We start from the raw sequence: 57,671 nt of genomic DNA on the forward strand, positions 1-57,671 counted from the left end.
TCGATTTCACCGAAGTACCCAATCGCCTCGGCGTGATCGGCGCGGGCGTGATCGGCCTGGAACTGGGCAGCGTGTGGAACCGCCTCGGCGCCAAGGTCACGATCCTCGAAGCGATGCCGGACTTCCTGGCCGCCGCCGACGGCGAGGCCGCGAAGATCGCCGCGCGCGAGTTCAAGAAGCAGGGCCTCGACATCCAGCTCGGCGCCAAGGTCAGCAAGGCCGAGGTGAAGGACGGCGAAGTCCATCTCACCTACACCGACGCCAAGGGCGAGCAGGCCATCGTCGTCGACAAGCTGCTGGTCGCCGTGGGCCGCAAGGCCGCGAGCAAGGGCCTGCTGGCCGACGGCACCGGCGTGCAGCTCGACGAGCGCGGCCGCATCGTGGTCGACGAGCACTGCCACACCGGTGTCGACGGTGTGTGGGCGATCGGCGATTGCGTGCGCGGCCCGATGCTGGCGCACAAGGGCTTCGAGGAAGGCATCGCGGTGGCCGAGCTCATCGCCGGCCTGCCGGGCCACGTCAACTTCGACACGATCCCGTGGGTGATCTACACCGAGCCGGAAATCGCCTGGGTCGGCAAGACCGAGGAGCAGCTGAAGGCCGAAGGCGTGCCGTACAAGGCCGGCAGCTTCCCGTTCGCGGCCGTCGGCCGTGCGGTGGCGATGGCCGAACCGGCGGGCTTCGTGAAGGTGCTGGCGCACGCCGAAACCGATCGCGTGCTCGGCATGCACCTCGTAGGCGCGAATGTGTCCGAACTCGTGCACGAAGGCGTGCTGACGATGGAATTCAGCGGCTCGGCCGACGACCTCGCCCGCATCTGCCACGCGCATCCGTCGCTGTCGGAAGCCGTGCACGACGCCGCGATGGCCGTGCACAAGCGCGCGATCCACAAGGCGAACTGACGACAGGATGTCGTCATCCCGAGCCGCACAGGGATGTGCGCGAGAGGGATCCGCTGCTCGCTGTCCCGGAACGCCAGGCCCGCGCCTGGCGTTCCGCGTTCCGGGCCTCCGCAAACCGTCCTGCTACCATGCCGCGATGAACGCCCAACTGCTGGTCAAGGCCGCGATCACCGTCGCGCTGGTGCTGCTGGCGAGCGTGCTGGCGCGCCGGCCGGGATTCATGGGCGCGCTGGTCGCGTCGCTGCCCGTGACCTCGCTGCTGGTGCTCGGCTGGCTGTACGCCGACACCCGCGATCCGAAGCAGGTCGCGGACATGGCGATGGGCATCTTCTGGTTCGTGCTCGGCAGCCTGCCGTTCTTCGTGGTGCTGGCCGTCGCGCTGCGCCAGGGCCTGGCGGTGGTGCCGTCGTTCGTGCTCGCCGCGCTCGCCGGTTTCGGCGGCACCGTGCTGGTGCAGTGGCTGCTGACCCGCAACGCGACCGGAGCGACCTGACATGACCGACACGCCCGCGGTTGAGTCTGCCAACGCGATCCGCAACGTTTCCGATACCGCGCTGTGGGTGGCGATTTACCGCGCGATGGAAAGCGAACGTCCGGACGCGATCTTCCGCGATCCCTACGCCCGCCGCCTCGGCGGCGAACGCGGCGAGACGATCGTCCGCGAGATGCCGAACGGCGCCGCGATGGCGTGGCCGATGATCGTGCGCACCGCGGTGATGGACGAGATCGTCACGCGCTGCGTGCGCGAGGGCGCGCGCACCGTGCTCAACCTCGCCGCCGGCCTCGACGCCCGCCCCTACCGCATGGACCTGCCCGCGGACCTGCGCTGGATCCACGTCGACATGCCCGACATGGTCGACTACTTCCGCGGGCACATGGCCGGCGAAACACCGAAATGCCGGCTGGACTTCGTCGCCGCCGACCTGCGCGACGGCGAACTGCGTCGCCGTGTCTTCGCCGACGCCGCACGCGAAGGCCCGGTGCTGGTGATCACCGAAGGCCTGCTGGTCTACCTGCCGCCGGACGACGTCGCCGCGCTCGCACGCGACCTGCACGACGTCGCGCGGGCGCGCTGGTGGCTGAGCGACCTCGCCTCGCCGATGCTGCTGAAATACCTCGAGAAACAGTGGCTCGGCCGGCTGCGCGACGGCAACGCGCCGTTCCTGTTCGCACCGGCCGAAGGCACTGCATGGTTCGCGGCGCACGGCTGGCGCGAAACCGAATGGCGTTCGTCGTGGACCGAATCGTTCCGGCTGAAACGCACCCCGCGCTTCGCCTGGCTGTGGAACCTCCTCGGCAAGCTGCAGCCGAAGGAAAAGACCGAAGCCGGCAAGCGCATGTCCGGCATCATGCTGCTGCACTCCGAACATTGAACAAGGCCCTGCATTCCACGATGAAATCGATCTGCGTCTACTGTGGTTCCAACGCCGGCGCCAAGCCGGTCTACGCCGAGCGCGCGACCGCGCTGGGCACGCGCATCGCGGCCGAAGGGCTGCAACTGGTCTACGGCGGCGGCAACGTCGGCCTGATGGGCATCGTCGCCGACGCCGTGCTGGCGAACGGCGGCGACGTCGTCGGCGTGATCCCCGAACAACTCGTGCAGTGGGAAGTCGCGCACAAGGGCGTGACCCGGCTGGAAGTGGTCGCCAACATGCACGAACGCAAGGCGCGCATGTTCGACCTCGCCGACGGCTTCATCGCCCTGCCCGGCGGCTTCGGCACCCTCGACGAGATGTTCGAGATGCTGACCTGGCGCCAGCTAGGCCTCGGCCGCAAACCCTGCGCCTTCCTCGACGTCGACGGCTTCTACACGCCGCTGATCGGCATGATCGACCGCATGGTCGAGGAACGCTTCCTGCACCCCGAACAACGCCACGACCTGTGGCACGGCGAAGACCTCGATCTCCTGTTCCCGTGGATGCAGGGCTACGTCCCCGCCGAAGCCGACAAGTGGATGGACGAAAAGCGGCGGCGGGAGATGCGCTGAGGCGTCTTCTCGATCCATGAGGATGCGCGCCGGTGAATCGGCGCGCGATCGCCATCGACGAGACCTTGTTTGCCGTCATCCTCGCGCAAGCGAGGACCCACGCATCAGCCGTCGTCGATTCCCCGAAGGCGACTCACCTCGCCCCCTGCCACTTCGCCAACCCCGGATACAGATCGACCCAATCTGGATTCCGTGCCTCGATCAAGGCGATCTTCCACGTGCGCCGCCAGTGCTTCAGCGCCTTCTCGCGGGCGATGGCCTGCGCCATGGTGTCATGCGACTCGAACCACACCAATCGATGCACGCCGTAGCGCATCGTGAAGCCCGCGCAGAGCCCTTGTCGGTGCTACCAGATTTCGTCCGAGCAGATTGGACGTGACGCCGATGTAGAGCGTGCCGTTGCGACGGCTTGCGAGCAGGTAGACGCAGGGCGATTTCATGATCGCATGGTCGCCGCATGCTCGATGTCGCGATGTCGGAAAATGCCGCGACGGCATGTCCGGCGGTTGCGACATCGGACAGGTGGGTCCTCGCATGCGCGAGGATGACGGGTTTCAGGTGCGCACAAGCGAGCGCCTCGCCCCGGATTGAGCAGACGCGATGGCGTGCGATCATGGCGCCACCGTCGTCCGAGGTTCGCCGACATGTCCGTTCCCAATGCCTTCCAGGCCTTCCGCATCCACAACGACGCCCACGGCTATCGCAGCGGGCTGGAGCACGTGTCGATCGACGACCTCGCGCCAGGCGAGATCGTCATCAAGACGGCGTACTCGTCGGTGAACTACAAGGACGCGCTCGCCGGCACCGGCGAGGGCAAGATCCTGCGCAGTTTCCCGCTGGTCGGAGGCATCGACGTGGCCGGGCACGTGGTCGCGTCCGAGGCGCTGGGCTTCCGCGAGGGCGACGCGGTGCTGGTCACCGGCTGCGGTCTGAGCGAGACCCGCGACGGCGGCTATTCGGAATACGCGAGGATCGAAGCGAAATGGGCGATCCCGCTGCCCGCGGGCCTGAGCCTGCGCGAGAGCATGATCCTCGGCACCGCCGGCTTCACCGCGGCGCTCGGGCTGCTGCGCATGGAAGAGAATCGCCAGAGCCCCGCACTGGGGCCGCTGGCCGTCACCGGCGCCACCGGCGGCGTGGGTTCGCTGGCGGTCGATGTGTTCACCCGGGCCGGCTACGAGGTGCACGCGATCAGCGGCAAGCCCGAGCATGCGGGCTATCTCAAGGCGCTGGGCGCGACCGAGGTGCTGGGCCGCGAGGCGCTGGCCGAGGCCCGGCCGCTGGAGAACGCCCGCTTCGGCGGCGGCCTGGACAACGTCGGCGGCACGATGCTCGCCAGCCTGCTGGCGCGGACCCGGCCCTACGGCAACGTCGCCAGCGCCGGACTGGCCGCGACCGCGGACCTGCCGACCACGGTCATGCCCTTCATCATCCGCGGCGTGTCGCTGCTGGGCGTGGCCTCGGCCGGAACCGCCCGCGATATCCGTGAACAGGTCTGGGAACGTCTGGCTTCGGACTGGAAACCGGCGCATCTGGACACGATCTGCACCCGGGAGGTCACTCTGGACGCGCTGCCGCAGGTGTTCGCGGGCATGCTGGCCGGGGGATCGCTGGGCCGGACGCTGGTCCGGATCGGCTGACCGGGCGGCGCCGTGTGCGTTGCATCAACAAATCACCGGTGCCCGCTTCCGGCCCGGCCCGCACCCGACTACACTGAACGCAGTCTTTTCCGGGGGTCTCCATGGCTCGCATCCTGATCGTCGACGATTCGCCGTCGCAACTGATGGGCATCCGCCGCATCGTCGAAAAACTTGGACACGAGGCATTGACCGCCGAGGACGGCGCGGCGGGCGTCGACGTCGCCAAGCGTGAAATTCCCGACCTCATCCTGATGGATGTGGTCATGCCGAACCTCAACGGCTTCCAGGCCACGCGCACGATCTCGCGCGAGCCGACCACCAAGCACATCCCGATCGTGCTGGTCACGACCAAGGACCAGGACACCGACCGCGTGTGGGGCATGCGTCAGGGCGCCCGCGCCTACCTGACCAAGCCTTTCAGCGAAACCGAGCTGGCGGACACCATCACCCGCTACGTCACCGGCCTCGGCTGAAGGCCCGGCTGACGCCGGCGGGCCCACCCGGCCCGCCGATCGTCCCGACATCCCATTGCCTCGTCAGGCGCGACGCCAGTCGTCGCCGAAGACTTCGCGCAGGCGGCGGTAGGCCTCGCGCTCCTGCTCGGTGTTGGCCTTGGGCGCCAGCACTTCCAGTTCGACGATCTGGTCGCCCGCCGGCGCACCGCCGGTGCCGGGCAACCCGCGTCCGCGCAGGCGCAGCTTGCGTCCGCCCTCGGAATCCGCGGGAATCTTCAGCTCCACCGGCCCGCCCAGCGTGGGCACGCTCAGCGTCGCGCCCAGCGCGGCTTCCCACGGCGCCACCGGCAGCACGTGGATCACGTTGCGGCCGTCGACCTCGAAGCGCGGATCGGCGGCGTACTCGACTTCCAGCAGCAGATCGCCGCCGCCCGGCCCCTGCCCGGCCAGGCGGATCGCCTGCCCCGGCCGGATGCCCTTGGGCACGCGCACCTCCAGCGACTTGCCGGCCACCGACACCCGCACCGGATGACCGGCGTACACGGCCTCCAGCGGCACCGCGAAGCGGGCGCGGGTCGCGCCGTCGCCGCGCGGCTGCGGACCGGGACCACCCGGACCGCCGCGACGGCGACCGAACAGTTCCTGGAAGAAATCGCTGAAGCCGCCGTTGCCGCCGCCGGCGAACACGTCCTCGAAATCGAAGCCGCCCGGGCCACCGCCGAAGCCTCCGGGCGGCGGCTGCACTTCGTCGCCCGGGCGATAGCCGCGGGCGCGGAGCTGGTCGTAGGCCTTGCGCTTCTCGGGGTCGCGCAGGGCCTCGTAGGCCTCGTTGACGGCCTTGAACCTGTCCTCGGCGTCGGCTTCCTTGCTCACGTCGGGGTGGTACTTGCGCGCGAGCCGGCGGTAGGCGGTCTTGATCTCCGCCTCGCCCGCGCCGGGCTCGACGCCGAGAATGTCGTAGTAATCCTTGAAACGCATGGGCCTGGTCCTGCGAACGGGGTCTTGAGGACGAAACGGGACGCGCACGATAACAAAACGACCGCGACCGGTTGCATGCCGGCGCGGTCGCTGGGGGACGCGCGCATCGACGACGATGCACGCGCGGCGGAACGATCAGGGCCGATCAGGCATTCGTCGGCCGGGCGCCCACCTGGATGCGACGCGGCGAGGATTCCGGACGCTTCGGGATCGCGATCTCCAGCACGCCGTTGCGACCGGTCGCGGTGATGCCCTCGGCATCGGCGGTGTCGGGCAGCGCGAAGCGGCGATGGAAGCTGCCGTAGCGACGCTCGATGCGCGAGAAGCGCTCGTTCGATTCGGCGAAGGCATTCTTGCGCTCGCCCTTGATGCTGAGGATGCCCTTGTCCATCAGCACCGCGACCTCTTCCGGATCGATGCCCGGCAGGTCGGCGAGGATCAAAAAGCGATCCGCTTCCTCGCGGATGTCCACGCGCGGCACCCACTGGCTGGTGACGACGGCGGATTCATCGGTGGTGTTGCCGGCGTTGAAGAAGCGCTCGAACAACTGCTTGAATTCGTCCTGGGCGCGAGCCTGTGCCGGCCAGGCCTGCTGATAGCGCATGACGCTCATGGGTGTCTCCGTGATGGGGCGGCACCGTGCCGCCATGACCGGAAGATGTGTGCGCCACCCTGCATTTCAAGGGGGTTCGTCACGATCCCGTCGCGGCAAGCGTTCATGTTTCAGCCTACACTGTCGCCGCACTCACCCAACAGGAGTTCCGCATGACCATCCAGATCGGCGACCGCATTCCCGAGGTCAACATCAAGCGCATCAACGACGGCATCGAGACCGTCGACACCCATCGTTTCTTCGAAGGTCGCAAGGTCGTCCTCTTCGCCGTGCCCGGCGCGTTCACGCCGACGTGTTCCGAAAAACACCTGCCCGGCTTCATCGCGCAGTTCGATGCGTTCCGCGACAAGGGCGTGGGCGTGGCCTGCATGTCGGTGAACGATCCGTTCGTGATGAAGGCCTGGGCCGCCAGCCAGAACGCGCCCGCGGAGATGGACATCCTCGCCGACGGCAACGGCGACTTCGCCCGCGCACTCGGCCTGGAGATGGACGCGAGCGCCTACGGCATGGGCCTGCGCAGCAAGCGTTTTGCAATGTACGTCGACAACGGCATCGTCAAATTGCTCGAAATCGAGGCGCCCGGCGAGTTCCGCGTGTCCTCCGCTGAACACATGCTTTCGCTGCTGCCCTGAAAACGCCGGGGCGTTCGATCGGCCACTAGGATGCGGGCACCTCAGGAGGACCCGCCATGGCCCGCAACACGTCACGCTCCACCGCGAAGAAGACCACGACCACCGCCGGCCTCACCAGCCGCGAAACGCTCCGCGCCAACGCGCGCAAGCAGATCGAGGACGGCGCGATCACCGACACCTACACGGGCGACCGCAAGACGCTGATCAAGCTGCTCAACGACGCGCTCGCCACCGAGTACGTCTGCGTGCTGCGCTACTACCGGCACTACTTCATGGCATCGGGCATGCTCGCCGATGCCGTGAAGGCCGAGTTTCTCGAACACGCGCAGCAGGAACAGGCGCACGCGCACCGCATCGCCGAACGCATCGTGCAGCTCGGCGGCGAGCCCGACCTCAATCCCGACACCCTCACCGCGCGCGCCCATGCCGAATACAAGGAAGGCAAGGACCTGCGCGACATGGTGAAGGAGAACCTCATCGCCGAACGCATCGCGATCGACAGCTATCGCGAAATGATCGGCTGGGTTGGCGACAAGGATTCGACGACGCGCCGCATGCTGGAAGACATCCTCGCGCAGGAAGAAGAGCACGCCGACGAATTCGCGGACCTGCTGGAAGGCTGGATCGGCAACTGATCCAACCACCGTCGCTTCCGCGCATGGCGCGCGGAAGCGATCGGCCTCACGACAGCGACGTCATTCGAGGATCCGGAACCGAATCCGTGTCCATGCACCGCTGGCCGACAATGCGGTCAGCGTGTGCTCGCCGACTTCGGCGAAGTCGCGCACCAGCGGCGCACGCCCGGCGCTCTCGCCGACCCACTGTCCGTCCAGCAGCCACTGCACGTCGCGCTCGGTGCCGAGCGCACGCAGCGACAGGCGCACCGGGTGCTCGCTGCCGGGCGCACGCGCGAGCGTGGCGCCGTCGTTGAGGCCGTCGATGCGCAGCGTCTCGACCGCGTCGCGCCCGTCGGCCATGCAATCGTCGGCGAGCACCGGCAGCGTCGACGCAGCGCGCGTCTCGCTCGACAGCCACGGCGATGCCAGCGCGGGCCAGCGCGCGATCTCGCGGGCTTCCGTGCGATGCGGCAGCGAACACGTCGCGGACACGCGACGCCCGGTGTCGAGATCGACCTCGAAGCGTTCGCGACCGGCATTCCACAGCCGCGCGCCGCGCTCCGCGAAGGTCGGCGGCACCGCGCCGTCGAGCGTCCACGCCTTCATGCGCCGCTGGCACAGCGCCGGCGATTGCTGGTCCGCGGCGATGCCCAGCGGCCAGCAGATCTCGGCCTCGGCCACGCCCGCAGGCGGCGGCGAGGCGGCTTCCACGCGCTGCCCCGGCAGCGAATCCACCACTTCAAACAGCAGCGGCAGCGCGGTGATCGCGCCGTACTGCCCGGGCAGCGGCGTGCCGTCGGGCCGGCCCACCCACACGCCGACGGTGTAGCGACGCGTGCCGCCGACCGCCCACGCATCGCGGAAGCCGTAACTGGTGCCGGTCTTCCACGCCACGCGCGGCCGCGAGCCGCGGTCGTACTGCAGCAGCTCACCCGGGCGCGGATTCGATTCGAGGATGTCGCGCACGATCCACGCCGCGCCCGGCGACAGCACGCGCCGATCGGCCGTCGCATCCTGCGGCGTGTAGCGCACGCGTCCGGCGATGCCGCCGCGATTGAACGCGGCGTAGGCACCGACCAGATCCTCCAGCCGCGCGCCGGTGCCGCCGAGGATCAGCGCGAGGTTCGGCTTCGCCCCCGCCGGGAACTTCAGCGACAGGCCCGCATGCCCGAGCCGCGCGGCGAAACGCTGCGAACCGACGCGATCGAGCAGGTCGACCGCGGGCACGTTGAGCGACAGCCGCAGCGCTTCCGCGGCGCCGATCGGACCGTTGAAGGTCTCGCCGAAATTGCCGGGCCGGTAGTCGCCGAAACTCTGCGGCGCGTCGATCAGCAGGCTTTCGGAATGGATCACGCCGTCGTCGATCGCCATGCCGTAGAGGAACGGCTTGAGCGTGGAGCCCGGCGAGCGCCAGGCCTGCACCATGTCGACGTGGCCGAGTCGCTCCTTGTCGCCGAAGTGCAGCGAACCGACGTAGGCGCGCGCCTCCATCGTCGTGTTGTCGACCACCAGCAGCGCCGCGGACGTGCGCGCCGGCAGGTTGGAGAAGTACGCGGCGACGCGCTCTTCCAGCGTACGCTGCAGGTTGGGATCGATCGTCGAGACGATCCGCGCGGCCTTCGGGTGCGCGCCGTGCAGGCGCTGCGCGAGCAGCGCGGCGCTGAGCGGCGGCTGCAGCTGGCGCGCGACGACCGGTTCGATCTTCGCATCCGCCACGTCCGCGCGGCGCCAGACGCCGAGGTCGGCCATGCGATCGAGCACCTTGTCGCGCGCGATGCGTGCGGCCTCGGGGTGACGATCCGGCCGCAGGCGGCTCGGCGACTGCGGCAGCACCGCCAGCAGCGACGCCTCGGCGCGCGACAGCCGCGACGCCGGCTTGCCGAGGTAGGCCCAGCTCGCCGCTTCGACGCCTTCGATGGTGCCACCGAACGGCGCGCGTTCGAGATACAGCGTCAGGATCTGGCGCTTGGTCAGGTGCAGTTCGAGCTGCAGCGCGCGCAGGATCTGCTTCAGCTTGCGCCACGGCGTGCGCGTCGTGGTGCCGTGGTCGGCATCGAGGATGCGCGCGACCTGCATCGTCAGCGTGGAGCCGCCGGAGACCACTTCGCCGCTGCCCAGCATCTGGCCGCCGGCACGCAGCAGCGCATACGGATTCACGCCCGGATGCTGCCAGAACCAGCGATCCTCGTAGTTCAGCAGCGCGTCGAGGTACAGCGGCGACACGCTTTCGGGCGTGGCCGGATAGCGCCACACGCCTTCATCGTCGGCGAAGGCGCGCAGCGGCGTGCCGTCGCGGGCGACGACCAGCGTGCTGGTGTCGCGCGCCTTCGGCAATTGCGGCGGGAACAGCAGGTCGAGCAGCAACAGCAGCGACAACAGCCCGGCGAGGCTCCAGCGCGCCCAGGACAGCGCGCGACGCCAGGACCAGCGGGCGACAGGCATGCGGATCATCGGAAGAGTCGCCTGATGCGACACGGACATCGAAGGAAGGAGAGGCAACCTCCTCCGCGATGGTGCGGAGGAGGTTGCGGGGGCGAATCAACGCAGACCGATCACTTCGGCTGCACGACCGTGATCGTGGCCGGCACGGACTTGCCCACGCCGCGCAACTGCGGCCTGTACATGTCCTCGACCAGCGACGGCGGCACGGTGTAGGTGCCCGGCGTCACCGCGCGCACGAGGTAGAACACGCGCGCGGTCGAACCGGCGTCGAGCTTCACCGCGGCCACGTAGCGGTCGTCGCGATACTCCTCGTGCTGCACTTCGGCGGCACTGCCGCGATCGGTGATCTCGATGCCGTCGACCACCACGTCGGCCCACTGCTTCTCGTCGCCGAGGTTGAAGTTCTCGATTTCGAGACCCGCAGGCAGCAGGTCGGTGAGCAGCGCGTCGGGCATGGTCTGGTCGGCGGTGATGCTGACCGAGACGATCAGCGCCTCGCCTTCCGCGATCGGGCCCGGCTTCCACGGCTTGCCGTCGGTGGTGTACCACTTGCGCTCGATGCCGATGTCGCTCTTGTCCTCCGCCGGCGCCGTGCGCGGCACGCCGGCGACTTCGAGGCTGGCGTACAGCGGCGAAGCGCTGCCGGCCGCGGGCTCGAAGCGGAAGCCGCGCGAGAGCGTGGTGAAGTCGACGCGGCGGCTCTGCATCCGGCGCGCGTCCACGGCATCCGCGGCATCGCCCAGCTTCCAGGTGCCCGACACGGTCTTCTTCTGGTCCGCCAGCAGCGCGCGGCCGACCCGCGCCAGCGCCACCTGCTCCTGCGTGCTCAGCCAGAACCAGTGGTAGCCGCGGCGCACGTCGAGCGCCTTGCCGAGGTCCAGCACCTTCGCGTCGTACTCCGGCTTCGACAGGCCGCGTTCGTGGGTGAGCGCGAGCATCAGTGCAGCGTCGCGGATGTCGCTGCTGTAGTCGCCGAGGTAGCCGTAGCGGTTCTTCGAGGTGTCGAAATCGAAGCCCGCCTGCAATGCCTTGGCACCGCGGGTACGGTCGCCCTGCAGCGACAGCGCGAGGCCGAGGTGCACCAGCGACAGCCCGTTCATCGCCTTGCCGCGATCGTTGTCGTACAGCGCGCGCAGCGTGCCGAGCGGGGCGCGGTTCACGCGCGCCAGCACGTAGCCGGCATGCGCCTGGTAGGCGAACTTCAGGTGCTCGCGATGCTCCTTGCCGTAGAACTCGTTGCCGCCGGCCAGCAGGTCCTCGCTCAGGCGCTGCAGCGACTTCTGCAGCATGGCGTCCGGCACCGCGAAACCCGCCTCGCGCGCATCCAGCAGGAACTCGACGATGTACGGCGTCAGCGCCGGATTGACGTAGCTGTCGTCGCCCCACATCGAGAAGTGGCCGTTCGACACCTGCATCGCGGCCAGCCGGCCGAACGCGCCTTCCATCCGCGCCTTGCGGGTCGCGGCGTCGAGGCCCTTGGCGTCGAGCATCTTTGCGGTGTCGGCGTCCATCACCAGCGCGGCGTAGCCCTTGCTGGTGGTCTGCTCGGCGCAGCCGTAGGGGTAGTCGAGCACGCCCTGCAACGCACTGGCGAAAGGAATCGGCGGCAGCGCGCTCACCGTCATCTGCGCATTCACCGAGCCCGGCATCAGGCCTTCGGCCATGTCGGCGCCCATCGCGATCGGCACGCCTTCCGCCATCGTCACCGAACGCGCGCGCAGCACGCTGGGCCACGCCGGACGCACCGGCATGTCGAAGCGGCGGTCGACCCTGAAGCCGTTGCCGTCGACGCGCACGCGGATCTTCGCGGTGGTGTAGCCCTCGCCCGCCGACAGCGGGAAGGTCAGCGTGGTCTTGCCGCCCGCACCGAGCTTCGCCGTGCGCGCGCCTTCGCCGATGGTCAACGGCCCGATGCCGTCGACCTGCACCGCGAAGCTGCCGGGCTTGCCGGTGAAGTTGGTGAGGTCGAGCGTGACGTTGCTGCGGTCGCCCGGCGCCAGCACGCGCGGATAGCTCGCTTCGGCGACGATCGGCGCCTGCACGATGATCTCGCTGTCGGCGTTGCCGTAGCGCTGGGCGGAGTACGCGAGCGCCGAGACGCGCAGCGTGCCGTTGAAATCGGGCACCTTGAGCGGGATCCGCGCGATGCCCTTCGCGTCCAGCTTCACCGGACCGGAGAACAGGTCGACCGTCTGCACCTTCGAGGTGGGACGCCGCGCCTGCGCCAGCGGCTGCAGCGCCATGTCGCCGCCGAAACGGATCTTGCCGATCTCGCCGTCGAGGCTTTCGATCACGCGACCGTAGATGTCGTAGGCGTCCACGCCCAGGCGACGCTGCGCGAAGAACTGCTTGTTGGCGTCGGGTACCGGGAAGCGGGTGATGTTGAGGATGCCCACGTCCACCGCGGACACGGTGACGAACGCTTCCTGCCCGGCCAGCTTCGGCACCGCGACGGTGGTGGTCAGCGTCTGCTCGGGGCGCATCTGCTTCGGCAGCGACAACCCGACCTCGACGCGACGGTCGGTGCGATCCATCGGCACGAAGGCCACGCCCACGGCGCGCGCCGGGGTGATCTTGTTCGACGCAGTGCCGCCGCGGAACACCAGCGCGGTGACGTAGACATCGTGGCGTTCCCAGTCCTTCGTCACCGGGATCTCGAACGTGCTGCCGCGCTTGACGTCGATTTCCTGCACGTACAGCAGATGGTCGGTCTCGACCATCAGCAGGCCCTTGCCCTCGTGCGGCGGCGTCAGCGTCGCCTTCAGCGTGTCGCCGGCGTGGTACGCGGTCTTGTCGAGCGCGACCTTGACCTTGTCGGGGCGTGCGTCGAGGCCGCGGTTCTCGTCGTCCCAGCTCCAGCCGGCGTTGAACGGATAGCGCGTGGTCAGGCCGGTCACCGGATCGAGCACGTCGATGCGGTATCCGCCCCACTCCACCGGGAACGCCAGGCGCACCGGCGTCACGCCGGCGTCGATCGTGCGGGTCTCGACGTTCTCGAAGCGCGAGGTGAAGTCGAAATCCCAGCCCTCGTCGTCATCGTAGTTCCAGTGGTAGTCGCGATGCTCGCGCACCAGCGTCACCTTCAGGCCCTTCGCCGGGCGCGGCTTGCCGTCGGCGCCCACGCGCAGGAACTGGAAGCCGGCGTCGGTGTCGCTGTCGGCACCGTCCTTGTCGTCGAACAGCGGGCGCACGCCGACGATGGCATCCGCCGGCCACATCACGCGCTTGAGCGAGCGATCGACGCTGCGTCCGCCGGTCTCGAACAGGCTGCCGGACACGATCGCGGCGATCGGCGACTGCGGCTTGGCTTCGTCGGGCAGCGCGATGTCCTCGCTCAGCTGGCCCTTGTCGTCCAGCGTGGTGTCGACGACGTCCTTCGCGTCCTTGGGCAGGCTCATCGTCGGGTCGCCGAAGAAATAGCCGGGCAGGTTCTCGATCGGATGCTGTTCGACCGCCACCGCCAGCTTCGCGGTGAAACGGTTGCCCGCGGCCGGCGCACCGTAGAGATACGCGCCGGTCGCTTTCAGCGTCAGCGGCTGGCCGGGTTTGAGCGTGGCCGTCGCGGTGTCGAGGTCGAGCTTCATGCGCTCGGGCAGGAATTCCTCGATGCGCAGGGTCATGCCCTGCACCGCCTCGGCGCTGGCCGGATCGGTGCGGAATTCGACCTGCCAGCGGCCGGTCGGCGCTTCCTGCGGGATGAGTTTCTCGAAGCGGTAGTAACCCTGCGCGCCGGCCTCGATGCGGCTCTCGACGAAGGGCTTGCCGTTGGGCTGCTTCAGGCGCACGAACAGCGGCTGCGCCTTGTTGCCCTTCATCGGCACCGGCTTGCCGTCGTTGTCGCGCAGCAGCGCGGAGATGCGGACGATTTCACCCGGGCGGTACAGATCGCGGCCCGACCACGCGAACACGTCGAACCACGCGGATTCGCGGCCGCTGACGGCGAATTCGGACAGGTCCAGCGCCGGCTGGTTGAACGGCAGCATCGACACGTCCTTGCCGCGGCGCGCGACCAGCACCTGGGTGGCGTCGAGCTTGTAGTTCAGCAGCACGTTGCCGTTGCGGTCGGTCTGGCCCTTGAGCGAGGTCTCGCCGGAGGCGTTCAGCACCTGCAGGTCGACACCGGAAATGCCCGAACCGTCCTGCAGCGAGGCCGTGTGCACGAACAGCTTGTCCTTGTAGGCACGGACGTGCAGGCCGATGTCGCTGACGGTGAAGAACGTGGTTTCGTACTGCTCGCCGAACTGGCCGGTGCGCTTCATCACCGCGAAGTACAGGCCCGGCTCCTGCAGTTCCTCGATGTCCTGGATCGGCAGGTAGGTGACCATGCGCTCGTTGCGCTTGCCGCCAAGCACGAACCGGTTGGTGTAGACCGGCTCGGCCAGCTTCTCCAGCGGCGTCTTGTCGTCGTACTCGCTGTCCAGTTCCCAGCCGCTGCGGCGGCCGCCGCGCTGGTATTCGTGGAAGAACTGCGGCAGCGACTTCTCGCGGACGCGGAGGAATTCGACGTCGACCTCCGGCACGTTCACCGACACGACCGGCAGGCCGCGGCTCTCGCGCGCCGGCAGCACGCTGCCCTGCGAGGCGAAGCCGACCGCGGGTTTCAGTTCGCCGGTGTAGACCTTCAGCTCGGCGTCGCGGCCGAGCGTGGTGCCATCGGCGGCGGCCAGCTTGCCCGAGATTTTCAGGACGTAGTCGGTGTTCACCGCCACGTACGGGTAACGCAGGATCTTGCCGCTGTCGTCGAGCTTCCAGCCGCTCTTCTCGGTCGGCGGATGGTCGAACGCGATCAACTGGTCGAAGTTCTGGGTGCCCACCACCGGCCGCGAGAACTCCAGCGCCACCGACAGCGTGTCGCCGTCCTGATCCGGGTACGCCCGGAGGACGGCGAAAGTCTTCGTCTCTTCATGCTTGGCCTGGATGGCCTCGCCGCTCACTTCGGGCAACTGCCCCTTGGCCTTGTCGCCGCAGCCCGGCAGGGCCACCAGCAGCACCGCCAACCCCGCTCCCGCCACCCACTTCCCCACCAGACCGCGAACCCGACCCACCAACCCGAACCGCGACGAGCGACACATATGGCCTCCTGGATGTTGGGCGGAGTATAGAGAGCTTTTAGAGTAACGGATCACTTTTTCTGAACATTTTTTTGACTTTTTTTTAACTTTAACGGAAGCCAACCGGACCTGCGGAAACCGTGGCCGCTCCGACAGGGTGGTATCGCCGTAAGGCTTTGATTTCGTGATCGTCTCCACCGCTTGTCGGAAGGGGGCATGGGGCCCGGATTCCGTCTCGCCCGGAGACATGACACGCGCGGATACTGGCCGGGCGAGGCCTTCTCGCACCATGCCTCCGCCTCCCGCCTGCGGTTTCGGCCGGCGGCTTCCGGACGGACGCATGGACAAGGAACCGGCGCGCCGGACCCACGGCGCGTCCATCGCCCGGGACACCGGGCCCGCCACCATGGAGTGTTGAATCATGATGATGCTTCCACGCCGCCGGGCGATGCTCGCTTCGGCGGTTGCCCTGAGCCTCTGCGCCCCCGCGGCCATGGCCGCCACCCGCACCGACCTCCATGCACTCGACGCCCGCGATGTCGTGCAGCGCAACGCCGCCCTCGCCAAGGCCGCCGCCACTGACACCGTCCACAGCCGCCACGAACGCGCGCTCGGCCTCGACGCCGATTCGCGGCTCGTCCTGCTCGACCGCAAGTCGACGCTCGGCGTGCGCAACCACCGCTACCAGCAGACCTTCCGTGGCATTCCCGTGTTCGGCGAAGGCATCGTCGTCAGCGAGGACACCTCTGGCAACGTGCGCACGCTGTTCGGCCAGAAGCTCGACGATCTCGCCGCGCAGATCCCCGCCGGCAAGCCGCGCCTGGCTGCGACGCGTGCGCTGTCGATCGCGAAGAGCGCCGGCCTGGGCAATCGCGTCGGCTTCATGCGCACCCGCGACGAAGCTTCGCCGCTGATGATCTACGTCGACGACGCCGGCCGCGCACGCAAGGCCTACGTCGTGAGCTACTTCGCCGACAGCGCCCGCGGCGGCTCGCCGATGCGCCCGACCGTGATCGTCGATGCAGAGAACGGCCGCGTGCTGAAGCAGTGGAACGCGCTCGAAACCGCGCTCATCGGCACCGGCCCCGGCGGCAACGCCAAGATCGGCCAGTACGAATACGGCACGAACTACGGCTACCTGGACGTCGCGCAGTCGGGCACGACCTGCACGATGAACAACGCCAACGTGAAGACGGTGAACCTCAATGGCGGCACGACCGGCAGCACGGCGTTCGCCTATACCTGCCCGCGCAGCACCGTGAAGGTGATCAACGGCGCCTACTCGCCGCTCAACGACGCGCATTACTTCGGCAGCGTCGTCTACAACATGTACAACGCCTACATCGGCAAGCCGCCGTTGACGTTCCAGCTGACGATGCGCGTGCACTACAGCACGAACTACGAGAACGCGTTCTGGGACGGCTCGTCGATGACCTTCGGCGACGGCGCCAGCACGTTCTATCCGCTGGTCAGCTTGGACGTGTCGTCGCACGAGGTCTCGCACGGTTTCACCTCGCAGAACTCGAACCTGACCTACTCCGGTCAGTCGGGCGGCATCAACGAGGCGTACTCCGACATCGCCGGCGAAGCCGCCGAGTACTACATGCGCGGCAGCAACGACTTCAAGGTCGGTTACGACATCTTCAAGGGCAGCGGCGCGCTGCGCTACATGTACAACCCGCCGCTGGACGGCCGATCGATCGACAACACCGCGAGCTACTACGACGGACTGGACGTGCACTACAGCTCGGGCGTGTACAACAAGGCGTTCTACCTGCTGGCGACGAAGCCGGGCTGGAACACGCAGAAGGCGTTCCAGGCGTTCGCGCGCGCGAACGATCTCTACTGGACCGCGAGCACGAACTTCAACCAGGGCGTGTGCGGCGTGCAGACCGCGGCCAGCGATTACGGCTACAGCGTCGGCGATGTGACTGCGGCGTTCAGCGCCGTCGGCGCTGCGTGCCCGCAGGCGGCCTCGGGCCCCGACATCATCGCCATCGCCAAGCTGGGTGCGTCCGGCAAGACCGAAGTGCATGCGTTGAACGGTGCGGCCGGCTACCAGAACTTCTCGGTCCACATCGCCACCGCGCTGCACCAGACCGGCAACGACGCGGCATGGGCCTTCGCGCTGGGCGACTACAACAAGGACGGCGTGCAGGATCTCTACGTCGTCAAGAAGCAGGGCGGCTCGAACACGACCGAAGTCCACGTGCTGAACGGCGCGAACGGCTACCAGAGCTTCCTGGTCAACACCACGACCGCACTGCACGTCACCGGGACCGACACGACCTGGATGTTCGATCTCGGCGACTACAACCGCGACGGTACCCCGGACCTGTACGCGATCAACCGTGTCGGCGCGTCCGGCAAGACCGAAGTGCATGTGCTCAACGGCGTCGGCAACTTCCAGACCTTCCTGGGCCATCACGCCTCGGTGCTCGGCCAGACCGGCAGCGACGGCAGTTGGGTGTTCAAGGTCGGCGACTACAACAAGGACGGCTATCCCGACGTCTACGGCATCTTCCGCCTCGGCGGATCGGGCACCACCGAAGTGCACGTGCTGAACGGCGCCAACGGTTACCAGAACTTCCTTCTGCAGACCGCCACCGCACTCGGCCAGACCGCCAGCAACGGCGCATGGAGCTTCGCGCTGGGCGACTACAACCGCGACGGCACGATCGATCTGTTCGCGATCAGCAAACTGGGCGCCTCGAACACCACCGAAGCGCACGTGCTGAACGGTGCCGCCGGATTCCAGAACTTCTCGCTGCACACCGCAACGGCGCTGAGCCAGACTGGCAAGGACTACGCCTGGGAGTTCCTCGTCAAGCCCTGACGTCGCCGGAAACGCGACAGGCCGCCTCTCGGCGGCCTGTCGTGCGTGCGTCGTGCCGCTTCGGCACGTGTGCCGGGATCAGACACCAGCCTCCGGGGCCGGCGCATCGCCTTCGGGCGATGGCACGACCGGAACCTCGGCCGCGTCGTCTTCGTCCAGCGACGCATCCAGACGCTCCAGCGCCTGCAGCGTTTCACCTTCGGCCAACCGCATCAGCGTCACGCCCTGCGTGTTGCGACCGACCTGCGAGATCTCGGCCGCGCGCGTGCGCACCAGCGTGCCGCCGTCGGAGATCAGCAGGACCTCGTGATGGTCGCTGAGCTGGATCGCACCGACCAGCAGGCCGTTGCGCTCGCTGGTCTTCATCGCGATCACGCCCTTGGTGCCGCGACCCTTGCGCGGGAAATCCTCCACCGACGTGCGCTTGCCGTAGCCGCGCTCGCTGGCGGTGAGGATGTCGCCGTCGCCATCGACCACGACCAGGCTCACCACTTCCGAACCACTCTCGACCACCGCTTCCGCGGCATCGCCGTCGTTGTCCGGTGCGCCGGCATCGTCGGCCTCGGCATCGCCGGGCGCCACGAGGCGCATGCCGCGCACGCCGGTCGCGGTGCGGCCCATCGGGCGCACCAGCGATTCGGAGAAGCGCGCGACGCGGCCGTTCGACGCGAACAGCATGATGTCGCGCTCGCCGTCGGTCAGCGCGGCACCGACCAGCGCGTCGCCGTCGTCGAGGTTGATCGCGATCTTGCCGCGCGCCAGCCGGAACGCGAATTCGGTCAGCGGCGTCTTCTTCACCGTGCCATTGCGGGTGGCGAAGAACACGTAGTGCTTCTCGTCGTACTCGCGCACCGGGACCACGGCCTGGATCTGTTCGCCCGGTTCCAGCGCCAGCCAGTTCACGATCGGCCGGCCGCGCGCGTTCGGGCCCGCGTCCGGCAACTGGTGCACCGGCAACCAGAACACGCGGCCGCTGCTGGTGAAGGTGAGCAGCGTGTCATGCGTGTTGACCAGCCACAGCTGGTCGATGAAATCCTCGTCCTTCGTCGCGGCCGCGTTGCGCCCCTTGCCGCCGCGCTTCTGCGAGCGGTAGGTCGTCACCGGCTGGCGTTTGGCGTAGCCGGCGTGCGACAGCGTGACCACCACGTCTTCCGGCGCGATCAGATCGAGGATGTCGAGGTCTTCCTCGCTGGCGCGGATCTCGCTGCGGCGGTCGTCGCCGTAGTCGCGCTTCACTTCCAGCAGTTCGTCGCGGATCACTTCGCGCAGGCGATCGGGACTTTCGAGGATCTCGATCAGGCCGCGGATGGCCTCCAGCAGTTCGCGGTATTCCTCGGTCAGCTTCTCCTGCTCCAGGCCGGTCAGGCGGTGCAGGCGCATCTCGAGGATTTCCTTGGCCTGGATCTCGGTCAGGCGATAGCTGCCGTCGACCAGGCCCACACCGGCGGGCAGGTCGTCCGGACGCGACGCATCGCTGCCGGCGGCCGACAACAGGCTCGCCACCAGGCCCGGTGCCCACGTGCGCGCGAGCATGCGCTCGCGGGCCTCGTTCGGGTTCGCGGACGACTTGATCAGCTCGATCATCTCGTCGATGTTGGCCAGCGCGACGGTCAGGCCTTCGAGGATGTGGGCGCGGGCGCGGGCCTTGCGCAGTTCGAAGATCGTGCGGCGCGTGACCACTTCGCGGCGGTGGCGCACGAACGCTTCGAGGATCTGCTTGAGGTTCAGCAACTGCGGGCGGCCGTCGACCAGCGCCACCATGTTGATGCCGAACACCGATTCCATCGGCGTCTGCGCGTAGAGGTTGTTGAGCACGACCTCGGCCGACTCGCCGCGTTTGACCTCGATGTAGATGCGCATGCCGTCCTTGTCGGACTCGTCGCGCAGCTCGCTGATGCCTTCGAGCTTCTTTTCCTTCACCAGCTCGGCGATCTTCTCGATCAGCCGCGCCTTGTTGACCATGTACGGGATTTCGGTGACGACGATCGCCTCGCGGCCGTTGTCGGCCACTTCGACGTCGGCACGGGCACGCATGCGCACGCGGCCACGACCGGTGCGATACGCCAGGTGGATGCCGCCCACGCCGTTGATGATGCCCGCGGTCGGGAAATCCGGGCCGGGGATGTGCTGCATCAGGCCGTCGATGTCGATCTCGGGCTCGTCCAGCAGCGCGACGGTGGCGTTGATCACTTCCGACAGGTTGTGCGGCGGGATGTTGGTCGCCATGCCGACCGCGATCCCGGCGGAGCCGTTGATGAGCAGGTTGGGCACACGGGTCGGCAGGACCGTCGGCTCCAGTTCCTTCTCGTCGTAGTTCGGCTGGAAATCGACGGTGTCCTTGTCGATGTCGGCCATCAGCTCGTGGCTGAGCTTCGACATGCGCGCTTCGGTGTAGCGCATCGCCGCGGCGTTGTCGCCGTCGATCGAACCGAAGTTGCCCTGCCCGTCCACCAGCATGTAGCGCAGCGAGAACGGCTGCGCCATGCGCACCAGCGTGTCGTACACCGCGCTGTCGCCGTGCGGGTGGTACTTACCGATCACGTCACCGACGATGCGCGCCGACTTGTAGTAGGGCTTGTTGCTGTGCGCGCCGAGTTCGTTCATCGCGTGAAGCACGCGGCGGTGCACCGGCTTGAGGCCGTCGCGCACGTCCGGGAGCGCGCGGCCCACGATCACGCTCATGGCGTAATCGAGATAGCTGCGGCGCATCTCGTCTTCGAGATTGACGGGGATGATTTCCTTGGCGGGCTCGGTCATTCAGACGTCTTCGGCTGGTTGGCGGCGAGGCGTCGCTGCCGGACGATCGCGACCCGCTGCGCCCCGGCTGTCGGGGTCGCGGCGCATCGCGTCGGCGGACGGCGCGCGAGGCCTCGCGCGAAAGCGGAATTGTATCACGGAGCGACGCCCTGCGCGGGCGTTTTTCCATTCCCGAACAGGGACTTGCGCGCGCCCGGGGGCCGCCTCGCAGGGCGGCCGATCAGCTGCCGAAGAAGGTCTGCATCGAGACCCGGTTCGGGCGCTCGATCGCGCCGCGCTCGGTGACGATGGCGTCGATCAGCTCGGAGGGCGTGACGTCGAACACCGGGTTCCAGGCGCTGATGCCGTCGGCCACGGTGCGCACGCCGCCGACGCCGAACAACTCGCCCGGATCGCGCTCCTCGATCTCGATCTTGCTGCCGCTGGCGGTCGCCATGTCGACCGTCGACGACGGCGCGACGACCATGAATTTCACGCCGTGGTAGCGGGCGGCGATGGCGAGCTGGTAGGTGCCGATCTTGTTCGCGGTGTCGCCATTGGCGCAGATGCGGTCGGCGCCGACGACCACCCACTGCACCTGCCCGGTCTTCATCAGGTGCGAGGCGGCGGCGTCGGCGATCAGGGTGGCGTCGATGCCGTCCTGCTGCAGCTCCCACACCGTCAGGCGCGCGCCCTGCAGCCATGGCCGGGTTTCGCCGGCGAAGACGCGCTCGATGCGCCCCTGGGCGACACCGGCGCGGATCACGCCCAGCGCGGTGCCGAAGCCGGCGGTCGCCAGCGAACCGGTGTTGCAGTGAGTGAGAACGCCGCTGCCGCGGGCGATGAGCTGGGCGCCGAGGCCGCCCATCTTGCGGTTGGCAGCGAGATCCTCGCTGGCGATGGCCTGCGCCTCGCGGAACAGCGCCGAGCGCCAGTCGTCGCCACCCACCGTCAGCGAGCGGCGCATGCGCTGCAAGGCCCATGCGAGGTTGACCGCGGTCGGGCGCGCGGCGTTGAGCTGCTGCATCACCGGTTCCAGCCGGGTCGCGGCCTCGGCAGCCGTGATCACGCCGGGGTCGGCAGCATCGAGTTCGCGGGCGGCGAGCACCACGCCCCAGGCCGCGGCGATGCCGATCGCCGGCGCGCCGCGGACGATCAGCGAATGGATAGCAATGGCGACCGCCGCGCTGCTGCGGCAGGCCGTGTATTCGACGACGAACGGCAGCTTGCGCTGGTCGAGCAGTTCGAGGGCGTCGCCCGTCCACCGGATGGGACGGATTCGGTCGTAGCGACCGTAGTCGATGGCTTTTGTCATCCAGTCATTTTAACGGTGCCGAATGCACGAAGACCCGATCGATGACCGGGTCTTCGGATAGATGGAACAGAATTCCGGATTCAAGGCGTCACTTGGCCCGGCTCGTCAGCGGCGTTTTCCTGGCGCTGACGCAGGCGCGGATGGTCGCGCGGTGCTTCGGCCGGTGCGGATTCGACCGGTCGCGGCGCCTGCGCAGCCGCACCGCCCGGCGGTTCCACCCGTGCAACTTCGACGGGCCGTGCCGGCTGCGCCTCACGGATCGGCATGCGCGGCGCAGGTTGCTCGGGGCGCGGCCGTTCGATCTCGCGCTGCGGAGCTTCGTTGACGGCGGGACGTTCGGAACGGCGTTCTTCCTGCGCCACCTGCCCTGGCTGGCCGATGCCCACGCCCGGCGGAAGCGGACGCGACTGCGGCGCGGGGTTCACGAACACGCCCGGCGGCGGGCCCGGGGGCGGCGGCGGCTGCCAACCACCGTTGCCGCGACCATTGCGCTCCACGACGAATTCACCGCGGCAACCGCCGGTCACCCATACGCCGTTGCCGCTGCGGCCCCAGGTCCGGCCTTCGATGCACGGAGTGTCCGACAACTGACGCAGCAGGCGGATCTCACCACGTCGGCCGGAACCCAGACTGCAGGTATGGCTGTGCTTGTCGCGGGACTCGCAGCGGACGAGATCGTTGCCACCGTGGTTGCCGTAGCCGCCATTGCCGTAGTAACCGCCGTTGCCGTAATTGCCGTAGCCGCTCTGGAACAGCGCGCGGCAACCGCCGCTGACCCAGACGCCGCGCGAATCGCTGCCCCAGGTCCGGCCGCGCACGCAGGGCGTGTTCGACAACTGGCGGACGAAACGCGCGTTGCCGTAACTGTTGCAGCGCGTGGTGCGGCTGTCGCGCGATTCGCAGCGGAACAGGCCGTCGTTGCTGCCGTATCCGTCATCGTCGCCGTAGTAGCCGCCGCCGTTATAACCGCTGTCGTAATAGCTGCCGTTGCCGTAACCGGAGACATCGAATTCGCCGCGGCAACCACCCGTCACCCACAGGCCTTGATAGTCGGTGCCCCAGGTGCGGCCGCGGATGCAGGCGCTGTCGGAAAGCTGCCGCACCAGTTGCGCATCGCCGCCGGAGGTGCCGCAGCGGGTCATGCGACCGTCGCGGGATTCACAGCGCACCACGTTGCCGTAGCTGTTGCCGTTGTAACCGTAGTTGCTCCACTGCGCCTGCGCCGGCAGGGCGCCCAGCCCGGCGAGCAGCACGGAGGAGACCAGAACGAAAGCATTGCGCATGGCGTCATCCCCTTGATGAGTGGCCCCACTGTAACTTTGCCGCATGAATGGGCGGTCAATTTTTCCGGGAAGTTCCACGCGGAAACGCCGAATGTTCAGGTAAACGGTTTCACGAGCGGAAGAAGTCGAACGCGACCGCGTCGGCGATCCGGTCCGTGCCGAGCAGCGCCATCAGCAGGCGCTCGATGCCCAGCGCGACGCCCGCGCAATCGGGTAGTCCGGAGGCCATTGCCGCGAGCAGCCGTTCGTCCACCGGCGGGCAGACTGCGCCGCGTTCGCGGCGGACCGCCCGGTCGCGTTCGAAGCGGACCCGTTGCTCGGCGGCATCGGTGAGTTCGTGATACCCGTTCGCAAGTTCGAGCGGCCCGAGGTACAGCTCGAAGCGCTCGGCGACCGGCGGATCGCCGCCCTCGCCCACCCGCAGTTTCGCCAGCGCGCACTGCGACGCCGGCCAGTCGAGCACGACCAGCAACGCGTCGGCGGCGAACGTCGGCTGCAGACGATGCGTCATCAGCAGGTCGAGCCAATCGTCGCGGGTCAAGCCTTCCGGATCGATGCGCACGTCGCCGAGTGCGGCCTGCAACTCGTGCTCCGTCGCGAAGAACGGGTCGAGCCCGAGCCGGTCGCGGTACAGATCGCGGAACGTGGTGATCGTCGCCGCGGCATCGCGGCCGACCAGCGCCAGCGCCGCGCGCACCAGCGCCACGGTCTCGTCGACCAGGCGCAGGTGGTCCCAGCCGACGCGGTACCACTCCAGCATCGTGAATTCGGGATTGTGGCGGCCGCCCGCCTCGCCGTCGCGGAACACGCGGCCGAGTTCGTAGCAGTCGCCGATGCCCGCGGCAAGCAATCGCTTGAGCGGGAATTCCGGCGAGGTCCGCAGCCAGCGCGTGCGCGACCCGCCTTCGGTGCGTCCGGAGAATTCGAGCGAGAAGGAGGCGATGTTGACGTCGGTGTTGCCCGCGGCGGACAGCACCGGCGTCTCCACTTCCAGCACCCCGCGCTCGGCGAAGAACGCGCGGATCGTCGCGTACAGCCGTGCGCGCAGGCGCAGGGCCTCGAGGCCAGCGCTCGGCCGCCAGTCGTTCATGCCGCGCCGTGTTCGGCGAGGAAGGCAAGCAGCCGCGCTTCGTCCCAGATCTCGATGCCCAGTTCCTGCGCCTTGGCGAGCTTGCTGCCAGCGGCTTCGCCGGCGACGACAAGATGCGTCTTCTTCGAGACGCTGCCGGCGATCTTGGCGCCGAGCGCTTCGAGCTTCGCGCCGGCCTCGTCGCGCGACATCGCGGACAGGCCGCCGGTGAGCACGACGGTCTTGCCTTCGAGCGGGCCGGCCGGCGCGTCGTCCGATTCCGGCACGCGTGCCAGCAGCGTCGCCAGCGCCTCGCATGCCCGCGCGAGCAACTGCGCGTGCACCGGATCCTCGCGCCATGCGACCAGCGACTGCGCGGTCTCGGCCGGCAGGCCCGCGGTCACGAAAGCATGCTCGGGTGCATCGCGCACCGCCGAGATATCCGTGAACGCGGTGGCGAGCTGATCGGCGCGGATGCGGGTGATCTTGGGGATTTCGAGGTCGACGAGCAGCGTCGCCGGCGTCAGTTCGGGCCGCAACTTCGGCGACGGCGCATGCGTGTCGGCGATGCGCACGCCGCGCTCGAGCAGCGCGTCGATCACCTGCTGGTTGCCGGGCTGGTCGAAGAAATGGCCGAGCGCACGCGCGACTTCGCCGCCTATGTCGGGCACGCGCTTGAACAGCGGCCACGGCAGATGGCGGATCAATTCTAGGTCGCCGAACCAGAGCGCCAGCGCCTTCGCGGTGCTTTCGCCGACGTGCTCGATGCCGAGGGCGAACAGGAAGCGTTCGAGCGTGGTCGTGCGGCTGTGGTCGATGGCCTCGATCAGGTTCTCGGCCCACTTGGTGGCAACCTTGCCGGCCTTCACCGTCTCCGGCGTGGTGCCGTCGCGTTCGTCCACCTCGCGCTTCATGCGCAGCAGGTCGTCGAGCGTGAGCCGGTACAGGTCGGCGACCGACTGCACGAAGCCGAGATCGCACAGATCCTCGACGTAGCGATCGCCCAGGCCTTCGATGTCCATCGCACGACGCGAGGCGAAGTGGCGGATCGCTTCCTTGCGCTGCGCGGCGCAGGTGAGTTCGCCCGAACAGCGCCACACCGCCTCGCCTTCCTCGCGGACGATCTCGGAGCCGCAGACCGGGCAGGCGTCGGGCATCTGCCACGGCTGCGCATCGGGCTTGCGGTGTTCGGGCACGACGCGGACGATCTCGGGGATCACGTCGCCGGCGCGACGCACGATCACGGTGTCGCCGATACGCACGTCGAGACGCGCGATCTGGTCGGCGTTGTGCAGGGTCGCGTTGGTCACGACGACGCCGGCGACCTGCACCGGCTTCAGCCGCGCGACCGGCGTGGCGGCGCCGGTACGGCCGATCTGGATCTCGATCGCCTCCAGCTCGGTCGACTGCTCCTGCGCCGGGAACTTGTGCGCGATCGCCCAGCGCGGCGCGCGCGAGACGAAGCCCATCTCGCGCTGCCCGGCGTAGTCGTCGAGCTTGTAGACCACACCGTCGATGTCGAACGGCAGGCGGTCGCGCTTCTCGCCCATGCGGCGGTAGTAGCCGAGCAGGCCTTCGGTACCGGTGACGACGTCGCTTTCGGCGCTGACGGGGAACCCCCATTCGCGCAGGCGCTGCAGCGTCGCCGAATGCGTCGCGGGCAACTGCACGCCTTCGACCACGCCCACGGCGTAGGCGTAGAACGCGAGCGGCCGCTGCGCGGTGATGCGCGGGTCCAACTGGCGCAACGAACCGGCGGCGCCGTTGCGCGGATTGGCCAGCACCTTGCCGCCCTCCTTCAGCGCCTTCTCGTTGTAGGCACGGAATGCGGCCAGCGGCATGTAGACCTCGCCGCGCACTTCCAGCACGTCAGGCGCGTCGTCGCCGCGCAGGTGCAGCGGGACGGCCTTCACCGTGCGCAGGTTGGCGGTGACGTCCTCGCCGGTGCTGCCATCGCCACGGGTGGCGCCGCGCACGAACGCGCCGCGCTCGTAGCGCAGGCTGATCGCGAGGCCGTCGAGCTTCGGTTCGACCGAGAACACGGGATGCTCGCGATCGAGGCGTTCCTCGATGCGACGCACGAAGTCGGCGACTTCCTCATCGGTGAACGCATTGCCGAGCGACAGCATCTGGATTTCGTGCCGCACTTCCGCGAACGCCGACGACGGCGCGTTGCCAACGCGCTGCGTCGGCGAGGTGGCGTCGGCGCATTCCGGATGCGCGGCTTCCAGCGCCTGCAGCTCGCGCATCAGCCGGTCGTACTCGGCGTCGGGAATCGACGGATCGTCGAGCACGTAGTAGCGGTGGTTCGCGTCCTCGATGCGGCGGCGGAGGTCGGCGATGCGGTGGGCGGCGTCGGTCATCGTGCGCTCTCGTGGTCCGGGCGGCGGGCGGAACCGGAGGATCGTCTCATGCCGCCGTCGCAGGCGACGCGACGGTGCGGCGAAGCGGATTGGTAGAGCGGCCTTCGGGTCGCTGATCCACGGCAGCAGTTGTAGCGGCCGGGTGTTCAACAGCCGGATGGCTGGTCAGGCCGCTCTACCGAGAAGGAACTACCAGCGGGTGTTCTTCGAGATCGGCGGCGCTTCGTGCTGGCGATCGTAGGCGCGCAGCTCGTCGCGCAGGTGCGCGATGCGCTGGCGGCCAATCGCGTTGCGCGACTCGTCCAGCACCACGCCGTCCAGCAGCTCGGCCATGCGCTGCGCGGTCGGCAGCATCTTTTCCCAGGCGTCGAGCGCGGGGATCGGCGCCGGCAGCGTCAGGAAGAACGCGATCGCCGGCGTTTCCAGCGACTGGATCTCGGCCATCTCGAAACTGCCGGGCTTCTTGATGTTGGCGACGCTGAAGATCGGGCCGCCGTCGGCGCGACCATCAGCGAGGCGGTGGAACACGTTCATGTAGCCGTAGCTCAGGCCGGCCTTCTCGGCGGCGACCACGATGTCCGGCCCGCGCAGCACCTGGCCGGCGCGCGCGGCGACGTACAGGGTCACGATCTTGTCGAACTCCTCGCGGTCGCGCTTGCCGACCTCGGGGCCCGACGGCGGCGGCGCGGTCGGTTCCGGCGGCAGTTCGTCACGCAGCACCGGGCCGCCGAGATCGATCGACTGCGGCGGCGCGCCGGCGTCGAGCCGCGGCTCGCTGCGGCCGCCGCGCTCGTCGCGCACCTTGCGGCCCTGCCCCGGCTTGCGCGGGCGGCCGAACACGTAGATCGCGCCCATCAGCAGCAGACCGGCGACGACGATTCCAATTCGCAGCATCCAGATGTCGGACATCGGTGGGGACCTCGCGGAAGAACGTTAGGCGGCACCGGCCAGGCGCGCGGCTTCGGCCAGATCGACCGACACCAGGCGGCTGACGCCGGGCTCGCGCATGGTGACGCCGCTGAGCTGGTGCGCCGCCTCCATGGTGGATTTGTTGTGGGTGACGAACAGGAACTGCACCTGCTGGCTCATCTCGCTGACCATCGCCGTGAAGCGGCCGACGTTGGCCTCGTCCAGCGGCGCGTCCACCTCGTCGAGCAGGCAGAACGGCGCGGGATTGAGCCGGAAGATCGCGAACACCAGCGCGACCGCGGTCATCGCCTTCTCGCCGCCGGACAGCAGCGAGATGTTCGACACGCGCTTGCCGGGCGGGCGCGCCATGATCGCGACGCCGGTGTCGAGCAGGTCCTCGCCGGTGAGTTCGAGATACGCATGGCCTCCGCCGAACAGGCGCGGATACAGCTCCTGCACGCCGGCGTTGACGCGGTCGAAGGTGTCCTTGAAGCGGCCGCGGGTCTCGCGGTCGATCTTGCGGATCGCGTCTTCCAGCGTTTCCAGCGCGGTGGTGAGGTCGGCGTCCTGCGCGTCGAGGTATTCCTTGCGCTGCGCGGCCTCCGCGTGCTCCTGGATCGCGGCGAGGTTGACCGGCTCCAGCCGGCGCAGCTTCGCGTCGAAGTCGGTGACGATCTTCTCCCACGCGGAGGGATCGGCGTCCTCGGCCAGCGTGTTCAGCACGTCCTCGACCACGAAACCGGCGGACGTCACCGCCTCGGCGAGCTGGTCGGCCTTGAGCGACAGCGCCTGCTGGTCCAGCCGGCGCTGCGCGATCTTCTCGCGCTGGGCCAACGACTGCTCGTCGCGCTGGTGGCGGGTCTGCTCGAAGCCGCGCAGGTCGTTGTCGATGCCGTCGAGCGCGGCGCGCGCGGCGGCGAGGTTCTTCTCGGCGATGACGCGCTGCTCCAGCGCGACCTGGCGCTGCTGGTCGAGTTCGACCACCGGGGCGTCGCCTTCGGACAGCTGCGAGGCCAGTTCGGTGAGGCGGCTGTCGAGCTGCCCGCGCTGGCCGCCCATGCGATCCAGCGCCTGCGCCAGCGCGACGATCTGCGCGCGCTGCGATTCGAGATTCAGCGCCAGCGCGTGCGCGGCGTCGCGCGACTCGCGCGCGGCCTGGCGCGCGGCGTCGCGGGCGTCGGCAAGCGTGCGGCGCTCGGCTTCGAGCTGCTGGCGCGCGCCTTCGAGTTCGCCCATGCGCTCGACCGCTTCCTCCAGCCGCGAACGCGCGTCCTTCGCCTGCTGCGCGGCGGTGTCGATCGCCTCGATCAGCTGGCCGAGCTCGACGTCGATCTTGGCGATGCGGTTGCGCGCGCTGTCCAGCCGGCCCTGCTGGCTCTGCAACTGGCCGGCGAGTTCGGACACGTTGCGGTGCGCCATGTACAGCGTGCGCTGGGCGTCCTCGCGCTGCTGCTCGGCGGCGAGCATGCGGTCGCGGAACGACGCGATCGTCTGGTCGAGCGCGGCCTCGCGCTGCTGCAGGGTGTCGATGGCGGCACGCAGATCCTGGATCTCGCGCTCGCGCAGAAGCGCGCCCTGCTTGGCGGCGCCGGAGCGGCTGACGCGCACCCAACCCTCGCCGAGGCGTTCGCCGCTGCGGGTGATGACCGACTCGCCCTCGCCCAGCCGCGCCTGCAGCGCGCGCGCGTCGGCCAGCGTCTCGGCCACGTGCAGCTTCGCCAGCAGGCGACGGATCGCCAGCGGGCCTTCGACCTTCGCCGCCAGCGAGGTCGGCGCGAACGCGGCGTCGCCGTCCGCGGACGCGACCAGCGCGAGGCGACCTTCGCCGAGGTCCGACAGCGCTTCGACCAGCGTCTCCGGCGATTCGATCAGCACGCCTTCGATCAACTGGCCCAGCGCGCTTTCGACCGCGAATTCCCAGCCCGATTCCACGCGCAGCGCTTCGCCGACGCGGGTCGCCGAATCCAGCCCGCGCGCCTTCAGCCAGGTCATGGCGGCGCCCTGCTCCTGGCCCAGCGCGGCGTTCTGCAGCGCTTCGAGCGAGGACAGCCGGCCGCGCGCGGTCTGCGTCTGCTTGCGCACGTCGGCCAGTTCGGCCTGCGCGTTGCGCACCTGGTCCTGCAGGTCGACGACGGCCTGCTTGCGCGCGTCGAGGTCGAGATTGAGCCCGTCGAGCGCGGCCTTGCGCTCCTCGTGCTGCAGTTCGATGCCGGCGAACGCCTCGGCCAGCGCATCGAGATCCAGCGCGGTGCGTTCGCCGGTCAGCTGTTCGCGCCGGCGTTCGGCGTCCAGCGACTGGCGGTCGAGGTAGTCGACGCGGGTGCGTTCGACCTCGGCGGCGCGCGAGGCCTCGGCCTGGGCGCGGCTGAGCTGGTCCCAGCGCTGCTGCCAGTCGGCGAGCTTCGCCTCGGCGTCGTGCAGCGCCTGCTGGCGGTCGGCGTCGGCGTCCTTCAGCGCTTCGAGGCGCGGCTCGGCATCGTCGATGGCGGTGCGCAGGGTATCCAGCCGCTGCTGGTCGTGTTCGATGTGCAGGCCGATCTCCGACAGCGCCTGCTGCGCCTCGTCGCGGGCGCGCTGCAGGCGCTGCGACAGTTCCTTCTGGTGCGCAATCTGCTGCTCCAGCCGGGCCAGCGTGCCACTCACTTCGTAGCCTTCGGCCTGCGCCTTGCTCAGCGCCTCGGCGGCGGCCTCGCGGCTGGCGCGGCTTTCCTCGATGCGGCGCTCGGCCTCGCGCTGGTCGGCGATGATCTGCTGCAACCGCGTCTCTTCCTGCGACAGCTTCTCGCGCAGGCCGCGCAGGCGGTTGTCGAGCACGCGGAATTCCAGCGCCTTCCACTCCGCATCCTTGATCCGGCGATCGGCCTGGATGGCCTGGTACTGCTCGGCCTGGCGCGCCTGGCGGGCGAGGTGCTGGAGCTGCTTGCCGACTTCCTCGCGCAGGTCGTTGAGGCGGTCGAGGTTCTCGCGGGTGTGGCGGATGCGGGTCTCGGTCTCCTTGCGGCGCTCCTTGTACTTGGAGATGCCGGCGGCCTCTTCGAGGTAGACGCGCAGTTCCTCGGGCTTGGCTTCGATGACCTGCGAGATCATGCCCTGCTCGATGATCGAGTAGCTGCGCGGGCCCAGGCCGGTGCCGAGGAAGAGGTCGGTGATGTCGCGGCGGCGGCACTTGGTGCCGTTGAGGTAGTAGTTGCTCTGGCCGTCGCGGCTGACGGTGCGCTTGACCGAGATTTCGTTGAATGCGGCGTATTCGCCGGTGATGGTGTGGTCGGCGTTGTCGAAGATCAGCTCGACCGCGGCCTGCGACACCGGCTTGCGCGCCGAGCTGCCGGAGAAGATCACGTCCGTCAGCGAATCGCCGCGCAGGCGGCTGGCCGCGCTCTCGCCCATCACCCAGCGGATGGCGTCGATGATGTTCGACTTGCCGCAGCCGTTCGGCCCCACGACGCCCGTCATGTTGGTCGGCAGGTGCAGCGTGGTCGGGTCGACGAAGGACTTGAAGCCGGAAAGCTTGATCGTGGAAAGACGCATGCGCTGACGGAAACTCCACCGGCCCGACCGGACGGACCGGCGCTGGCGCAGCTAGGGATTCGGTTGAGGAACAAGCGCCAAGCGATTGATTTCGCTGGCGACGAGGCGACACAAGTGCCGCATCGTCACCGCAGTATATAGAACGCTGCGACGCGGGAAACTCACCCCGCCGCCGACAGCCTCGTCCCGGTCGCGGCGTCGAACACGTGCAGCCGGCCCGGGGCCGTGCGCAGACCGACTGTGCCGCCCGGCGCCACCGGCAGCTCCGGCGAGAACCGCGCCACCAGCGGCTGCGCGCCGAAGCGCAGGTAGGCGAAGGTCTCGCTGCCGACGGGCTCGACCACTTCGACCTCGGCCTCCAGCTGGGCGGTCTCGCCCGGGCCGCAGGGCAGCAGGTGCTCGGGACGCACGCCGACGTCGACGTCGTGCCCGGACCAGGCCGGCTCCGCCGCCAGCCCCGGCAGCGGCACGGCCCGGCCGTCGGCCAGGGTCAGCAGCGCCCCGCCCTCGCCCGACGCCAGCCGGCCGCGCAGCAGGTTCATCGCCGGGCTGCCAAGGAAGGTCGCGACGAACACGTTCGCCGGCGCGTGGTACAGCGCCATCGGGGTGTCGATCTGCTGCACCTCGCCATCCCGCATCACCACGATGCGCTGGCCGAGGGTCATGGCTTCGACCTGGTCATGGGTGACGTACACCATCGTCGCGCCGAGGCTGCGATGCAGCCGCGCGATCTCGGTGCGCATCGACGCGCGCAGCTTGGCGTCGAGGTTGGACAGCGGTTCGTCCAGCAGGAAGACCTTCGGCTGGCGCACCAGCGCGCGGCCCAATGCCACGCGCTGGCGCTGGCCGCCGGACAGCGCGGCGGGCTTGCGCTGCAGCAGCGGGCGAAGTTCCAGCCGGTCCGCGGCGGCCTCGATCCGCGCGGCGATCTCGGCCTTCGGCATGCCGCGCAGCGTGAGACCGAACGCCAGGTTCTCGGCCACGGTCATGTGCGGGTACAGCGCGTAGCTCTGGAACACCATCGCGATGTCGCGATCCTTCGGCGCGACATCGTTGACCACGCGATCGTCGATCCGCAGCGTGCCGCCGCTGATCGCCTCCAGCCCCGCGATCATCCGCAGCAGCGTGGACTTGCCGCAGCCCGAGGGCCCGACCAGCACCAGCAGTTCGCCGTCGGCGACCTCGAACCCGGCGCCATGCACGGCGACGTGGCCATCCGGGTAGACCTTGCGGAGTCCATCGAGCGTGACCGTCGCCATCGGCAATCCTCATCGGGGAGCGGGACCGGTGCGGTCGCGGGCGGCATGCGCACGGACCGACGGGCCTGTGATAATCTGATGTAACCGTTTACATGATGCCATCGCGGCCGGCACCGAGGAACCCCGGGCATCGGCGGCGACACCCTTTCCAGACGCCACCCCTCCCCCTCCACGGGACGGCGCACCCCGACGCGGCCCATGCCCGTCGGGGCTTTTTTTTGCCGGCAGGCAGGTCGCGACGGTTCAACGCAGCGACACCCGCACCCGACGCGAACCGGGCGGGATGCGCAGCGCGCCGTCCTGCCAGGTCGCGGCGCGGCCGTCGATCGTGGTCCGCCCCGGCTTCACGTCGGCCAGCGGCCACGGCAGCACGGCACCGCCGGACGGCAGGCGCGTGTCGGCGGACAGCGTCAGTTCCAGCGCGTCGGGCGTGCGTCGCAGCGTGTAGCCCAGGGCGCCCTGCGGCGTGCGCAGACCGTCGATGGCGATGCCCGCGCCGTCCAGCCAGCGCGCGGGAATGCCGGCGGCCAGCACCAGCGCGTCGTCGTCCTCGCGACCGTAAGCGAACAGGTCAAGCGCCGAACGCACGAAATCCGAGGCCACCCACGCATGCGGCAGGTCGCCGAGGAAGAACGGCTTGCGCGGCGTGCGCGACACGACCTCGCCCCACTGGTTCCACGCCTGCGGCGCGCGGTCGGCGAAGAAGAAACGGACCGCCTCCCACGCGCGATCCCGCCAGCCCAGGCGCACGAACGCACCGACGTTGCGCCACTCGTAGGGCGTGTAGTCCTTCCAGTCGCGCTGGCCATCGCGGCGCTGCGCGAACTCGCGCCAGTAGCGCTCGAACGTGCCGTGCAGCAGGCCCTGCGGCAGCCGTGCCTGCTCGCCGCCGGGCGCCAGCCCGATGGTAGTCGAGGTCGGATCGAAGTCGCCCAGCTCCGCGGCACCGGGCAGATACGCGATGCCGTGCTTCGCCGTCGCCGCACGCAGCGACGCGTGGAGATCGCCGGCGAAACGGTCGCGCGCGGCGGTCATGCGCGCGACGTCGGCGGTCTCGCCCAACCGCTGCGCGATCCAGACCGCATCCTTGTAACCGCGCAGCGCCCAGAAGTCGTCCCAGTACGAATGCATCGGCTTCGCCGAATAGCCTTCGTGGCTGATCGACACCGGCATCAGCCCGTAGAACGCCGGGTCGCGGGCGCGGTTCTCTTCGGTGCGCTCGCTGGCGCTCAGCGTTTCCATGTAGTCGAACGCGGCGCGCACGTGCGGCCACATCCGGCGCAGGAACGCGTCGTCGCCGGTGTAGCGCGCGTATTCGGCGATCGCGAAGATCAGCTCGCCGTGGCTGTCGTTTTCCGGCACCGGATCGCTGCCGCGATCGTCAACGCAGCATGGCACCTTGCCGTTGTCGAACTGGTACGGCGCATACCATTCGAGATAGTCGCGGACCGCATCGGGCCGGCCCATGCGCAGCAGCGCTTCGGAAATCATCGCGCCGTCGCGGATCCAGCTGCGCGCATACGAGCGCGTGCCCGGCTGCAGGCGCGGCCCCACGCGCGAGATCAGCTGATGCGCCAGCGCGGTGCGCAGGGTGTCGACCAGCGGCTGCCCTTCCGCCGGCACGGTGAAACGCACCGCGCCGAGTTTCGCCCGCCACGCATCGGCGACAATGCGCTGGCGCTGTTCGGCGCTGCAGGGATTGCCCTCGCAGAACGGCGCACCGCCGAGCGGCACGATCACGCTGACCTCGCGTGATTCGCCCGGGGCGAGGCGCCAGCGATACAGCAGCGCACCGGACGCGAGCCCGGTGGCGTCCTCGACGCGATGCGTCGCGGGCCATTCGCCGCTCGCGAGATGCACGCTCGCCATGCCGGCATCGAACGCGGTCGCGAACGCGGCGTCGGGTGCACGCCCCGGGTAGACACGCGACTTGCCGTCGACCTGCACGACACCGTCCTCGCCGATTTCCAGCGACGCGATGCGGCTCACGCCGCCCGTGGTGTTGAGGAACTGGCCGGGCGGATTCACCTGGAACGGCTGCATCGCCAATGCGAGCGTGTAGTCGTGCGGCGTCGACGACGGATTCGACAGCATGTAGCGAGCCACGATCTGCGTGCGTTCGCCCGTCGTGTCGCGATCGACGAACGCGGTCGTGCGCAGCGATGTGGTGTCGTGCGTCCAGTCGACGCTCGGGATCGGCAGGAAGCCGTCCTGCAGCGACTGCGCGGTCGCGACATCGGCCCAGTCCAGCAGCGTGTCGTCGACGCGCACGAATGGTTCGAGGCTGAACCCGCCCTTCGCGACCTCGATCGCGCCATCCTCGCCAATCAGACCCTGCTCGCGGCCGCCGTCGACACCGAGGATCGTCCAGTACGGTTGCTCACCACTGAACCCGCGCGGGAAACGGCCGCGCGGCTGGTCCTGCGCGACCGCGGCGACGAATGCATTCGGCGTGGCCGCGAAGGCCAGCGGCTCGACCATCGCCTGCACCAGCTCCGCGGCGTTGTCGCGGCTTTCGATCGCGACGTAGCGCGCTTCGGATTCGGGCGTCGCGATCCAGTCGCGGCCGCCGTCGCTGCCGGACACCGTGCGCAGCGTGCGCCAGTCGCGACCGTCGTCGGACGCCAGCACGGCGTAGTCGGCGGGACGATCCTTCCAGTCCAGACGCAGCCCGCCGAATTCCGTCGACTGGCCGAGATCGAGGATGAGGCGCTGCACGCCCTTGCCGCCGATCCACGCCGTCGCGGGATCACCGTCGATCGTCTTCGCGGCATCGCGACCATGCGCGCTGGCCTGCGCAGCGACGATGTGCGGTGCCGCCACGTCCGCCGGCAGCGTGGTGAAACGCAGGTCGTCGAAGCAGACCGTGCCCTTGCCGCCGGCGCTGTTGTTGAGCGTGAATTCGAGCTTGGCGCTCGCGCGCAGTTGCTGATCGCTGCCGGGGCCCCAGGCCTTGCCGATCATGCGGCGCTTGTAGCGCACCGCAGTCCAGTCGTGCGGGAATGCGTACTTCGGCCGGTTGACCCACCACACGTTGTCGCCGCTGGTGTCGATCAGCTTGAACTGGAGGTCGTTGGCCGGCGAATCGCCGCGCAGGCGCAGGTCGAAACGGTAGTTGTCGGGGTAGTCCATCGGCAGGTCGCGCTGCATGCCGACGTAGCCGGAGACGCCGTTGAAGTCGTAGTCGAGGCAGAGCGCGCCGGCATCGGCACGAATGCTGCCGGTGACCTGGGTGGAGGCGATGACGCGCCAGGGAGCGGGGTTGGAGAAATCGTCGAGGAGTTTGCTGCTGTCGGCGCCGTGGGCGGCCGGCGGTGAAAGGAGCAGCAGCGACGACAATGCAAGGGAGAAGAATTTCATTTGAATCGAGTGCCGGGCTGAAGAAGTGTGCGATGCCGTCCGTGGCGCAACGTGGCGGGCTGCGGATCGCCCGGCCCGTGCATCCATGCACGGGCGTTCGCGGCCACGCGCGGCAGTGCCGCGCAAGCGTGGCCGCTCACCCTTTCACGCTCCCGAGGAGGAGGCCCTGGATGTAGTAGCGCTGGAGGGCGAGGAACAGCAGCAGCACGGGGGTCACGGTCAGCACCGCGCCGGCCATCATCATCTCGACGTCCTGGATGTGCTCGCGCGACAGCGAGGCGAGCGCGACCGGCAGCGTCTGGTGGGTCTGGTCGGTGAGCACGATCAACGGCCACATGAAGTCGTTCCAGCTGCCCATGAAGGTGAAGATCGCCAGCGTCACCAGCACCGGCTTGAGCATCGGCAGCACGATGCGGAAGAAGATCCGCCATTCGCCGGCGCCGTCGATGCGCGCGGCTTCCATCAGTTCGTCCGGGATCGAGCGCGCGTACTGGCGCACGAGGAAGATGCCGAAGATCGACGCCAGGCCCGGGATCACCACGCCGGCGTAACTGTTCACCAGCCCCATTTCCTTCAGCATCAGGAACAGCGGCAGCATCGTCACCTGCGACGGGATCACCAGCGCCGCCAGCAGCGCCTTGAAGATGCGCTCGCGGCCGGCGAAGCGCAGCTTGGCGAAGGCGTAGCCGGCCATCGCGTTGATCATCAGCGACAGCAGGGTGATCGCCGAGGACACCAGCACGCTGTTGAGGAAATAGCCGCCCATGCCGATGCGCAGGAACAGCGCGCGATAGTTGTCGAGCGTCGGCACGTCGGGCAGCAGCGGCGGCGGGAAGCGGCTGGCGCCGCCGGCCGGCATGAACGACACCGACAGCATCCACAGCAGCGGCGCAAGACTGAGCAGCGTCAGCACGATGAGCGCGGCATGCACCAGCAGCGCATGCCCACGCGAATCGCCGACGGTGCGGACGGCGCTCATGCCAGCCCCCGGCGGCGCCCGAGCCGCAGCATCAGCGTGGTCACCGCGAAGATGATGAGGAACAGCAGGAACGCGACCGCGGACGCACGGCCGAGGTTCCACCAGCGGAACCCTTCCTCGAACATGAAGTACAGCACGCTGACCGTGCTCTGCAACGGATCGCCGCGGGTCATCACGTAGGGTTCGGCGAACATCTGGAAATAGCCGGCGACGGTGATCACGCCGACCACCATCAGCACCGGACCGAGCATCGGCAACGTGATGTGCAGGAACTGCCGCCAGCGGCTCGCGCCGTCGATGCGCGCGGCCTCGTACAGATCCTGCGGGATGGCCTGCAGGCCGGCGAGGAAGATCACCATGTTGTAGCCGAAGTTCTTCCACACCGCGAGCAGGATGATCGTCGGCATCGCCCAGTGCGGATCGCCCAGCCAGTCGACCGGCGCGATGCCGAGATGCCCCAGCCCCCAGTTCACGAGGCCGTAGCTGGTGTGGAAGAGATAGCGCCAGATCACCGCCACCGCGACCAGCGTGGTCACCACCGGTGCGAACAGCGCGGTGCGGAAAAACGCGCGGAAGCGGGTGACCGGCGCATGCAGCAGCAGCGCGGCGCCGAGCGAAGTGCCGATCGACAGCGGCACGCCGACCAGCACGAAGTAGAAGGTGTTGCCCAGCGACTTCCAGAACAACGGCGTCTGCAGCAGGTCGACGTAGTTGTGCAGGCCGACGAAACGGAGGTTGTCCCAGTCGGCGAGCGCGTAGAGATCGAAATCGCTGAGGCTGAGCAGCAGCGCCGCCAGCACCGGCAACCCGAAGAACACCCCGAGCACGATCAGCGCCGGCGCCACGAACGTCCACGCGGCGAGCCGCGCGTTCACGGGGCCGCTCCCGACGTCGCTGCACGTCGTGCTTCGACCCAGCGACGCTTCTCGAGCAGGCCGTTCACGGTCGCGTCGAGCTCGCGCACGGCCGTGTCCGCGGGCTCGCCGCCACGCACCACACGTTCGCTCGCGAGTCGCATCTCCTGCACGATGCGCTCCCACTCCAGCACCTTCGGCGTCGGCTTCACGCGTTCGAGCTGGTCGCGGAACGCCGCCGCGTACGGGTCCGCGCGCAGCGTCGCGTCGTCCCACGTGCTGCGCCGCGGCGGCAGGTCGCCGATCTCCGCGTGGAAGCGCCGTTGCACGTCGGGCCGCGACAGGTATTCGATGAACGCCCAGGCTTCAGCCTTGCGCGGCGAATGCCGCGACACGACGAGACTGGTGCCGCCGGCGATGCCGGCGCCGGGGCCGTCCGGCCCGGGCAGCACCGCGGTGCCCCAGGCATCCTTCAGCGCCGGCGGTGCGCGCAGGCGGAATTCGCGGATGTTCCAGGGCCCGGAAACGTAGAACACGAACAGTCCGTTGAAGAATTCGTCCCAGACGTTGGAGATCTGCGTCTCCGACATCGGCGGCGCCCAGCCCTTGCGGAACATGCCGTCGTAGAACGCCAGCGAACGCCGGAAGCCGGGGCTGTCGAAGTTGCTGCGGCTGCCGCGCAGCAGCGGATCGTCCTGCTGCAGCGAGAACGACAGCAATTGCTCGAATTCGTTGAGCGGTAGCAGGATGGCGTAGCGGTCGCGGCCGCGCAGGCGCTTGATCGCCGCCATCTGCGTCTCCCACTCCGCCCACGTGCGCGGCGGCGCGGTGAAACCGGCCTGCGCCAGCAGGTCCTTGCGATAGAAGATCAGCCGCGTGTCGACGTACCACGGAATGCCGTACAGCCCGCCGTCGACGACGTTGGTGTCCCAGATGCCGGGGAAGTAGTCGGACGCCGTCAGCGCCTTCGAGCGATCGACGTACGGCTGCAGCGGTTCCAGCGCGTGCAGCTCGGCGAACTCCGGCATCCACGTGTTGCCGAGCTGGAACACGTCCGGCAGCGCGTCCGCGGCGTAGGCGGTCAGCAGCTTCTCGTGCGCGGCGGTCCACGCCACCTGCTGGATCTCGACGTGCACGCCGGGATGCTCGCGTTCGAACTCGGGGATCAGCGCGCCCACGACCTCGGCCTCGCGGCCCATCGCCCAGAAATGCAGCACGGTGCGATCGTCGCGGCGACTGCATCCTGCCGCGACGAGCAGGGTGCAGAGCGCCATCAGGCAGGCGATCGCGTGCGGACGCATGCCCTGCCCTAGCGCGACGTCGGTGCGGGGGCCGGCGTCTCCAGCCAGCCGCCGGTGAAACCGGCGCGTTCGAGCCCGCGACGGATGTAGGGATTGCGCTTCATCGTGTTCCAGATCAGGGCGTCGCGATGGTTGGCGATGCCGCCCAGCAGCGAACCCTGGTCGATGCCGATGTGATCGGCGGCGAACCAGCCCTTGCCCGGCACGACCCGCCCGGTCACGACCGGAACGTCGTAGTCGAAGCTGGGATTGAAGGAATCCACGAACCCGTAGCGTCCGTACAGATCCGCGCCGTAGCGGTCGTGCATGGCCTGCGCCACCGGCACGACGATCTCGGGCGCGAACGGCAGCGACGACAGCGCCGCGGCCGGCGCCAGCGTGCCGTCGTCGAAGGCATCGGCCAGCCCCGCGCCGCGCGCGCTGTAGCCGCGGAATTCGCGCTCCTGGCCGCGATACGTCTGCCGCGTGTTCTGCGGCCCGTCGCAGGCGGTCAGCCCCCAGATCGCACCGTCGTAATCCTTCCAGCCCATCGGATTGGCGATCGCGTACGCGCGCTGCGCCAGCGTCGCGCGCCGGCTGTTCTCGAAATAATCGAGATCGTGCGCGCGCATCCAGTCATCGCGGATGCCGCGGAAATCGATCCAGACATGGCTGAACTGGTGTCCGAACAACGGCCCGAAGCTCAGGTGCGTCTGGCCTTGGAACGTGCCCCAGGAACGCGGGTAATCCGCGGTCCACGCCTGCCAGGCCTCCGGCGCCACCGGGTGCGTCGGCGAGCCGAGCGCGAGCACGTAGACCAGCATGGCTTCGTTGTAGCCGCGCCAATCGTGATCGATGAACCCCTTCTCCGGCGTCCAGCCCATGGAGATCGCCGGCGGCCGCGGCTGCATCCAGTCCCATTCGACGCGCCGGTACAGCGTGTCGGCGAGCGTGCGGATCTCGGTTTCGACCGGATCGTCGCGGTCGTAGTAACTCTGCGCGAACAGCACGCCCATCAACAGCAGGCCGGTGTCGACGCTCGACAGCTCGACCCACGTGCCGAAGCGCCGGCCCTCGCGCATGTCGAGGAAGTGGTAGTAGAAGCCGTGGTACGACGCCTTGCCGGTCGCCTCCGGGCCCGACGGCAGGTCACGCAGGAAGCGCAGCGTCGTGCGCGTGCGCTCGGCGGCCTGTGCGCGCGTGATCCAGCCGCGCTCGGCGCCCACCGGATACGCGGTGAGCGCGTAGCCGATCGCGGCGACGCTGGCGAACGGCTTCGCGGGATAGCGATCCGGCGCGAGCCCGGTGTCCGCCGGGGTCGTTTCCCAGAAGTAGTCGAACGTCCGACGTTCGATGTCGTCGAACAGGGGCGGCAGCGGCCGCCCCCCGGAATAAGAAGACGCCGGGGCAGGAGCGGGCGCCGCCACGGGGACATGACGGCAACCCAGGGCCACGGAGAGAGAAAGGCACACTCCCAGCCCGGCGATGATGCGAAACACCTTGCGAATCAATGCGTGCTCCATCGGAATCCCGCGCCCCGCCCGGCCCGGAGGCCGGGCGGGGAATGCATCACCAGTCGAAACCGAGCGAAATCTTCAGCATGCGCGGAGGCCACACGGCGTCCAGGTTGTTGCGCTTGCCGAAATTCGGGTTGGTATCGGTCGGACCACCGCGCCACGTGTCGTAGCTGGTGTAGTTGCGCCAGTTGAAGACGTTGAACATGTCGGCGCGCGCATAGAACTTTATGCCGGCGCCGGTATCCCAGTCCTTGCGGATGGCCAGGTCGAACTGCTTGAACCCGATGGTGTCGCTCGGGGTGAAGGGATCGAAGAAGCAGTTGTCGAAACTGGTCGTGTCGTGGCAGTTCACCGCTTCCTTCGCCGTCGGACTGGCGAGGGTCAGCTTCGCGGACATGGTCACGCCACCCAGCAGGTAGATGCCGGTGCCGACGAAACGATGCTTCGGAATGCCCAGCGAACGCGTGAACGGCTGGCCCTGCTGGCCCGAGTAGTCGAACAGGTAGTGCTCGTCGTTGCTCGCCGCGTTGTTGCGGTTTTCCTTGGCGTCGCTGTAGGTGTAGGCCAGGGTGAAGCCCCACGGCGAGGCCTTCGAGTACGGCTTCTCCACCGACAGCAGCAGCGAGTTGATCTTGGTCTCGATGCCGTTGTCGGCGAGAATCAGCGTGCCGAAGCCGGGGATCGGCGAACCCCATGCCTGCCCGCCCCAGGTCGCGCCCGGGTTCGCCGGATTGCGGAAGCTGCCGTCCGCCCAGCGGTTGCCCAGCGAGAACTGGATGCCGTCGTGGCTGCGGATGTGCACCAGCGTCGCCGACGTGTTCCAGTCGTTGCCCCACACCGTGAAGACGTTGCGCATGCCGATGCTGAACTGGTCGGAATACGGCGTCTTGATGTCGTTGTTGATCAGGTTGACTTCGGCACCGAGGTTCGGATTCGCGGCCACCAGCGCGTTGAGCGTGCTCGCGTTGAGATAGCTCGGATTCCAGGCCAGGCAGTTGCCGGTGCCGACCGTGCACGGATGGTCGGTGGTGTTGAAGAAGAAGGTGTAGCGCGGGAAGGTGCTCTTCGACTGCTCCAGCGCGAGGTAGTCGAACAGGTTGCGGTCGTAGGCGCGACCGGCGCCGCCGAAGATCACGTGGCGTTCGTCGCCGGACAGGTCGTAGGAAAAGCCCAGGCGCGGCTGCCAGGCGCCGTCGAAGGCGTGGCGATTGCCGCCCGAGCTGATATAATCCTCGATGTTGTAATCGACGTTCGGGCCGTGGATGTTCGACCAGCCGCGCAGCGCCGAAACGACGTTCGCCGGCGTCACGTAGTTCTCGAAGCCGGGGCTGCGTTCATAGTCGTAGCGCAGGCCGAGGTTCAGGGTCAGCTTGTCGTTGACTTCCCAGTCGTCCTGGAAATAGAGGCCGTACTGCTTGTTGGTCGAACGGATATCGCGGCTGGGCGAACCGGGCAACTGCGAACCGAACTCCACGCGATAGGGAATGAAGCTCGACAGCGAGGTGCGGCCACCGAGGACGTTCTCGATGTAGTCGATGCGGTACTGGGCGTTGTACGGCTGCTGCTCGAAGGCGTTGACCTCGACCGACTTGTACTTGACGCCCATCTTCATCGTGTGCCGGTCGATGCCGGTGAAGGTGAAGTCGTCCTGCAGCGATTGGCCCTTCTGGCCCTTGTCCTGGTAGTCCTGGCCGCCACCGATGTTGATCAGCGCGTTGCCGTTGCTGTTGCCGGTGCGCGTGCTGACGATCTGGTAGCCCGGGCCGATGGTGAGCGGACGCGGATTCCAGGCGTCGTCTTCGGACGTCAGGTGAAAGTCGTTGAGCCAGTTCTGGCCGCTCCACTGCCAGCGCAGGTCGACGCGGGTGCTGTCGTTGCTCTTGCTCGAACCGTAGTCGTGCGTGTTCGGGCCATCGCCGATGCCCGTCTGCTCTTCCTCCGACCGATGCTTGGCCGAGAGTTCGAGCAGATGGTTGTCGTTCAACTGCCAGGTCAGTTTGCCGAAGTAGGTCTCCTGGTCGAAGGGCGCACCGCTCGTACCGAGGTACGACTGCAGTTCCGGCGTCAACAGCGCAGCGTTGAAGGCGTTGTCGCCGAGGCGGATCTCGCGCGGGCGATCGATCTGCTTGGCCTCGTAGGTGAGGAAGAAGAACAGGCGATCCTGCAGGATCGGGCCGCCGTAGGCGACACCGTACTGCTGTTCGCTGGACGGGATGCGCTGGTTGGCGTCGTCCTCGCGCGGCGTCAGCGAGCGCATCTTGTCCGAGGTGTAGTCCCAGAAAAACTGGCCCTTGAACTCGTTGGTGCCCGAGCGCGTGGCGGCGCTGACGGCGGCGCTGCTGATCTGGTCGTACTCGGCCTTGTAGTTCGACGAGATGACCTTGTATTCGCCGATCGCCAGCTGCGGGAACGGGTTGCCGCTGGACGAATCCTGGCCGCTGATGCCGCCCTTCAGCACGTAGTTCTTCTGGCCGACGCCATCGATGAAGACGTTGATGCCGTTGGAGCTCTGCGCGCCGCTGCGCAGCTTGCTCGAACCGTCGGCGCCGGTCTCGAAGATCATGCCGGGCACGGTGTCGGCGAAGGCGAGGAAGTTGCGCGAGGCCTGCGGCAGCGCTTCCATCTGCCGCTGCGACACGTAGGTGGCGACTTCGGAGGTCTTGGCCTCCTGCAGCACCGTGCCGACGACCCGCACCGTGTCCAGTTCGTTGCCGCTGCCGGTGTTGTCTGCGGTTTCGGCGGCATCCAGCGTCACCGTCTCGCCGACGCGCAGGGTGATGTCGCGGCTGGTGGTCTGGCCGCCGGATTCGACGCTGACGTGGTAGGTGCCGGGCGGCAGGCCGGGCAGCGTGTAGCCGCCGCTGCCGCCGGCGGACACCGTGCGCGTGAAGCCGGTGGCGGTGTTGGTGGCGGTGACCTTCGCGTCCGCGCCGGCCTGGCCGCGCAGCGTGGCACCGGTGGACTGCGCGAACGCGATCGGGGCGCCGAACAGCAGGCAGCTGGTCAACGCGACGCTCAGCAGCGAGCGCTGGAGCCGACGGGGTGTCTGACGACGTGTTTGGTTCATGACTGCGCCCCTCCCGAGGGCATGCGTGAGCTGAAATGAGTCGAATCGCGATCGGCGTGGCTGTAAACGTTTACATCTTGTTTCAAAAAAAATCCCCCGAGTTTCCTGTCATCGCGATCGCGCCGGAGTGCCTGCCGCGGAGGCGGCGCTGGACTCGCGCACGATCAGTTCCGGCACCAGCGGCGCCAGCGCGGCGTGCACGTCCTCGCCCGCGTAGACGTCGAGCAGCACGCGCATCGCATGCGCGCCCAGCTCGGCGATGTTCACCTGCATCGTGGTCAGCGACGGCATCACGTAACGGGCGAGCGGGATGTCGTCGAAGCCGGCCAGCGCGATGTCCTGCGGCACACGCACGCCGGCCTGGTTGAGGGCGTAGAGGCAGCCCAGCGCCATCATGTCGTTCGCGGCGAACACCGCCTGAGGCCGCGTCCCGGAGGCGAGCAGTTGCTGGCCGGCCATGTGCCCGGACGCTTCGCTGAAATCGCCGGGCAGCACGATCGGCTCGGCGGCCGGATCGGCTTCGGACAGCGCGTCGCGATACCCGCGCAGGCGTTCGTGCGCATCGAAGTTGTTCTGCGGGCCGGCGATGAAGGCGATGCGGCGATGGCCGCAGGCCAGCAGGTGCTCGACCATCCGGCGCGCGCCGCCGTAATTGTCGATGCCGAGCGCGATCTGCCCGGAGTCGATCGGTTGCGAATTGATCAGCACCGTCGGCAGCGCGGCGAGATGATCGCCGATGGCATCGAGATCGCCGGTGTGCGGCGACATCACCAGCATGCCGTCGACGCGGCCGCGCATCGCGCGCAGCGCCGCCGCCTGCTCCTCCGGGTGACCGTGGTAGCTCGACACCAGCAGGTGCAGGCCGCTCTCGCGCGCCACCTGATCGATGCCGCGCATCAGTTCGGAGAAGAATTCGCCGTGGATGTCCGGCAGCACCACGCCGATGGTGTGCGTGCGCCGGCTGCTGAGGCTGCGCGCGGCATGGTGCGGGCTGTAGCGCAGTTCGTTGGCGACCGCCAGCACGCGGCGGCGCACGGCCTCGGTGACGTTGTCGTGACCGTTCAACGCACGCGACACGGTGGCCACCGATACCTTGGCCGCCCGCGCCACGTCTCTGATCGTCACACTCGATGCCATCGCCGGCTCATGTTGACTGGAATCCCCGTGACGGCAATGTAACCGTTTTCAACAGACGGCGCAAAGTGCACGCAAGTCGTCGAACCGGCGCCGCGCCTGCGCGACACAACTCGTTGATTTCAATCGGCGATTCGAGGGAAATTCGGCGTATGCCCGCCGCGCGCGGCGATGCTGCAAAGCAGCAAAATTCCGTGCGCGATCGTGTGCGGATGGCGACGCAACGGCGGCGACACCCCGCCGCCGGGACACAGCATCGCGAGGTTCACGCATCGTCGGCGGGCGTCGCCTGGATCGACAGCGCGTGGATGTCGGTCTGCATCAGCGTGCCGAGCGCGTCGTACACCGCGCGGTGGCGCGCCAGCGGCGTCATGCCCGCGAACGCCGGGCTGGCGATGCGCACGGTGTAGTGCCCTCGCCCGTCACGCGCGCCCTCGTGACCGATGTGACGATGGCTGTCGTCGATGACCTCCAGGCGCGTCGGCGACAGCGCGGCCTGCAGACGCGCGCGAATCGCCTCGACGCGGACCTCACGCGGCAACTGGCCTTCGATGTGCCCGCCGCTCATGGCAGCACCGGCCGGAACGGGCGGACGTCGACGCGGGCGTAGACGCCGGCCTCGACATAGGGATCGGCGTCGGCCCAGGCGCGGGCGGCGTCGAGATTCTCGAATTCGGCCACCACGAGACTGCCGGTGAAGCCGGCCGGGCCCGGGTCCTCGGCGTCGATCGCGGGATGCGGACCGGCGAGGAGCAGGCGCCCGGCGTCGCGCAGCGCCTCCAGGCGCGCGAGGTGCGCCGGCCGCGCCTGCTGGCGACGCGGCAACGACTCCGGGGTGTCGTGGCCCTGGATGGCATACCACATGGCGCAGGTTCCGGAGTGCGGGGGAACGACAGGATAGTGGATCGCACGATGTCCGATCGTCGCCCGCAAAGCGCTCGGCTGGACAGCCGGCACGGCAGGCCGTACCCTTGGCCATCGTTTCGAGGCCGGCAACGGCGTATCCTCGATGGCGCAACGGAGCCCAAGGCGGCCGACCGGCGCCCCGACCGAGGTGCCCGCCGTCCCCACCTGGCCCGCGGCCCACGACCTCACCCCCGCATCGCCCTGCCGGACGCATGGGCCCGCCGGGTGCATGGTCGGAGCCTTCGATCCGCTCCGCACTCGCCGTCCCCGTCCGCACGGGCCGGCATGCGTGTTGAACCCGTCTTCACCGAACGAGCCTGCCAAACCCGCGTCGCCGGCGACCCATGGAGGGTCGGAACGACGCCCACGGCGACGCCCCGCGCATCGCGGACGCCGGCCCTGGGCCCGCCTCCCGCATCGCCACCGTCGTCCCAACGCCAATGCCATGACCCACCCGTCGCATGAGCACTGAAACCGCGCCCGCACCGGCCGAGCCCGTCGCGCACGCGCCGCAGCAGCACGAGATGGCGCTGGCGATGGTGCTCGGGCAGCCGGTGCTGCAGATCCCGCAGGACCTCTACATCCCGCCGGACGCGCTGGAAGTCATCCTCGATGCGTTCGAGGGCCCGCTCGACCTGCTGCTGTACCTGATCCGCCGCCAGAACCTCGACATCCTCGACATCCCGGTCGCGGAGATCACCAAGCAGTACGTCGAATACATCGGCGTGATGCGCGAGATGCGGTTCGAGCTGGCCGCCGAATACCTGGTGATGGCCGCCATCCTGGCCGAGATCAAGTCGCGGATGCTGCTGCCGCGACCGCCCAGCGAGGAAGGCACGGAAGACGATCCGCGCGCCGATCTCGTCCGCCGGCTGCAGGAGTACGAGCGCTTCAAGCAGGCGGCCGAGGACCTCGACACCCTGCCCCGCATGGAACGCGACACCTCGCCGGTGGCCGCGTTCGTGCCCGACCGGGCCAGCGTGAAGCTGCCGCCGCCGGTGCAGCTGAAGGAAATGCTGCTGGCCCTGCACGACGTGCTCAAGCGCGCCGAGCTGTTCACCGGGCACTCGATCAAGCGCGAGGCACTGAGCGTGCGCCAGCGCATGACCGACGTGCTGGACCGGCTGTCGAACGGCAGCTTCCACCGCTTCGAGTCGCTGTTCGAGCCGCGCGAAGGCCGGCTCGGCGTGGTGGTGACCTTCCTGTCGATCCTGGAACTGGCGAAGGAACAGCTGCTCGACATCGTGCAGGAAGCGCCGCTGGCGCCGATCTACATCAAGTCGCTCGCAATCGGCAGCGACGGCGACGTCGCCGTGCCCGAGCTGCGCAGCGAATTCGACGACGCGGTCGAACCGGCCGCGCCGGGCGACGCGCCGACGCCGGCGGCCTGAGCCGCCCCTTCCCCACACCGACCGTCCCATGGATCAAGCCCTCATCACCCGCATCGTCGAAGCCGCGCTGCTCGCGGCCCAGCAGCCGCTCACGCTGGTGCAACTGCGCGGCCTGTTCACGCTGGACGAACCCGCGCCCGAAGGCAGTCTCGAACAGGCGCTGGACGACCTCCGCATGCAGTGCGCCGATCGCGGCATCGAACTGGTGGAGACCGCGTCCGGCTACCGTTTCCAGGTGCAGGCCGACGTGCATGCCTGGGTCGCGCGCCTGTGGACCGAGCGCCAGACCAAGTACACCCGCGCCACGCTGGAAACGCTGGCGATCATCGCCTACCGCCAGCCGATCACCCGCGGCGAGATTGAGCAGGTCCGCGGCGTCGCGGTCAGCAGCAACATCATCAAGGCGCTGGAAGAACGCGAGTGGATCCGCTCGGTCGGCCATCGCGACGTGCCCGGCCGCCCGGAACTGCTGGGCACCACGCGCACCTTCCTCGACTATTTCGGCCTGAAAAGCCTCGACCAGTTGCCGCCGCTGTCCGAACTCAAGGACTTCGGCGAACTCGACCCGCAGCTGACGTTCGAGGATCCGGACGCGCCGAAACCCGGCGCCATCGAGGCCGGCACGATCGTCGCCGGCGTCACCGACGAGGCGGCGCCCGACGCATCGGACGATGCCGCCGGCGACGACGCCATGCCGTCCGAAACCGCACCCGCAACGCCTTCCGAAGCCGCGTCGCAGGACGCCGCGTCTTCCAGCACCGCCCCATCCGATGAACCCCATGACGCCGACATGGCGTCCGATACCCCACACGACGCTCTCGTCGCCGATGACGACAGCACCGGAGCCTGACATGAAAGAACACGCCCCCCGCACCCTCTCGCTCAAACGCGACGCCGCGGCCCCCGATGAAGGTCCCCGCCTCGAGGAACGCCTGCACAAGGTGCTGGCCCAGGCCGGCCTCGGCTCGCGGCGCGCGCTGGAACAGCGCATCGCCGACGGCCTGGTCAAGGTCAACGGCGAGACCGCGCTGGTCGGCATGAGCGTGAAAGGCGGCGACCGCATCGAGATCGACGGCCGCACCTTCGTCGCCAGCGCGCTGACCGAGCCGGCGCGCGTGCTGATCTACAACAAGCCCGAAGGCGAAGTGACCTCGCGCGAGGATCCCGAAGGCCGCCCGACGATCTTCGAAGCGCTGCCCGTGCTCAAGGGCGCGCGCTGGATCGCGATCGGCCGCCTCGACATCAACACCACCGGCCTGCTCCTGCTCACCACCGACGGCGAACTCGCGAACGCGATGATGCATCCGTCATCGGAGATCGCGCGCGAATACGTCTGCCGCGTCCGTGCGCCCGAAGGCGAGGACGACGTCTCCGACAAGCTCGTCGATCGCCTGCGCCGCGGCGTGGCGCTGGAAGACGGCCCGGCGAAGTTCGACGAGATCGAACGCATCGGCGGCACCGACTCGCACGACTGGTTCCGCGTCACCCTCAGCGAAGGCCGCAATCGCGAAGTGCGCCGGCTGTGGGAGTCGCAGGGATGCCAGGTCAGCCGCCTCAAGCGCATCCGCTACGGCGAGGTGACGCTGCCGCAGCCGCTGCTGCGCGGCCAGAGCCAGGAACTGCCGACCGCGCAGGTCGATGCGCTGCGCAAGAAGCTCAATCTCGAGGAAGGCCCGCCGCCGGCGCTGACGCTGCAGCCGGTGATCGGCCAGCGCAAGGCGGCCAAGTCCACCGTGCACATCGGTCGCGACGGCCGCAGCCAGGCCTACGTCAACGGCCACAACACCGCGGACGAAGGGCGCGAACTGCGTCGCTTCGACCACGTGCGCGAGGATCGCGGCCGCGGTCGCGGCGGCAAGAAGCGCGGCGACCTGACCGTGAGCGGCGAAGCCGCCGCCCGCCAGGCGCAGAACAAGCCGCTCAAGCAGCGGCGCCAGAAGGACCAGATGAAGCCGCTGCCGGACGGCAACCCGGCCGCGTTCCGCACCTGGTACGTGCCGGACGGCGTGGAAACCGGCCCGGCAGGCCACCGCAACGCCGGTCCGCGCGGCCCGAAGAAGCCCTATGGCCCGAAGGCCGGCGGCGCGGGCGGCCAACGCCAGGGCCAGCCCGGTGCGCGTCCCGCCCGTCCGTATGGGCATCCCGGCAACGCGGCCTCGTTCCCGTCGGATCACGCGAATGGCGGCGGTTACGGCGCCTTCGGCGAGCCCGGACCGCGCGGCCCGCGTCATCAAGGCCCGAAGAAGCATGGCAGCGGCCCGCGCCCCGGAGGCGGTGGCCCGCGTCCGGCAGGTAGTGGTCCACGCCCGGCAGGCAGTGGTCCGCGTCCCGCCGGCAACGGCCCGCGTCCCGCCGGCGGCCGACCGGGCGGCAGCCGCCCCGGCGGGAATGCCGGTGCGCCTCGCGGACCGCGGAACCAGGGCGGCGGCGGCCGCGGAAAAGCGCCGCAGCGCTGAAGCATCGGGCAACGAAGCGACTCGGCAACGGACGGCATTGCATCGGATGTCCGCTGCCGACGTCACGTGACGTGCCGGGAGACGTCGCGCAAGAACCGCACGCGATGCATCCCGGGGCTTCGGCTATACTGCCCGCCCGCGCCGGAATGGCGGAATCGGTAGACGCAGCGGACTCAAAATCCGCCGCCCTTAAAAGCGTGTGGGTTCGAGTCCCACTTCCGGCACCAGACAGAAAAAGGGCCAGGCATCGCTGCCTGGCCCTTCTGTTTTGTCGATGCCCCGCTCGTCGATTTCCGGGATGCAGCGGATGTGGCTATTGCACGCGTTCCGGATAGCTGCATCCCGAGTAGAGCACTTCGCAGTTCTTGGTGTGCTGCGAGCAGGCCGCAACGGCCTTCTGCTTCGCAATCCCCACCTCACTCGAGCTCCACGCGATGGATCCCGTATCACCACCAGCCAGTGCAGCACACTGGTTGTGGAACGTCTGCCTCACCCGACACGGCTTGCCTTTCGTGTGTGCGACGCACTCGCTCAGCGCACGATCGATGGCACCTTGCTCGGTCGAGAATGACAGGCCAGCACCAAAGGCGCCCTCGCCGGTAGCGATAGCACCCCAGCGTTCTTCCCACTGAGGCTCTGCCGCGGGTGGCGTCATGTCGTTGTCGTAGGCATCCGAGTCGTCACTGTCATCTTCGACGGGCGAACAAAAACTGTAGTCAGGCACCTCGTGGGAGGCGATCCGCGAATATGTACCGGGCGGACATACGACACCGGCATGCGTCTGGTCGGCGAAGGCTGCCAAGGACAACAAGACAAGTGAGCAAAAGATTTTCTTCACAACAAAAATCCCCGCTAGCAAAGTTGAAGCCTAGGCTCCCACAACAGACGCAAACCGAATGTGAATGAGATCAGTCCGAGCCTCAGACGCTCGGGGAAGCTCCGTTGTCACGCGGCGTCGAAGAAGCGCCACGTTGACCGGTCGTTTTGACCGTGTCCGCAGGAACCGCGGTATTCGTCGTACTGACACGCGAGGCCGTTGCACGGTTGAAGTTGCTCGGAGAGGGACCGCCCGAACCGAAGTCGCTCCCGGCCTCCTGGAAGTTCCTGGGCATCTGGCCACCACCTCCCATGCCACCCGAGGGCATGCGGGGAGGCGGCATGTAACCACCGCCAGCATTGCCCGGATGCTGACGCCCACCGCGCCAACCAGCACCGCCGCCAGCGGCACCCATGATCGCGGAGGACGGCGAGAAGCTACCCAGCGTGCCCGAGAAGAAATTGGCGACCATCGGGGGCGTCGTGATGATCAGCACGGTCAACAACATGCCGATGCCGCCCTGCTGCAGCGCCATCGAGTTCATGCCGTTCGAGAAGGTATTCGCATCGCCCATCACGATGGCGCCCAACAGCGCATTGGCCCAGAAGGCGCCGGCGATGGCGAGCACGGTCTTGGTAGCGATCGCGATCATGGCGGCAAGGACCGCCATCGAGAACATCGTGCCGATGCCGTAAAGCAGCCATTTCTGGAACAGCGACTTGGTCACGTCGAACAGCAGGCAGAGGATGAAGATCGGCCCCAAGCCGATGAACAGCGCCCAAGCCACCTCGTACATCAGAAGCATGGCACCGCCGACCATCGCAGGACCGGCGGTACCGACACCGATCATCCACATGTCGCGGTTCTTTTCCTGCCAGAGGTTCGGATCGTCCTCGATCTTCAGCGCGTCGATACTCGAAAGACCCAACTGCATGTAAGCCAGGTTCTTGTCGATCATGTCCTTGGGATTGGCGTCATCCTCGCCGGTGACCGCGCGGGTGATCGATCCCTGGACGTTTTCGGTCAGGAAATTGAAGATCGCCGAATTGGTCGTGGCGAAGGTCATGGCCGCCGACACGATGAGGAGTGCGCGCAGCGAGTTCATCAGGAAGGCCATGAACGACTCGCGGTTCTGGCCGGTGACGAACCGCAGGCCCTGGAAGAAGACCCAGATCGTCATGAGGACCAAGGCGATGCCGCCCGCGGTCACCGTGACGGAGCGGGACATGTTCAGTCCGAAGGCTTCGATTTCGTGGTGCAGATATTCGTAGATCAGCGTGAAGTACGCGAGATCGGCGATGGAAGCCGCCGCCGGGTGCAACAACTTGCCCAGCAACCCGCCACCTGCATCAACGAGCAATCCTGCAATCGCGTCGAACATAAAATCCTGCCCCTATCCTGTCGTTGTCCCCGGAATCTTCAGACCTGCCGCGTCCTGTCGAACGCGACCGGCGGACACGCGTAGCGCGTCCGCCGGCTCAGGCATCAATCGTCACACGAAATGTTGTTGCCGGAACGCGTGCAACGCTGGTCGCCTTCGGCGATGGTCAGCGCGCCGGCCAGCGCCGTCGTCTGGATGATGGCCCCCAGCGTCTCGTGCTTGCCCTGCAGCGCACGCCATGCCAGGCGCTTCTGCTTCGCCTTGAGCGTGGTGATCATGGCGTCGTACATCTTGAGGCGCTGTTCCGTCTGCTGGTAGTTCGCGAGCACCTGCTGGATGCCGGCCGTGGCATTGGTCTGATTGGTATCCATCGCGCCATTGCTGTTGGAACCGGAAATCTGGTTCATCTGGCGGGTGATGTCCTGCTGCGTGCCCTGCAGCAGCTTATTCATCGCATCGACCTGATCGTTGTAACGCTTGTTCTCCATCACGACGATCGCCATGCACAGCTGCCGCTGCTGGGCAACGACATCACCTTCCATGTCGATGCCGAAGCTGGAAATCAGGTCGGTGAGGATGTTGCCGCCGCCCGGGCAGGCGTCCGACACGCCTTCGCTTTCCGGCACCTTCTGGAACTGCTGGCCGAAGGAAAGGATCGACTGGCGGAACACCTGGTCGAGCTGGGTGAGCTGCTGCAGCATGTGCTGGTAGTCGCGCGCCTGATGCGTCGCGTCCTGGATCTTCGACGCGTAGGTGTTGATCTGATTCATGTACGCCTGAATCTGATTCATGATGTGCGTACCCATGTTGCCGACGTCCGTCACGGGAATGCCGGCGCCGGCATTACCCGCCACGAATGCGCAGGCCAGCGCCAAGGTCGCCATGAACGGAGCCTTGCGGGCAGTACGGGAACGGGTCTGGATCTTCACGAGGCACCTCCGGTGTGTGCTGGGCCTGTAACGGATGGGAAAGCGGATGAACCTGAATGCAATTTGTATCTAATATAACGCGTTAAAACGGGATTTCGGTCACGAAGTCAACCACCAACCGCCCGGCGGCCGTCTCCGGAAGGCTGAGCGGCGCGCTTGCCCGACCCCTTGCGGCCGGCGTAGAAGTCGTCCAGCCAGTCTTCGGGCTTCAGGTCGTTGACCACGACGCCCTTCTGCTGGGCCTTCTCGTCGAGCAGGCGATGCAGGATTTCGATGTTGTCGGTCGAGGCCGAAATGACCGCCAGGGCATCGTCCATGCCGCGCAGGTTCAACTGGCAGACGCTGGAGGCATGGCCCTGCTTGACCAGGAAGCAGCGGGAGCGCTCGTCGAGGCCCTTGACCACCTGGTACTCGGCTTCGGTCAGCTTGAGGCCTTCGATGTAGTCTTCCTGGCTGGCGTTGGGGTTCGGCAGCAGGATCATGGTCGCGGTCTGTTCGATCAGCGCGGCCGAGATCGAGCTCTTCAGCGCGTCTTCCGGGCTCTGGGTCGCGAAGATGCCGAGACCGTTCTGCTTACGGATGGTCTTCTGCTTGTTCTTCGCGAACTCCTTCAGGCCGCCCTCGCCGTCCAGGATCTTCCAGAATTCGTCCATCACGTAGATCAGCGGACGGCCGTCGATCAGTTCCTCCAGGCGGTGCAGGAGGTAGTTGATGACCGGGACGCGCACTTCCGGATTGTCGATGACGTCGGTGTAGTCGAACCCGATGATGTTGGCCTTCTGCAGGTCGATCGTGTCGACCGGGTTGTCGAAGACCCAGCCCAGCGAACCGGCGTTGGTCCACTTGCGCATGCGGGCGAAGAGGCCGTCGTCGCCCATGTTGGGCAGGCTCTTCTGGAAGTTGGTCATGCTGCGCAGGTGCATCGGCGTGTCGAGCATGTTCTCCACGGCGCGAAAGATGTCTTCCTCGTCGCGGGAGGTGTACTGCTTCTTGCCGACCAGCACCTTGATCAGGTCGGCCAGGAACTGCACGTTCGCTTCGTTGCGCTCGCACTGGAAGGGATTGAAGCCGGTGGGCTGGCCGTTCTCGAGCGCGAGGTAGTTGCCGCCGCAGGCGCGGACGAAGATCTCGGCGCCGCGGTCCTTGTCGAAGAAGAAGATCGTGGGCGACGGGGTGTACTTCTGCACCTGGCTGAGCAGGAAGTTGATCAGCGCGGTCTTGCCGGTACCGGACTTGCCGATGACCATCGTGTTCGCGATCGCCTTCTCGCCGAGCGAATTCTCGGCGGGATGGGTCGCATGGAAATTGAAGTAGTAGGGCTGGCCGTTGGTGGTCTGCAGCGTGGTGACGCACTCGCCCCACGGGTTGTTGTCGCGCTTGCCCGAGGCGAAGTTGTGCAGCGGCGACAGGCCGAGGAAGTTCAGCGAGCTGACGTTGGCGATGCGCGTGCGGAACTTCCAGTTCGTCGGCAGCTGCGAATAGAACGACGAGGCGACCGCCAGGTCCTCCTTCGACGACACGAAGCCGGCGTTGGACAGTTCCGCGCGCGTGGTGGCCACGCGCTGCGCCAGCGACTCCTGGCTCTCCGCGTACACGGTCATGATGAAGTGGTACTCGCCGAGCACGAAGTTGCCGGACGACAACTGGTCCATGGCGTAGTCGAGTTCGACGATCTGGGTGACCGCCTTGTCGCCCGACGAGATCATCATGCCCTTGGTGCGTTCGAGCACCTTCAGCGCGTCCTGCCGGCCCATCGGGCTGAAGGAATGCGTGAGGACGTACTCGAAGTCGAGGTACTTCAACCCGTTGAGGATGCCGGGGAAGGTGCCGTCGACGTATTCCTTGACGTTGAGGATGGCGCCGAAATGGTTGGCGCCGTTCGGCGTGTTGATGACGAAGTCGCCGCTCTTCGAGGAAAACATGTGCCGGCTGACCGGCAGGTAGTTGTAGATCGGCGCGTGCAGCACCGGCACCGGCTCCTCGATGCGGTTCATGATGAACCCGAGGAATTCGAGCGTTTCCGAGAACACCACGCCGTTGGCGCCTTCGTACATGCCGAGGCGGTAGGGCGAGTAATCCTTGATCACGGCCTCGACGTTGCCGGCGAGTTCGTGCAGCTTCGCGATCGACTGCTCCTCCTCCGCCTTCAGACGGGCGTGCTCGGCGGTCTTCTCCATCAGTCGCTTGTTGCCCACCACGGGGCGATAGATCATGGTCAGATACAGGTCGTTCTGCATGATCTTCTGCGAGGAAAGCGCGCCGTAGTAGGCGTCGGACATTTCCTGGTTGAAGCGCTGCCGGAACTGGCTCTTGACGTTGACGCGCCGGCGGCGGCGGATGTCGTGGACCCAGAAGGCGACGTTCACGAAGTCCGGCGCGCGCAGGGTCTGCAGCAGCCGGTTGAACGTGTTGTGGCGATGTTCGATCTCCCACTCCTCGCGGCCGACGAACGGCAAGCCCTCGAGGTGCCACGAGAGCAGGTAGTCACCGTCCCGGGTCTTGATGATCGAGGGAGAGACGTGCGACGAGAACGGGACGAACTCGCTGATGGAAGTGTCTGGATTGAACATGCGCTGGAAGAATCCGGGCTTGGCGTTGGAACGATGACACGGGGATGGAACGGACAGCCGGAGGCCTGGGAGCCCGGGCTGTTGCGTGATCCATGAGCCGACGCCGGAATGTTCCGATGTTCCGGTATCCGCCGGCCGGCCCCTGGAAGCCGCCGAGCCGGGTTCGCTTGCACGAACCCGGCCCGACGTCGATCAAGCTTTCGCGGTCGCCTTCGCGGCCCGCTTGTCTGGCCCGGTCATCCTCCCGCTGAGGATGAAGGGTCCGGACATCCTGCGCTTCGAGCCCGGACGCGACAAGCGGTAGGCATTGGGGGAAAACACCCACATTCCCCCATGGTCCTTGACGTTGCGCGCCCGCATCTTGAACTGCAGGTTCAGACCGAGCAGACGGAAGATCATTTCGTCCCGCCGCGCCATCTGCCGCATCACGTAGATCACGACGGGCATCAGGAGCAGGTATTGCAGACCGAAATAAAATCCCATCAACAGCGTACCACCCGCCCCGATGAAGAAGGGGATGTACGGCACCCCCATGAACATGGCGGGGCGGGTGCAGCCGCGAAAGAGCACGTTCTTATGCATGGAGGACCGGCAGGGTGTTCATGATCATCGCGGTGCAGTCGGAGTCGGCGGTGGCGCCGTCGCCCAGCAGCAGCATGCCGGCGATCTGGCTGGCCGCACCGATCAGCAGGCCACCGATCAGGATCGGCGCCACGTCCGAGATGCGCTTGTGCGCGAACGCGATCTGGTAGCCGGCGATGATCACCGCGATCGTCACGATCGCGACCGAGGCCATGTTCAGCAGGCCGCGGACGTCGTTGAAGAAGCCGCAGACGCGCTGGTCGGCGCCTTCGAAGGTCTGGGCGAACAGCACGTTCGGCACGGCGAGGACCGCGACGAAGAGGGCCGCCATGAGGAACGAGGAAATGCGGCGGCTGGTCTGGTGGTTGGACTTCATGATTGAACTCTCCTGGGTTGAACCGGTAGGGGACTGTGATGGAACGAGGAGTGGAGCCTGCGTCTTGATCCCGGCCGGCTAACCCTCCGCACGGACGGTGCGGAAAACGCCAGATCGGAGTCGGGAACCACGGCCACCGGGGCTCCGGCGGCCGTGGTTCCGATGCGGTTTGTCGCGACGACCGATCCCGAGGCCGATCAGGCGACGATCGGGAGCGCGTTGACGATCATCGCGGTGCAATCGGAATCGGCGGTGGCGCCATCGCCCAGCAGCAGCATGCCGGCGATCTGGCTGGCCGCACCGATCAGCAGGCCGCCGATCAGGATCGGCGCCACGTCCGAGATGCGCTTGTGCGCGAACGCGATCTGGTAGCCGGCGATGATCACCGCGATCGTCACGATCGCGACCGAGGCCATGTTCAGCAGGCCGCGGATGTCGTTGAAGAAGCCGCAGACACGCTGGTCGGCACCTTCGAAGGTCTGGGCGAACAACACATTCGGCACGGCCAGGACCGCGACGAACAGGGCCGCCATCAGGAACGAAGAAACACGGCGGTTGGTCTGGCTGGAAACTTTCATTGACTTGCTCTCCTTTGGTGTCAGAGTCGGAACGGTGTTGCCTGGGGCTTTGGTCTGCCCGAACCCGTCACGCAACGGGGCCGGACACGGGGGTGAAAGGTCAGAAGACGAAGGCATCGTCCTGTTTCGGGTCGCTGATCACGAAGGCCTTGTCCGAGCCGCGCTCGCGACGTTTCGGTGCGGCGGCATCGGGCGCCGGCGCGGCATCCGCGACGACGGCCCGGGCCGGGCCGGCGACACTGGCGGTGGGCACGGCGCGCCCCATGGGCGCTGCCGCCGCCATCGTGTCTGCAGCGGGAACGGGCGTGGGGACGGCACGGAGGACCGCGGTCGCGGGCGCCGGCTCTTCCTGCATTTGCGGCGGCGCGGACGCTTCGGCAGAGGCCACGACGGACTCGAACCGCGACGGCACCGGCTCGGCGCGCGACGGGCGCGCTGGTGCGGCGGCCGCCGACGCGATGCCGGCGCTGGTCGGCGCAGGCGCGCCCTCGGCGCCGGAGGATCCGGGGGTGTACAGGGGGAACCGGCTGACCGGGACCGAGCGCCGCGCCGCACGCCCGACGACCTCGATGGCCGGGGAGCCCGAGTCGGCATCGGCCGCACGGCCCTGCCGCAGCGAGGCGTAGATCTTCTGGACGTAGCCGTGCCGGAACCCGGTGGAGAAGTTGCCGGAGTAGTAGCAGCTGAAGGACTTGCCCCAGTCGCCCGAAGCGCGGTGGTAGCACTCCGCGAGGATCTTCGAGCCGGCCGTCAGGTTGGTGCAGGGCTCGAAGGCCTTTTCGTACGAATCGATGCCGTACTTGCCGAGGTTGTAGCGATTGACCTGGGCGAGACCGAGGGAGAAGTTGAAGCCGCGGCCTTCCAGCATGCGGACGGTGG

At 68.0% G+C, this 57,671-nt stretch carries 42 protein-coding genes, 1 tRNA gene and 1 pseudogene (2 of these 44 only partly in view); 13 read left to right on the forward strand and 31 right to left on the reverse strand.

All coding sequences use genetic code 11. From position 1 onward, the window contains the following. The 4 genes from lpdA to ACT53Q_RS01125 all read left to right on the forward strand — a co-directional run. On the forward strand, positions 1-902 hold the 3' portion of the coding sequence (gene lpdA / locus ACT53Q_RS01110; protein ID WP_476184819.1) for a dihydrolipoyl dehydrogenase. 529 nt of this gene lie to the left of the window's left edge; the window shows 902 of its 1,431 coding nt (coding positions 530-1,431); its start codon lies beyond the left edge, outside the window; it ends in the stop codon at positions 900-902. A gap of 136 nt (positions 903-1,038) precedes the next feature. Then, complete coding sequence (locus ACT53Q_RS01115) at positions 1,039-1,395, forward strand: DUF3147 family protein (protein ID WP_476184820.1); 357 nt, start codon at positions 1,039-1,041, stop codon at positions 1,393-1,395. Position 1,396: 1 nt separating this feature from the next. Then, complete coding sequence (locus tag ACT53Q_RS01120) at positions 1,397-2,275, forward strand: class I SAM-dependent methyltransferase (protein WP_476184821.1); 879 nt, start codon at positions 1,397-1,399, stop codon at positions 2,273-2,275. Between the two features lie 20 nt (positions 2,276-2,295). Then, positions 2,296-2,889: an LOG family protein gene (locus ACT53Q_RS01125; protein WP_476184822.1), complete on the forward strand. Its 594-nt coding sequence runs from the start codon at positions 2,296-2,298 to the stop codon at positions 2,887-2,889. 133 nt (positions 2,890-3,022) lie between these two features. Here the strand turns inward: ACT53Q_RS01125 and ACT53Q_RS01130 are convergent, their stop codons facing one another. Then, positions 3,023-3,205 (reverse strand): GIY-YIG nuclease family protein, encoded by a 183-nt coding sequence (locus ACT53Q_RS01130; RefSeq protein ID WP_476184823.1) that lies wholly within the window; start codon positions 3,203-3,205, stop codon positions 3,023-3,025. A gap of 328 nt (positions 3,206-3,533) precedes the next feature. Here ACT53Q_RS01130 and ACT53Q_RS01135 point away from each other — a divergent pair, with 328 nt between their 5' ends. Further along, positions 3,534-4,529 carry a YhdH/YhfP family quinone oxidoreductase gene (locus ACT53Q_RS01135; RefSeq protein WP_476184824.1) on the forward strand — a complete coding sequence of 332 codons (996 nt, stop codon included), beginning with the start codon at positions 3,534-3,536 and terminating at the stop codon, positions 4,527-4,529. Positions 4,530-4,630: 101 nt separating this feature from the next. Then, positions 4,631-5,002 (forward strand): twitching motility response regulator PilH, encoded by a 372-nt coding sequence (gene pilH, locus ACT53Q_RS01140; protein WP_476184825.1) that lies wholly within the window; start codon positions 4,631-4,633, stop codon positions 5,000-5,002. Positions 5,003-5,065: 63 nt separating this feature from the next. Here the strand turns inward: pilH and ACT53Q_RS01145 are convergent, their stop codons facing one another. Beyond that, on the reverse strand, positions 5,066-5,962 hold the full coding sequence (locus ACT53Q_RS01145; RefSeq protein WP_476184826.1) for a DnaJ C-terminal domain-containing protein: 897 nt from the start codon (positions 5,960-5,962) through the stop codon (positions 5,066-5,068). Between the two features lie 145 nt (positions 5,963-6,107). Further along, positions 6,108-6,575, reverse strand: a complete 468-nt coding sequence (locus ACT53Q_RS01150; RefSeq protein WP_476184827.1) for an Hsp20/alpha crystallin family protein — start codon at positions 6,573-6,575, stop codon at positions 6,108-6,110. Between the two features lie 152 nt (positions 6,576-6,727). Here ACT53Q_RS01150 and ACT53Q_RS01155 point away from each other — a divergent pair, with 152 nt between their 5' ends. Both ACT53Q_RS01155 and ACT53Q_RS01160 read left to right on the forward strand, forming a co-directional pair. Further along, positions 6,728-7,207 carry a redoxin family protein gene (locus ACT53Q_RS01155; protein ID WP_476184828.1) on the forward strand — a complete coding sequence of 160 codons (480 nt, stop codon included), beginning with the start codon at positions 6,728-6,730 and terminating at the stop codon, positions 7,205-7,207. Between the two features lie 56 nt (positions 7,208-7,263). Further along, positions 7,264-7,842, forward strand: a complete 579-nt coding sequence (locus tag ACT53Q_RS01160) for a ferritin-like domain-containing protein (protein WP_476184829.1) — start codon at positions 7,264-7,266, stop codon at positions 7,840-7,842. Between the two features lie 60 nt (positions 7,843-7,902). Here the strand turns inward: ACT53Q_RS01160 and pbpC are convergent, their stop codons facing one another. Both pbpC and ACT53Q_RS01170 read right to left on the reverse strand, forming a co-directional pair. Then, positions 7,903-10,275 (reverse strand): penicillin-binding protein 1C, encoded by a 2,373-nt coding sequence (gene pbpC / locus ACT53Q_RS01165; protein WP_476184830.1) that lies wholly within the window; start codon positions 10,273-10,275, stop codon positions 7,903-7,905. Between the two features lie 101 nt (positions 10,276-10,376). Next, complete coding sequence (locus ACT53Q_RS01170; protein WP_476184831.1) at positions 10,377-15,338, reverse strand: alpha-2-macroglobulin family protein; 4,962 nt, start codon at positions 15,336-15,338, stop codon at positions 10,377-10,379. 472 nt (positions 15,339-15,810) lie between these two features. Here ACT53Q_RS01170 and ACT53Q_RS01175 point away from each other — a divergent pair, with 472 nt between their 5' ends. After that, positions 15,811-18,153, forward strand: a complete 2,343-nt coding sequence (locus ACT53Q_RS01175) for a M4 family metallopeptidase (RefSeq protein ID WP_476184832.1) — start codon at positions 15,811-15,813, stop codon at positions 18,151-18,153. Between the two features lie 78 nt (positions 18,154-18,231). Here ACT53Q_RS01175 and gyrA read toward each other — a convergent pair whose 3' ends face one another. From gyrA to ACT53Q_RS01265, 18 genes are all read right to left on the reverse strand, one after another. Further along, the gene (gene gyrA / locus ACT53Q_RS01180) at positions 18,232-20,910 is read right to left on the reverse strand and encodes a DNA gyrase subunit A (protein ID WP_476184833.1); all 2,679 of its coding nucleotides are present in this window, start codon (positions 20,908-20,910) and stop codon (positions 18,232-18,234) included. Between the two features lie 220 nt (positions 20,911-21,130). Then, on the reverse strand, positions 21,131-22,204 hold the full coding sequence (mtnA, locus tag ACT53Q_RS01185) for an S-methyl-5-thioribose-1-phosphate isomerase (protein ID WP_476184834.1): 1,074 nt from the start codon (positions 22,202-22,204) through the stop codon (positions 21,131-21,133). A gap of 80 nt (positions 22,205-22,284) precedes the next feature. Continuing rightward, complete coding sequence (locus ACT53Q_RS01190; RefSeq protein WP_476184835.1) at positions 22,285-23,487, reverse strand: DUF3011 domain-containing protein; 1,203 nt, start codon at positions 23,485-23,487, stop codon at positions 22,285-22,287. Positions 23,488-23,596: 109 nt separating this feature from the next. Then, the gene (gene epmA / locus ACT53Q_RS01195; protein WP_476184836.1) at positions 23,597-24,577 is read right to left on the reverse strand and encodes an EF-P lysine aminoacylase EpmA; all 981 of its coding nucleotides are present in this window, start codon (positions 24,575-24,577) and stop codon (positions 23,597-23,599) included. Then, complete coding sequence (gene ligA, locus ACT53Q_RS01200; protein ID WP_476184837.1) at positions 24,574-26,919, reverse strand: NAD-dependent DNA ligase LigA; 2,346 nt, start codon at positions 26,917-26,919, stop codon at positions 24,574-24,576. The genes epmA and ligA overlap by 4 nt, the downstream gene beginning before the upstream one ends. Before the next feature lie 189 nt (positions 26,920-27,108). Then, positions 27,109-27,828 carry a cell division protein ZipA gene (gene zipA, locus ACT53Q_RS01205; protein WP_476184838.1) on the reverse strand — a complete coding sequence of 240 codons (720 nt, stop codon included), beginning with the start codon at positions 27,826-27,828 and terminating at the stop codon, positions 27,109-27,111. A 24-nt stretch (positions 27,829-27,852) separates the two neighbouring features. Beyond that, entirely contained in the window at positions 27,853-31,356 is a 3,504-nt protein-coding gene (gene smc, locus ACT53Q_RS01210) for a chromosome segregation protein SMC (protein WP_476184839.1), read from the reverse strand. A 161-nt stretch (positions 31,357-31,517) separates the two neighbouring features. Beyond that, complete coding sequence (locus tag ACT53Q_RS01215; protein ID WP_476184840.1) at positions 31,518-32,615, reverse strand: ABC transporter ATP-binding protein; 1,098 nt, start codon at positions 32,613-32,615, stop codon at positions 31,518-31,520. Positions 32,616-32,858: 243 nt separating this feature from the next. Then, positions 32,859-35,975, reverse strand: a complete 3,117-nt coding sequence (locus ACT53Q_RS01220; RefSeq protein ID WP_476184841.1) for a discoidin domain-containing protein — start codon at positions 35,973-35,975, stop codon at positions 32,859-32,861. Between the two features lie 136 nt (positions 35,976-36,111). Further along, positions 36,112-36,954: a carbohydrate ABC transporter permease gene (locus ACT53Q_RS01225; protein ID WP_476184842.1), complete on the reverse strand. Its 843-nt coding sequence runs from the start codon at positions 36,952-36,954 to the stop codon at positions 36,112-36,114. Further along, positions 36,951-37,829 carry a carbohydrate ABC transporter permease gene (locus tag ACT53Q_RS01230; protein ID WP_476184843.1) on the reverse strand — a complete coding sequence of 293 codons (879 nt, stop codon included), beginning with the start codon at positions 37,827-37,829 and terminating at the stop codon, positions 36,951-36,953. The genes ACT53Q_RS01225 and ACT53Q_RS01230 overlap by 4 nt, the downstream gene beginning before the upstream one ends. Further along, complete coding sequence (locus ACT53Q_RS01235) at positions 37,826-39,109, reverse strand: sugar ABC transporter substrate-binding protein (protein WP_476184844.1); 1,284 nt, start codon at positions 39,107-39,109, stop codon at positions 37,826-37,828. Before ACT53Q_RS01235 ends, ACT53Q_RS01230 begins: the two co-directional genes overlap by 4 nt. Before the next feature lie 8 nt (positions 39,110-39,117). Continuing rightward, entirely contained in the window at positions 39,118-40,611 is a 1,494-nt protein-coding gene (locus ACT53Q_RS01240; protein WP_476184845.1) for a glucoamylase family protein, read from the reverse strand. A gap of 46 nt (positions 40,612-40,657) precedes the next feature. Then, on the reverse strand, positions 40,658-43,672 hold the full coding sequence (locus tag ACT53Q_RS01245) for a TonB-dependent receptor domain-containing protein (RefSeq protein ID WP_476184846.1): 3,015 nt from the start codon (positions 43,670-43,672) through the stop codon (positions 40,658-40,660). Between the two features lie 108 nt (positions 43,673-43,780). Beyond that, positions 43,781-44,809 (reverse strand): LacI family DNA-binding transcriptional regulator, encoded by a 1,029-nt coding sequence (locus ACT53Q_RS01250; protein WP_476184847.1) that lies wholly within the window; start codon positions 44,807-44,809, stop codon positions 43,781-43,783. A 119-nt stretch (positions 44,810-44,928) separates the two neighbouring features. Then, the gene (locus ACT53Q_RS01255) at positions 44,929-45,075 is read right to left on the reverse strand and encodes a hypothetical protein (RefSeq protein ID WP_476184848.1); all 147 of its coding nucleotides are present in this window, start codon (positions 45,073-45,075) and stop codon (positions 44,929-44,931) included. Beyond that, a complete protein-coding gene (locus ACT53Q_RS01260; protein ID WP_476184849.1) occupies positions 45,072-45,374 on the reverse strand; it encodes a BolA family protein in 303 nt (100 codons plus the stop codon). The genes ACT53Q_RS01255 and ACT53Q_RS01260 overlap by 4 nt, the downstream gene beginning before the upstream one ends. Further along, positions 45,371-45,670 carry a YciI family protein gene (locus ACT53Q_RS01265; protein ID WP_476184850.1) on the reverse strand — a complete coding sequence of 100 codons (300 nt, stop codon included), beginning with the start codon at positions 45,668-45,670 and terminating at the stop codon, positions 45,371-45,373. Before ACT53Q_RS01265 ends, ACT53Q_RS01260 begins: the two co-directional genes overlap by 4 nt. A gap of 503 nt (positions 45,671-46,173) precedes the next feature. Here ACT53Q_RS01265 and ACT53Q_RS01270 point away from each other — a divergent pair. The 4 genes from ACT53Q_RS01270 to ACT53Q_RS01285 all read left to right on the forward strand — a co-directional run bounded on the left by ACT53Q_RS01270 (position 46,174) and on the right by ACT53Q_RS01285 (position 49,786). Continuing rightward, positions 46,174-47,103, forward strand: coding sequence for a segregation and condensation protein A (locus tag ACT53Q_RS01270; RefSeq protein ID WP_476184851.1), 930 nt, complete (start codon positions 46,174-46,176; stop codon positions 47,101-47,103). A gap of 28 nt (positions 47,104-47,131) precedes the next feature. Next, the gene (gene scpB / locus ACT53Q_RS01275) at positions 47,132-47,953 is read left to right on the forward strand and encodes an SMC-Scp complex subunit ScpB (protein WP_476184852.1); all 822 of its coding nucleotides are present in this window, start codon (positions 47,132-47,134) and stop codon (positions 47,951-47,953) included. A gap of 1 nt (position 47,954) precedes the next feature. Then, positions 47,955-49,559 (forward strand): pseudouridine synthase, encoded by a 1,605-nt coding sequence (locus tag ACT53Q_RS01280; protein WP_476184853.1) that lies wholly within the window; start codon positions 47,955-47,957, stop codon positions 49,557-49,559. Positions 49,560-49,699: 140 nt separating this feature from the next. After that, positions 49,700-49,786: transfer RNA gene (locus ACT53Q_RS01285), tRNA-Leu, on the forward strand. A gap of 86 nt (positions 49,787-49,872) precedes the next feature. Here the strand turns inward: ACT53Q_RS01285 and ACT53Q_RS01290 are convergent. From ACT53Q_RS01290 to ACT53Q_RS01325, 8 genes and pseudogenes are all read right to left on the reverse strand, one after another. After that, positions 49,873-50,397: a DUF4189 domain-containing protein gene (locus tag ACT53Q_RS01290; protein WP_476184854.1), complete on the reverse strand. Its 525-nt coding sequence runs from the start codon at positions 50,395-50,397 to the stop codon at positions 49,873-49,875. 82 nt (positions 50,398-50,479) lie between these two features. After that, complete coding sequence (locus ACT53Q_RS01295; RefSeq protein ID WP_476184855.1) at positions 50,480-51,757, reverse strand: TrbL/VirB6 family protein; 1,278 nt, start codon at positions 51,755-51,757, stop codon at positions 50,480-50,482. Positions 51,758-51,861: 104 nt separating this feature from the next. Beyond that, positions 51,862-52,686, reverse strand: a complete 825-nt coding sequence (locus tag ACT53Q_RS01300; protein ID WP_476184856.1) for a hypothetical protein — start codon at positions 52,684-52,686, stop codon at positions 51,862-51,864. Between the two features lie 107 nt (positions 52,687-52,793). Beyond that, entirely contained in the window at positions 52,794-55,256 is a 2,463-nt protein-coding gene (locus ACT53Q_RS01305) for a VirB4 family type IV secretion/conjugal transfer ATPase (protein WP_476184857.1), read from the reverse strand. Positions 55,257-55,529: 273 nt separating this feature from the next. Further along, positions 55,530-55,838, reverse strand: a pseudogene (locus ACT53Q_RS01310) (VirB3 family type IV secretion system protein); the annotation flags it as partial. Then, positions 55,831-56,214: a TrbC/VirB2 family protein gene (locus tag ACT53Q_RS01315; RefSeq protein WP_476184858.1), complete on the reverse strand. Its 384-nt coding sequence runs from the start codon at positions 56,212-56,214 to the stop codon at positions 55,831-55,833. The gene ACT53Q_RS01315 and the pseudogene ACT53Q_RS01310, both read right to left, overlap by 8 nt. A 197-nt stretch (positions 56,215-56,411) precedes the next feature. Then, the gene (locus ACT53Q_RS01320) at positions 56,412-56,792 is read right to left on the reverse strand and encodes a TrbC/VirB2 family protein (RefSeq protein ID WP_476184859.1); all 381 of its coding nucleotides are present in this window, start codon (positions 56,790-56,792) and stop codon (positions 56,412-56,414) included. Positions 56,793-56,892: 100 nt separating this feature from the next. Next, positions 56,893-57,671, reverse strand: partial view of a lytic transglycosylase domain-containing protein gene (locus ACT53Q_RS01325; RefSeq protein ID WP_476185155.1) — the 3' portion only. Its footprint extends 148 nt past the window's final position; 779 of the gene's 927 nt are visible here — the last part of the coding sequence; the start codon falls outside the window, past its right edge; the stop codon is at positions 56,893-56,895.

The organism is Lysobacter sp. DMC97, from assembly GCF_056313745.1.

Bases quoted from the DNA above. Each gene is read 5' to 3' on its own strand.
- epmA (WP_476184836.1), bottom strand. From the start codon at position 24,577: ATGAACGACTGGCGGCCGAGCGCTGGCCTCGAGGCCCTGCGCCTGCGC.
- ACT53Q_RS01270 (WP_476184851.1), top strand. From the start codon at position 46,174: ATGAGCACTGAAACCGCGCCCGCACCGGCCGAGCCCGTCGCGCACGCG.
- ACT53Q_RS01190 (WP_476184835.1), bottom strand. From the start codon at position 23,487: ATGCGCAATGCTTTCGTTCTGGTCTCCTCCGTGCTGCTCGCCGGGCTG.
- ACT53Q_RS01155 (WP_476184828.1), top strand. From the start codon at position 6,728: ATGACCATCCAGATCGGCGACCGCATTCCCGAGGTCAACATCAAGCGC.
- ACT53Q_RS01225 (WP_476184842.1), bottom strand. From the start codon at position 36,954: ATGAGCGCCGTCCGCACCGTCGGCGATTCGCGTGGGCATGCGCTGCTG.
- gyrA (WP_476184833.1), bottom strand. From the start codon at position 20,910: ATGACCGAGCCCGCCAAGGAAATCATCCCCGTCAATCTCGAAGACGAG.
- ACT53Q_RS01130 (WP_476184823.1), bottom strand. From the start codon at position 3,205: ATGCGCTACGGCGTGCATCGATTGGTGTGGTTCGAGTCGCATGACACC.
- smc (WP_476184839.1), bottom strand. From the start codon at position 31,356: ATGCGTCTTTCCACGATCAAGCTTTCCGGCTTCAAGTCCTTCGTCGAC.
- ACT53Q_RS01265 (WP_476184850.1), bottom strand. From the start codon at position 45,670: ATGTGGTATGCCATCCAGGGCCACGACACCCCGGAGTCGTTGCCGCGT.
- ACT53Q_RS01250 (WP_476184847.1), bottom strand. From the start codon at position 44,809: ATGGCATCGAGTGTGACGATCAGAGACGTGGCGCGGGCGGCCAAGGTA.
- ACT53Q_RS01280 (WP_476184853.1), top strand. From the start codon at position 47,955: ATGAAAGAACACGCCCCCCGCACCCTCTCGCTCAAACGCGACGCCGCG.
- ACT53Q_RS01260 (WP_476184849.1), bottom strand. From the start codon at position 45,374: ATGAGCGGCGGGCACATCGAAGGCCAGTTGCCGCGTGAGGTCCGCGTC.
- ACT53Q_RS01315 (WP_476184858.1), bottom strand. From the start codon at position 56,214: ATGAAGTCCAACCACCAGACCAGCCGCCGCATTTCCTCGTTCCTCATG.
- ACT53Q_RS01125 (WP_476184822.1), top strand. From the start codon at position 2,296: ATGAAATCGATCTGCGTCTACTGTGGTTCCAACGCCGGCGCCAAGCCG.
- ACT53Q_RS01245 (WP_476184846.1), bottom strand. From the start codon at position 43,672: ATGAACCAAACACGTCGTCAGACACCCCGTCGGCTCCAGCGCTCGCTG.
- ACT53Q_RS01235 (WP_476184844.1), bottom strand. From the start codon at position 39,109: ATGCGTCCGCACGCGATCGCCTGCCTGATGGCGCTCTGCACCCTGCTC.
- ACT53Q_RS01295 (WP_476184855.1), bottom strand. From the start codon at position 51,757: ATGTTCGACGCGATTGCAGGATTGCTCGTTGATGCAGGTGGCGGGTTG.
- mtnA (WP_476184834.1), bottom strand. From the start codon at position 22,204: ATGACAAAAGCCATCGACTACGGTCGCTACGACCGAATCCGTCCCATC.
- ACT53Q_RS01320 (WP_476184859.1), bottom strand. From the start codon at position 56,792: ATGAAAGTTTCCAGCCAGACCAACCGCCGTGTTTCTTCGTTCCTGATG.
- zipA (WP_476184838.1), bottom strand. From the start codon at position 27,828: ATGTCCGACATCTGGATGCTGCGAATTGGAATCGTCGTCGCCGGTCTG.
- ligA (WP_476184837.1), bottom strand. From the start codon at position 26,919: ATGACCGACGCCGCCCACCGCATCGCCGACCTCCGCCGCCGCATCGAG.
- ACT53Q_RS01145 (WP_476184826.1), bottom strand. From the start codon at position 5,962: ATGCGTTTCAAGGATTACTACGACATTCTCGGCGTCGAGCCCGGCGCG.
- ACT53Q_RS01220 (WP_476184841.1), bottom strand. From the start codon at position 35,975: ATGAAATTCTTCTCCCTTGCATTGTCGTCGCTGCTGCTCCTTTCACCG.
- ACT53Q_RS01160 (WP_476184829.1), top strand. From the start codon at position 7,264: ATGGCCCGCAACACGTCACGCTCCACCGCGAAGAAGACCACGACCACC.
- pbpC (WP_476184830.1), bottom strand. From the start codon at position 10,275: ATGATCCGCATGCCTGTCGCCCGCTGGTCCTGGCGTCGCGCGCTGTCC.
- ACT53Q_RS01150 (WP_476184827.1), bottom strand. From the start codon at position 6,575: ATGAGCGTCATGCGCTATCAGCAGGCCTGGCCGGCACAGGCTCGCGCC.
- ACT53Q_RS01240 (WP_476184845.1), bottom strand. From the start codon at position 40,611: ATGGAGCACGCATTGATTCGCAAGGTGTTTCGCATCATCGCCGGGCTG.
- ACT53Q_RS01135 (WP_476184824.1), top strand. From the start codon at position 3,534: ATGTCCGTTCCCAATGCCTTCCAGGCCTTCCGCATCCACAACGACGCC.
- ACT53Q_RS01120 (WP_476184821.1), top strand. From the start codon at position 1,397: ATGACCGACACGCCCGCGGTTGAGTCTGCCAACGCGATCCGCAACGTT.
- ACT53Q_RS01115 (WP_476184820.1), top strand. From the start codon at position 1,039: ATGAACGCCCAACTGCTGGTCAAGGCCGCGATCACCGTCGCGCTGGTG.
- ACT53Q_RS01215 (WP_476184840.1), bottom strand. From the start codon at position 32,615: ATGGCGACGGTCACGCTCGATGGACTCCGCAAGGTCTACCCGGATGGC.
- pilH (WP_476184825.1), top strand. From the start codon at position 4,631: ATGGCTCGCATCCTGATCGTCGACGATTCGCCGTCGCAACTGATGGGC.
- scpB (WP_476184852.1), top strand. From the start codon at position 47,132: ATGGATCAAGCCCTCATCACCCGCATCGTCGAAGCCGCGCTGCTCGCG.
- ACT53Q_RS01175 (WP_476184832.1), top strand. From the start codon at position 15,811: ATGGCCGCCACCCGCACCGACCTCCATGCACTCGACGCCCGCGATGTC.
- ACT53Q_RS01305 (WP_476184857.1), bottom strand. From the start codon at position 55,256: ATGTTCAATCCAGACACTTCCATCAGCGAGTTCGTCCCGTTCTCGTCG.
- ACT53Q_RS01170 (WP_476184831.1), bottom strand. From the start codon at position 15,338: ATGTGTCGCTCGTCGCGGTTCGGGTTGGTGGGTCGGGTTCGCGGTCTG.